This window comes from Streptococcus sanguinis (genome assembly GCF_019929225.1).
In the GTDB taxonomy this organism is placed as follows: Bacteria; Bacillota; Bacilli; order Lactobacillales; family Streptococcaceae; genus Streptococcus; species Streptococcus sanguinis_J.
Genome location: NZ_JAHZPA010000002.1, coordinates 173015 through 228592 on the forward strand (window position 1 = coordinate 173015; position 55578 = coordinate 228592).

63 protein-coding genes and 1 other annotated feature (2 of these 64 only partly in view) are annotated in these 55578 nt (G+C 44.0%); of the genes, 50 read left to right on the top strand and 13 right to left on the bottom strand.

Features of this window, described 5'->3' with window-relative positions; genetic code table 11:
* Positions 1-966 carry the 3' portion of a glycoside hydrolase family 70 protein gene (locus K1I80_RS05355; RefSeq protein WP_223313210.1) on the top strand. The gene continues 3774 nt to the left of window position 1, outside the view, so the window shows 966 of its 4740 coding nt (coding positions 3775-4740); its start codon lies beyond the left edge, outside the window; its stop codon occupies positions 964-966.
* A gap of 129 nt (positions 967-1095) precedes the next feature.
* Here K1I80_RS05355 and K1I80_RS05360 read toward each other — a convergent pair whose 3' ends face one another.
* Both K1I80_RS05360 and K1I80_RS05365 read right to left on the bottom strand, forming a co-directional pair.
* Positions 1096-2337: an MFS transporter gene (locus K1I80_RS05360; protein ID WP_223313211.1), complete on the bottom strand. Its 1242-nt coding sequence runs from the start codon at positions 2335-2337 to the stop codon at positions 1096-1098.
* Between the two features lie 349 nt (positions 2338-2686).
* Positions 2687-3556: an Rgg/GadR/MutR family transcriptional regulator gene (locus tag K1I80_RS05365; protein ID WP_223313212.1), complete on the bottom strand. Its 870-nt coding sequence runs from the start codon at positions 3554-3556 to the stop codon at positions 2687-2689.
* Between the two features lie 99 nt (positions 3557-3655).
* On the opposite strand from K1I80_RS05365, the gene K1I80_RS05370 reads away from it, so the two are divergent.
* Entirely contained in the window at positions 3656-4186 is a 531-nt protein-coding gene (locus K1I80_RS05370) for a YceD family protein (protein ID WP_223313213.1), read from the top strand.
* A 289-nt stretch (positions 4187-4475) separates the two neighbouring features.
* On the opposite strand, the gene K1I80_RS05375 is transcribed toward K1I80_RS05370, so the two are convergent.
* Genes K1I80_RS05375 through K1I80_RS05390 form a run of 4 tightly spaced genes read right to left on the bottom strand, consistent with a single transcriptional unit; the run spans position 4476 to position 7214 of the window.
* The gene (locus K1I80_RS05375) at positions 4476-4769 is read right to left on the bottom strand and encodes a DUF5960 family protein (protein WP_223313214.1); all 294 of its coding nucleotides are present in this window, start codon (positions 4767-4769) and stop codon (positions 4476-4478) included.
* On the bottom strand, positions 4747-5121 hold the full coding sequence (locus K1I80_RS05380) for a hypothetical protein (protein ID WP_023915864.1): 375 nt from the start codon (positions 5119-5121) through the stop codon (positions 4747-4749). The genes K1I80_RS05375 and K1I80_RS05380 overlap by 23 nt, the downstream gene beginning before the upstream one ends.
* Positions 5118-6533 (bottom strand): Y-family DNA polymerase, encoded by a 1416-nt coding sequence (locus K1I80_RS05385; RefSeq protein ID WP_223313215.1) that lies wholly within the window; start codon positions 6531-6533, stop codon positions 5118-5120. Before K1I80_RS05385 ends, K1I80_RS05380 begins: the two co-directional genes overlap by 4 nt.
* 3 nt (positions 6534-6536) lie before the next feature.
* On the bottom strand, positions 6537-7214 hold the full coding sequence (locus tag K1I80_RS05390) for a helix-turn-helix domain-containing protein (protein ID WP_223313216.1): 678 nt from the start codon (positions 7212-7214) through the stop codon (positions 6537-6539).
* A gap of 123 nt (positions 7215-7337) precedes the next feature.
* Between K1I80_RS05390 and K1I80_RS05395 the strand changes: the two genes are divergently transcribed.
* The 15 genes from K1I80_RS05395 (at position 7338) to trpA (ending at position 20537) form a co-directional block, all read left to right on the top strand.
* The gene (locus K1I80_RS05395) at positions 7338-7826 is read left to right on the top strand and encodes a YcxB family protein (protein ID WP_223313217.1); all 489 of its coding nucleotides are present in this window, start codon (positions 7338-7340) and stop codon (positions 7824-7826) included.
* Positions 7827-7895: 69 nt separating this feature from the next.
* Entirely contained in the window at positions 7896-8444 is a 549-nt protein-coding gene (rsmD, locus tag K1I80_RS05400; protein ID WP_223313218.1) for a 16S rRNA (guanine(966)-N(2))-methyltransferase RsmD, read from the top strand.
* Positions 8434-8928 (top strand): pantetheine-phosphate adenylyltransferase, encoded by a 495-nt coding sequence (coaD, locus tag K1I80_RS05405; RefSeq protein WP_002921993.1) that lies wholly within the window; start codon positions 8434-8436, stop codon positions 8926-8928. The genes rsmD and coaD overlap by 11 nt, the downstream gene beginning before the upstream one ends.
* Positions 8915-9958 (top strand): SepM family pheromone-processing serine protease, encoded by a 1044-nt coding sequence (locus tag K1I80_RS05410; RefSeq protein WP_011836629.1) that lies wholly within the window; start codon positions 8915-8917, stop codon positions 9956-9958. The genes coaD and K1I80_RS05410 overlap by 14 nt, the downstream gene beginning before the upstream one ends.
* A 180-nt stretch (positions 9959-10138) precedes the next feature.
* Positions 10139-10720 carry a YutD family protein gene (locus tag K1I80_RS05415; RefSeq protein ID WP_011836630.1) on the top strand — a complete coding sequence of 194 codons (582 nt, stop codon included), beginning with the start codon at positions 10139-10141 and terminating at the stop codon, positions 10718-10720.
* Entirely contained in the window at positions 10717-11805 is a 1089-nt protein-coding gene (rlmN, locus tag K1I80_RS05420; RefSeq protein ID WP_002911938.1) for a 23S rRNA (adenine(2503)-C(2))-methyltransferase RlmN, read from the top strand. Before K1I80_RS05415 ends, rlmN begins: the two co-directional genes overlap by 4 nt.
* Positions 11792-12331: a VanZ family protein gene (locus tag K1I80_RS05425; protein WP_223313219.1), complete on the top strand. Its 540-nt coding sequence runs from the start codon at positions 11792-11794 to the stop codon at positions 12329-12331. The genes rlmN and K1I80_RS05425 overlap by 14 nt, the downstream gene beginning before the upstream one ends.
* 75 nt (positions 12332-12406) lie before the next feature.
* Positions 12407-12636: a binding site (T-box leader), on the top strand.
* Between the two features lie 61 nt (positions 12637-12697).
* On the top strand, positions 12698-13879 hold the full coding sequence (trpB, locus tag K1I80_RS05430) for a tryptophan synthase subunit beta (RefSeq protein ID WP_223313220.1): 1182 nt from the start codon (positions 12698-12700) through the stop codon (positions 13877-13879).
* Positions 13880-14280: 401 nt separating this feature from the next.
* Positions 14281-15639, top strand: a complete 1359-nt coding sequence (gene trpE / locus K1I80_RS05435) for an anthranilate synthase component I (protein ID WP_223313221.1) — start codon at positions 14281-14283, stop codon at positions 15637-15639.
* Complete coding sequence (locus tag K1I80_RS05440) at positions 15636-16199, top strand: aminodeoxychorismate/anthranilate synthase component II (protein ID WP_223313222.1); 564 nt, start codon at positions 15636-15638, stop codon at positions 16197-16199. Before trpE ends, K1I80_RS05440 begins: the two co-directional genes overlap by 4 nt.
* A 10-nt stretch (positions 16200-16209) precedes the next feature.
* Positions 16210-17214, top strand: a complete 1005-nt coding sequence (gene trpD, locus K1I80_RS05445; RefSeq protein ID WP_223313223.1) for an anthranilate phosphoribosyltransferase — start codon at positions 16210-16212, stop codon at positions 17212-17214.
* On the top strand, positions 17211-17978 hold the full coding sequence (trpC, locus tag K1I80_RS05450; RefSeq protein WP_223313224.1) for an indole-3-glycerol phosphate synthase TrpC: 768 nt from the start codon (positions 17211-17213) through the stop codon (positions 17976-17978). The genes trpD and trpC overlap by 4 nt, the downstream gene beginning before the upstream one ends.
* Positions 17965-18552, top strand: coding sequence for a phosphoribosylanthranilate isomerase (locus tag K1I80_RS05455; RefSeq protein ID WP_223313225.1), 588 nt, complete (start codon positions 17965-17967; stop codon positions 18550-18552). The genes trpC and K1I80_RS05455 overlap by 14 nt, the downstream gene beginning before the upstream one ends.
* Positions 18542-19765 carry a tryptophan synthase subunit beta gene (gene trpB, locus K1I80_RS05460; RefSeq protein WP_111676181.1) on the top strand — a complete coding sequence of 408 codons (1224 nt, stop codon included), beginning with the start codon at positions 18542-18544 and terminating at the stop codon, positions 19763-19765. The genes K1I80_RS05455 and trpB (K1I80_RS05460) overlap by 11 nt, the downstream gene beginning before the upstream one ends.
* Positions 19758-20537 (top strand): tryptophan synthase subunit alpha, encoded by a 780-nt coding sequence (trpA, locus tag K1I80_RS05465; RefSeq protein WP_223313226.1) that lies wholly within the window; start codon positions 19758-19760, stop codon positions 20535-20537. Before trpB (K1I80_RS05460) ends, trpA begins: the two co-directional genes overlap by 8 nt.
* A 205-nt stretch (positions 20538-20742) precedes the next feature.
* On the opposite strand, the gene K1I80_RS05475 is transcribed toward trpA, so the two are convergent.
* Positions 20743-21642 (bottom strand): helix-turn-helix transcriptional regulator, encoded by a 900-nt coding sequence (locus tag K1I80_RS05475; RefSeq protein WP_223313227.1) that lies wholly within the window; start codon positions 21640-21642, stop codon positions 20743-20745.
* Positions 21643-21720: 78 nt separating this feature from the next.
* On the opposite strand from K1I80_RS05475, the gene K1I80_RS05480 reads away from it, so the two are divergent.
* Positions 21721-22170 (top strand): effector binding domain-containing protein, encoded by a 450-nt coding sequence (locus K1I80_RS05480; RefSeq protein WP_125380460.1) that lies wholly within the window; start codon positions 21721-21723, stop codon positions 22168-22170.
* On the opposite strand, the gene K1I80_RS05485 is transcribed toward K1I80_RS05480, so the two are convergent.
* Positions 22164-22826, bottom strand: coding sequence for a prepilin peptidase (locus tag K1I80_RS05485; protein ID WP_223313228.1), 663 nt, complete (start codon positions 22824-22826; stop codon positions 22164-22166). The genes K1I80_RS05480 and K1I80_RS05485 overlap by 7 nt on opposite strands.
* Positions 22827-22992: 166 nt before the next feature.
* On the opposite strand from K1I80_RS05485, the gene K1I80_RS05490 reads away from it, so the two are divergent.
* From K1I80_RS05490 to K1I80_RS05505, 4 genes are all read left to right on the top strand, one after another.
* Positions 22993-23508, top strand: a complete 516-nt coding sequence (locus K1I80_RS05490; RefSeq protein ID WP_002898046.1) for a Dps family protein — start codon at positions 22993-22995, stop codon at positions 23506-23508.
* A 92-nt stretch (positions 23509-23600) separates the two neighbouring features.
* Positions 23601-23819, top strand: a complete 219-nt coding sequence (locus K1I80_RS05495; RefSeq protein WP_002898045.1) for a YqgQ family protein — start codon at positions 23601-23603, stop codon at positions 23817-23819.
* A 1-nt stretch (position 23820) separates the two neighbouring features.
* Entirely contained in the window at positions 23821-24201 is a 381-nt protein-coding gene (locus K1I80_RS05500) for a rhodanese-like domain-containing protein (RefSeq protein ID WP_049543380.1), read from the top strand.
* Between the two features lie 89 nt (positions 24202-24290).
* Entirely contained in the window at positions 24291-24530 is a 240-nt protein-coding gene (locus K1I80_RS05505; RefSeq protein WP_002896181.1) for a DUF4190 domain-containing protein, read from the top strand.
* A gap of 33 nt (positions 24531-24563) precedes the next feature.
* Here K1I80_RS05505 and K1I80_RS05510 read toward each other — a convergent pair whose 3' ends face one another.
* Positions 24564-25289 (bottom strand): pseudouridine synthase, encoded by a 726-nt coding sequence (locus tag K1I80_RS05510; protein WP_223313229.1) that lies wholly within the window; start codon positions 25287-25289, stop codon positions 24564-24566.
* A gap of 180 nt (positions 25290-25469) precedes the next feature.
* On the opposite strand from K1I80_RS05510, the gene typA reads away from it, so the two are divergent.
* The 13 genes from typA to ileS all read left to right on the top strand — a co-directional run bounded on the left by typA (position 25470) and on the right by ileS (position 40467).
* Positions 25470-27317 (top strand): translational GTPase TypA, encoded by a 1848-nt coding sequence (gene typA, locus K1I80_RS05515; RefSeq protein WP_223313230.1) that lies wholly within the window; start codon positions 25470-25472, stop codon positions 27315-27317.
* 23 nt (positions 27318-27340) lie between these two features.
* The gene (locus tag K1I80_RS05520) at positions 27341-27610 is read left to right on the top strand and encodes a DUF3165 family protein (protein WP_002898040.1); all 270 of its coding nucleotides are present in this window, start codon (positions 27341-27343) and stop codon (positions 27608-27610) included.
* 230 nt (positions 27611-27840) lie between these two features.
* Entirely contained in the window at positions 27841-29193 is a 1353-nt protein-coding gene (gene murD / locus K1I80_RS05525; RefSeq protein ID WP_223313231.1) for a UDP-N-acetylmuramoyl-L-alanine--D-glutamate ligase, read from the top strand.
* Between the two features lies 1 nt (position 29194).
* Positions 29195-30265, top strand: a complete 1071-nt coding sequence (locus tag K1I80_RS05530) for a UDP-N-acetylglucosamine--N-acetylmuramyl-(pentapeptide) pyrophosphoryl-undecaprenol N-acetylglucosamine transferase (protein WP_223313232.1) — start codon at positions 29195-29197, stop codon at positions 30263-30265.
* Positions 30262-31473 (top strand): cell division protein FtsQ/DivIB, encoded by a 1212-nt coding sequence (locus K1I80_RS05535; RefSeq protein WP_223313233.1) that lies wholly within the window; start codon positions 30262-30264, stop codon positions 31471-31473. Before K1I80_RS05530 ends, K1I80_RS05535 begins: the two co-directional genes overlap by 4 nt.
* A 121-nt stretch (positions 31474-31594) precedes the next feature.
* The gene (gene ftsA / locus K1I80_RS05540; protein WP_002896169.1) at positions 31595-32953 is read left to right on the top strand and encodes a cell division protein FtsA; all 1359 of its coding nucleotides are present in this window, start codon (positions 31595-31597) and stop codon (positions 32951-32953) included.
* Positions 32954-32969: 16 nt separating this feature from the next.
* Positions 32970-34247 carry a cell division protein FtsZ gene (ftsZ, locus tag K1I80_RS05545; RefSeq protein WP_223313234.1) on the top strand — a complete coding sequence of 426 codons (1278 nt, stop codon included), beginning with the start codon at positions 32970-32972 and terminating at the stop codon, positions 34245-34247.
* 8 nt (positions 34248-34255) lie between these two features.
* Positions 34256-34927 (top strand): YggS family pyridoxal phosphate-dependent enzyme, encoded by a 672-nt coding sequence (locus tag K1I80_RS05550; protein WP_223313235.1) that lies wholly within the window; start codon positions 34256-34258, stop codon positions 34925-34927.
* Between the two features lie 9 nt (positions 34928-34936).
* A complete protein-coding gene (locus tag K1I80_RS05555; RefSeq protein ID WP_223313236.1) occupies positions 34937-35524 on the top strand; it encodes a cell division protein SepF in 588 nt (195 codons plus the stop codon).
* Between the two features lie 5 nt (positions 35525-35529).
* A complete protein-coding gene (locus tag K1I80_RS05560; protein ID WP_002896162.1) occupies positions 35530-35805 on the top strand; it encodes a YggT family protein in 276 nt (91 codons plus the stop codon).
* A complete protein-coding gene (locus K1I80_RS05565; protein ID WP_223313237.1) occupies positions 35802-36587 on the top strand; it encodes a YlmH family RNA-binding protein in 786 nt (261 codons plus the stop codon). The genes K1I80_RS05560 and K1I80_RS05565 overlap by 4 nt, the downstream gene beginning before the upstream one ends.
* Before the next feature lie 9 nt (positions 36588-36596).
* Positions 36597-37391, top strand: coding sequence for a DivIVA domain-containing protein (locus tag K1I80_RS05570; protein ID WP_002907042.1), 795 nt, complete (start codon positions 36597-36599; stop codon positions 37389-37391).
* A gap of 283 nt (positions 37392-37674) precedes the next feature.
* Entirely contained in the window at positions 37675-40467 is a 2793-nt protein-coding gene (gene ileS / locus K1I80_RS05575) for an isoleucine--tRNA ligase (RefSeq protein WP_125434156.1), read from the top strand.
* Between the two features lie 132 nt (positions 40468-40599).
* On the opposite strand, the gene K1I80_RS05580 is transcribed toward ileS, so the two are convergent.
* Positions 40600-41055, bottom strand: a complete 456-nt coding sequence (locus K1I80_RS05580) for a MarR family winged helix-turn-helix transcriptional regulator (RefSeq protein WP_223312271.1) — start codon at positions 41053-41055, stop codon at positions 40600-40602.
* Between the two features lie 22 nt (positions 41056-41077).
* Here K1I80_RS05580 and K1I80_RS05585 point away from each other — a divergent pair, with 22 nt between their 5' ends.
* Entirely contained in the window at positions 41078-41512 is a 435-nt protein-coding gene (locus tag K1I80_RS05585; protein ID WP_223312272.1) for a GNAT family N-acetyltransferase, read from the top strand.
* 25 nt (positions 41513-41537) lie between these two features.
* Here K1I80_RS05585 and K1I80_RS05590 read toward each other — a convergent pair whose 3' ends face one another.
* A complete protein-coding gene (locus K1I80_RS05590; protein WP_002898025.1) occupies positions 41538-41840 on the bottom strand; it encodes a DUF1827 family protein in 303 nt (100 codons plus the stop codon).
* Positions 41841-41907: 67 nt separating this feature from the next.
* Complete coding sequence (locus tag K1I80_RS05595) at positions 41908-42357, bottom strand: NUDIX hydrolase (RefSeq protein WP_223312273.1); 450 nt, start codon at positions 42355-42357, stop codon at positions 41908-41910.
* 224 nt (positions 42358-42581) lie between these two features.
* Here K1I80_RS05595 and K1I80_RS05600 point away from each other — a divergent pair, with 224 nt between their 5' ends.
* Positions 42582-43481, top strand: coding sequence for a helix-turn-helix transcriptional regulator (locus K1I80_RS05600; RefSeq protein WP_223312274.1), 900 nt, complete (start codon positions 42582-42584; stop codon positions 43479-43481).
* A gap of 59 nt (positions 43482-43540) precedes the next feature.
* Complete coding sequence (locus K1I80_RS05605) at positions 43541-44155, top strand: GyrI-like domain-containing protein (RefSeq protein WP_223312275.1); 615 nt, start codon at positions 43541-43543, stop codon at positions 44153-44155.
* Between the two features lie 48 nt (positions 44156-44203).
* Here K1I80_RS05605 and K1I80_RS05610 read toward each other — a convergent pair whose 3' ends face one another.
* Entirely contained in the window at positions 44204-46474 is a 2271-nt protein-coding gene (locus K1I80_RS05610) for an ATP-dependent Clp protease ATP-binding subunit (protein WP_223313238.1), read from the bottom strand.
* A gap of 249 nt (positions 46475-46723) precedes the next feature.
* Between K1I80_RS05610 and K1I80_RS05615 the strand changes: the two genes are divergently transcribed.
* The 12 genes from K1I80_RS05615 to K1I80_RS05665 form a co-directional block, all read left to right on the top strand.
* On the top strand, positions 46724-46954 hold the full coding sequence (locus K1I80_RS05615) for a DUF1797 family protein (RefSeq protein ID WP_002896146.1): 231 nt from the start codon (positions 46724-46726) through the stop codon (positions 46952-46954).
* Positions 46955-47143: 189 nt separating this feature from the next.
* The gene (locus tag K1I80_RS05620) at positions 47144-47998 is read left to right on the top strand and encodes a bifunctional methylenetetrahydrofolate dehydrogenase/methenyltetrahydrofolate cyclohydrolase (protein WP_002929708.1); all 855 of its coding nucleotides are present in this window, start codon (positions 47144-47146) and stop codon (positions 47996-47998) included.
* On the top strand, positions 47995-48768 hold the full coding sequence (locus K1I80_RS05625; protein WP_049541831.1) for an HAD hydrolase family protein: 774 nt from the start codon (positions 47995-47997) through the stop codon (positions 48766-48768). The genes K1I80_RS05620 and K1I80_RS05625 overlap by 4 nt, the downstream gene beginning before the upstream one ends.
* Before the next feature lie 107 nt (positions 48769-48875).
* Positions 48876-49718: an NAD(P)H-hydrate dehydratase gene (locus K1I80_RS05630; protein WP_223312277.1), complete on the top strand. Its 843-nt coding sequence runs from the start codon at positions 48876-48878 to the stop codon at positions 49716-49718.
* Complete coding sequence (locus K1I80_RS12080; RefSeq protein ID WP_125434147.1) at positions 49694-49930, top strand: initiator RepB protein; 237 nt, start codon at positions 49694-49696, stop codon at positions 49928-49930. Before K1I80_RS05630 ends, K1I80_RS12080 begins: the two co-directional genes overlap by 25 nt.
* Positions 49875-51215, top strand: a complete 1341-nt coding sequence (gene xseA, locus K1I80_RS05635) for an exodeoxyribonuclease VII large subunit (protein WP_125434146.1) — start codon at positions 49875-49877, stop codon at positions 51213-51215. The genes K1I80_RS12080 and xseA overlap by 56 nt, the downstream gene beginning before the upstream one ends.
* Positions 51193-51405: an exodeoxyribonuclease VII small subunit gene (locus K1I80_RS05640; protein WP_002896137.1), complete on the top strand. Its 213-nt coding sequence runs from the start codon at positions 51193-51195 to the stop codon at positions 51403-51405. The genes xseA and K1I80_RS05640 overlap by 23 nt, the downstream gene beginning before the upstream one ends.
* Positions 51402-52277, top strand: a complete 876-nt coding sequence (locus tag K1I80_RS05645; protein WP_049540952.1) for a polyprenyl synthetase family protein — start codon at positions 51402-51404, stop codon at positions 52275-52277. The genes K1I80_RS05640 and K1I80_RS05645 overlap by 4 nt, the downstream gene beginning before the upstream one ends.
* Positions 52270-53085, top strand: coding sequence for a TlyA family RNA methyltransferase (locus tag K1I80_RS05650; protein WP_049540955.1), 816 nt, complete (start codon positions 52270-52272; stop codon positions 53083-53085). The genes K1I80_RS05645 and K1I80_RS05650 overlap by 8 nt, the downstream gene beginning before the upstream one ends.
* On the top strand, positions 53078-53509 hold the full coding sequence (locus K1I80_RS05655) for an arginine repressor (RefSeq protein ID WP_049540957.1): 432 nt from the start codon (positions 53078-53080) through the stop codon (positions 53507-53509). The genes K1I80_RS05650 and K1I80_RS05655 overlap by 8 nt, the downstream gene beginning before the upstream one ends.
* An 8-nt stretch (positions 53510-53517) precedes the next feature.
* Positions 53518-55176, top strand: coding sequence for a DNA repair protein RecN (gene recN / locus K1I80_RS05660; RefSeq protein ID WP_223312278.1), 1659 nt, complete (start codon positions 53518-53520; stop codon positions 55174-55176).
* 52 nt (positions 55177-55228) lie between these two features.
* Positions 55229-55578 carry the start of a metallophosphoesterase gene (locus K1I80_RS05665; protein WP_125434142.1) on the top strand. The gene runs 379 nt beyond the window's last position, so only the first 350 of its 729 coding nucleotides appear in the window; its start codon is at positions 55229-55231; its stop codon lies off the right edge, out of view.

Genomic DNA, 55578 nt, shown 5'->3' on the forward strand with positions numbered 1-55578 from the left:
CAGCAATTCTTCGACCAAAACGGCTACCAAGTCAAAGGCAAGATTGCGCGTGCCAAAGATGGTAAACTTCGTTACTTTGATAAGGATTCAGGTAATGCTGCTGCTAACCGCTTTGCCCAAGGTGATAATCCAAGTGACTGGTACTATTTCGGAGCAGATGGTGTTGCAGTAACAGGTCTTCAAAAACTTGGCCAGCAAACACTTTACTTTGACCAAGATGGCAAGCAAGTCAAGGGTAAAATCGTGACACTTGCAGACAAGAGTATCCGTTACTTCGATGCCAACTCAGGAGAAATGGCAGTCGGCAAGTTTGCGGAAGGTGCCAAGAACGAATGGTATTACTTTGATCAGGCTGGTAAAGCAGTGACAGGTCTTCAGAAGATTGGCCAACAAACACTTTACTTTGACCAAGATGGCAAGCAAGTCAAAGGTAAAGTAGTAACTCTGGCTGATAAATCTATCCGTTACTTCGATGCTAATTCAGGAGAAATGGCAGTCGGCAAGTTTGCAGAAGGTGCCAAGAACGAATGGTATTACTTTGATCAGGCTGGTAAAGCAGTGACAGGTCTTCAGAAGATTGGTCAACAAACCCTTTACTTCGACCAAAATGGTAAGCAAGTCAAAGGACAGCTAGTAACTCTGGCTGATAAATCAATCCGTTACTTCGATGCCAACTCAGGAGAAATGGCAGCCAACAAGTTTGTTGAAGGTGCCAAGAACGAATGGTACTACTTCGATCAGGCTGGTAAAGCAGTGACAGGTTTGCAGCAGATTGGCCAACAAACCCTTTACTTCGATCAAAATGGCAAGCAAGTCAAAGGTAAGATTGTCTATGTCAATGGTGCTAACCGTTACTTTGATGCCAATTCAGGAGAAATGGCGCGCAATAAATGGATTCAGCTGGAAGATGGAAGTTGGATGTACTTTGACCGCAATGGTAGAGGCAGACGCTTCGGCTGGAACTAATAGCAATAGAATAGGCTAAATGAAACTTAATCTTTAGCTTTCTAATACACAAAAACGATAACTTCTTGTTTGGAAGTTATCGTTTTTGCTGTCTTTTAGGAGAACAAATATAAAAACAAAATTGATCTATCATCTTTCTTTAACATCTTTCTTTTTTTCGATAGATAGGAGCAGAGCAATCACACCGATAATGCTGAAGATGAGCCAGCTAGCGTTCATATTCCAGAGGGCTAGGCTGCTAAAGACCATGGTACCAAAGGGAACAGAGAAAGAAAAGAGCAGACTCAGAAAGCTGGAAGTCTGAGCGAGAACATTAGAAGGTAATTTGCTCAGTAAGAGGGTGTTGATTTTGGGATTGATCTTGCCAGAGATATAAGCTAGTAAAAAACCAAAAGCAATGCCGACGAAAACAGGCAGATGTAAGAAATTGCTGATAGCAAGCAGAATCATTGTGAGAGCAGCCCAGAGGGTTAGTTGATTTAGAGAGAGGCGGCTAAAGTAATCGTTGGGCGTCAGGCTGGCTGCGACCATGGCTAGGACAAGAGCTGTTTGAAGAACCAAGAGAGACTGACTAAAGGACAGCTGGAAGATGGGATTGTCCAGCAAGTAGAGGTTGTAAAGAGCTATAAGAGAACCTGCCATAGCGTTGACGATCAGGATTTGAGCCAGCAGTTTGAGAAAATTGTTAGAGCCTTCCTGCTCAAAAATGAGCTTGGACGATGTGTACATTTTCTTCAATTCTTCTTTCAGAGGAGCTTTTTTCTCAGAAATTGCCACTGGGTCATGGGTCAATCTGCGGCGGACCAGGTAGAGTATGGTGGAGGATAGGAGAAAGGTTAAAGCATTGACCAAAGCCACTAGGAAAAAGTCTTGCTGGCTGACGGTTAAGAGCCAAACTCCCAAAACTTGTCCGGCCAGGCTGCAGAGAAAGCTGATAAGCTGGGTAAAAGAGAAGGCTTCCATAAGGTCTTTCTCTGGAACATTCTTTTTTAAAATCGGCATTTGGAGACCGCTCCGATAGTCGCTGATAATATCTGAAAGAATATTCATCAAGCAGACGGCTGAAAAGGCTAGATAAGAGCTGGAGCGAGTCATGAAGGCAACAAGGATAAAGAGCAGGGCTTGAAGATAACCAAAATGAATCAGCCAACGAGCTTTATGGACGGTCTTGTCAGCTTTGATACCAGCAAAGATAGTAAAGAATGTCGGAACTAGAACGATAAAATTAGCCACGGCAATAGCAAATTTGGGATTGGGCATGCTGGAAGCAAATACCACAAAAACAATATTGAAAATAGAAGCTCCCAAGGTGTTGAAGATTCGGGAAAGGCTGAGTGAGGCATAGACCCCATTTTTAAAGAATAATTTCATCGTAGACTCCTTTTCTAAACTGCAAGATTGTCTAAAAGCTGATTGGGTGCATCTGTAATCTGGCTTTTGTTTTTCTCTTTCTGATGACCATTATAGACCGTTTAAAGCCAAAAACAAGGGCTTTTCGGCAACTGGTTAGGTCTCATAAGTAAGTGGTAAAATTCTGAAAGTGACTTGCGAGAGCTCTTTCTGCTTTTAGTATAAAATAGAAAACCTAAGCAGCAGGAAATATTGCATATATTCAACGATTCTTGGGTGCAATTGTTAAGATGAGTAAGTTGGAGTATATTTTGCATAAAAAAACCACTTTTCAACTCGACATCGCTGAGCTTAAAAGTGGAGATTTGCATTATTTGCTATATTTTTGAAAAGCAGTATCAAGGGCTTCTTGATAGTAGTCAGCGCTATGCTGACAGTTCAAGATTCGGAAAATATCGACAGCTTTCTTCATTTGCGAAAGCCCCTCTTCTGTTTGCCCTTTCAAACAAGCTAACTCTCCCTGAGCAAAGAGATAGACAATTCGGAAGTAAGTCTCATTTTCTTCATAAAAGTGTCGCTCAATGACTTGTTGGAAATAGTCTGCCTGGGTGATATTTTCCTGACTGATGGCCAGCAAATATCCATTAAGAAAAGTAGTGTGCAGGGTGTTGCGGTTGTTGGCAAACAAGGCGGCAAAATCCTTTCTTGAGAGGATTTCTTTGGTGTATTGGGAAAACAAGTCTAGGGATAAAACTGGAGTGCAGACAGAGAAGAGATTGAGCTCGTAGCGCCCCCAAATATCAACTGAAAAGAGGTAATCATGCAGGAAATCCAGCTCGCCTGGGCTAGCCTTCTCAGACTCTTTGAGGGCACAGAGATAGGCCTTTACAATCAGGCGCTCAACCCAATCGCTAGCGCGCTTGCTTTTTTGAGTGATTTTTTCTTTTTCCAGATAAAGTTCTTCTAAGAGGTCGAGCTGATTGGCTTGCAACAGGTCTTGGATTTGGCTTAAGAGTTCCTTGTGAGAATGATGATCCTGGATGCCGGCTGCAACGGTAAATTCTTCCGTTTCCGTGTGAATGGCGCTGAGAGCGCTAAAAAGTTTCTGTGCCGAAAGTTCGCTCTGCCCATTTTCAAAGCGAGAGAGCATAGATTTTGAAAATTCTCCGCCAGTCGCCTCAGATAAAGAGATGTGCCTAGCCTCGCGAAAAAATCTAAAAACCTGTCCTAGATGTTCCATTGTTTTCCCTCCTTGCATTTTATTATAACAAAATAATTTTCAATAACATCGTAGCGCTCAAACATGATATAATATAAAGAAAAAAGCAAAGAGGAACTTATGTTGCATATTCAAGAAATTCGGAAGAATCCAGATGGTCTAGCTTTTGAGAAAAAGCTGGACTTGGCAGAGGAGTTAAAAGAGCGCAATCCTGAGATTTTAGACGTTCAGGATATTGTAGCCAAAGGAAAGGTTCAATATGAAGATGGTCTCTATTTTCTGGATTATGACTTGTCTTATACCATTACCTTGACGTCCAGTCGCAGTATGGAGCCCGTGGAGCTCAAGGATTCTTATCTAGTCAACGAAATTTTCATGGAAGAAGGACAGGCTGCATCGCAGGATATGATTGATCAGGACTTGGTGCTTCCGATTGAAAATGGCGAGATTAATATAGCTGAGAGTGTAGCTGACAATATCTTAATGAATATCCCGCTGAAAATCCTAACAGCTGAGGAAGAAGCCGGCCAAGGCTTTCTGTCAGGTCAGGACTGGCAAGTTATGACGGAAGAGGAATTTGCCGCTGCCCAGGAAGCTCAAAAAGAGAAGAACAATCCTTTCGCCGGTTTGCAAGGACTGTTTGATGAATAATTCTTGTAAAAATTTTGACACCGATAAAAAATAAAAGAAAAGATAATTCGCTTTGACTTTCACCCCAAAAGTTAGACAGAAAATCTAACGATTGGGGTGTTTTTAGTATGAAATTAGTTTATACAAATGAACTGAATAGATAACCTAAAAAGAATGGCGCTTCTTGGCTTTAAATATAGCTGGCTCAAATCTTTAAAGTTATTTACCTGACTTAAAGCAATAAATAATTGAGAAGATTCTAGTAGATGGACAGTTCCCTACAATAAGCTCCCAGACTTAGTTTGGGAGCTTATTGCTTTATATCTTCTGTTTGGCCTTGATAGTGGTAAATGCAGAGTCGGTTTGCTTGGTCTGGTCGACTGACGGTAAAGTGGAAGTAATGATCCTTTTTATCCAAGCTTTTGATCTTGGAGAGTTTGAAATAAGTGGCTTGGCGGCTGGCCATGTGGAGTAGTATGTCATCTTCCATGACCATCAGAGGCTGGGGAAGATTGGAAAATTGATAAAAATCCTCTTGAAATTGATAGTAATTCTGGGAAAAATAGTCGAATTGAAGTTCCTCATGTACATTCTGAGTGGTCATCTACGCCTCCTGAAGCATGTATCGAAAGAATCTGATGGATAGCAAGGCCTTTGTAATGGTCACCTTTCTGCAGGAGGACTTGCTTGCAGTCCAGATGAAAGATTGTAGCAGTAATGTCGGTCAGCCTTTCCTTATTAAGAAAGGTGATTCGGATGGGAACTTGCTGGCTGTAGGCTTGACTGAGCAAGTGGAATTTTTCCTGTCTATCAAGTTGGGGCAATTGGCTCATATCTAGTTCTTTTTTGGCCAAAGCAGTGCTGTGTTCAGAGAGGAAAAAGCCAGCCCACTTAGCCATGCCCCGATCCTGAAAGTCACGAGCTGACTGATAGGGGAGGTAGGAGCGGTCGGTCATGATAAGCCCTCCAGCCCTCCAGCCGAATGACCACCTGTCAGCTTGCTTCGAGCGATGGCACGGGAGGAGCCCAGCAAGGCATTTCCCTTAAGCAGAGAGGCAAAGCCGAAGCGATCTCTGATGCGGTCAATTGTCTGTTGGAGCTCCTCTTCTTTTTGAATTTGCAGAGGATCGTCAAAGAGAGAAATCAGACCATAACCTTGATTGACAAAGTCACTGTAAAAAACGCCAATCTGGCGGATAGCCCCGCCCTGATATTTGGAACGAAAAAGCTGAACGACGATTTGAGCCAATCGATCGCTGTTGTTAGTGGGCTCAATTTTTTTCTGTGTATGAATGGAAGGCAGGAGCTCCTGCTTGGAATAACGGGCATAGATGGAGACACGCTGGCATTTCTTACCAGAGCGTCTGAGACGAATGGCGACCTGCTCAGCCATTTCTCGGAAAACGAGCTCAATCTCTGCCTGCTGTCTATAATCTCGGGGGAGAATTTGTGAATTGCCCAGACCATGTGACTTGACCTGATAAGGCTTGTGCACATTGCTTTCATCAATGCCGTGAGCGTGAAACCAAAGCTGCAGGCCCATGACTCCCATTTCTTTTTTGAGAATATCGGGGTTAAAGTGAGCTAAATCATAAATGGAGTGGATACCTAACTTCTTAAGGCGGGTGGCCGTTCGGTGGCCAATGCCCCAAAAATCAGTCATGGTCGGAATGGTCCAAACCTTTCTGGGAACATCTTCATAGGACCAGTTGACCCGCATCTTTTTTGTGTGTTTGGCTTCAATGTCTAAGGCTAGCTTGGCGAGAAGTGGATTGGCGTTGCTCAGGCCGATAGAGGCATAAATCCCGGTTTTCTTCCAGATAGCCTGTTGAATGCGGGCAGCCAGCAGGTCCAGTTTGGTCCTGCGGTCCAGCGTCTGATCGGGAATGAAGTAGTTGATAGAGCTTGTCAAATCTAGAAAGCCCTCATCAATTGAGTAGGGAAAAATATCATCGGGAGCTGCAAAGTCCTGGAAAATTTTTTGGATTTCCATATTTTTCTGGATGTAGTAATTCATCCGAGGTGGGACCAATAAGGTCTTTTGAGCCGCATCTTCAATAAAGCGCACATAATCTGCTGTAATCGGCAGTCCCTGCTTGCGGGCAGCAGCATAGTTGAACTTGCGGGTGTGGACATCAAAAGGAAGATTATAGCTTCGGCTGACATTTTGGCTGCCGAAATTCTTTTTAAAGAGAGGGGTTGCAGCTAGTATCAGTCCGGCAGAATTTTCAATTCGGCTCATAACACAGAGCGAGGTTTTTAAAGGGTCAAGGCCGAGAGCAATGCATTCGCAAGAGGCATAAAAACTTTTCATATCCACAAAAGCGATGTCTGAACGAGGCTCGCGTGAATAATCAAATAGGACCATAACTTACACCTCAATCGGCAGAAAATGTCCGACGACGATACCAACAATGCTAGGTTGGTCTTCATAGGGAGCAAAGAGATCCTCGTAGTCAGGATTGATAGACTCTAGGCGTAGACCTTCAGCTTCACGGTAGACTTTTTTGATATAGGTCTTACCATTCCACATAAGAGCATAGACTGCCCCATCGTAGTCAAACCCTGTCTGTTTCATAAGGGCAACAGAGCCATTGGGATACTTGGGCTCCATAGAATCCCCAGAGACCCAGGATGCAAAGTCATGCTGGATATCTTGATCAAAGTAGACCGTTTCGTAGTCTGTTTCATTGTCGTAGTAACTGTGCCCGCGACCTGCAGCCAGCTCAACGGATAGAACCTTATAGGCTGTAAGAGAGCTAACCTTGCGCTGTCTTTCTAGGAGCCGACTAGCGAGCTTGTCTACTTCCTTTTTATGGGGTGGGGTTAGTAAAGGGTAGGTGTAGAGTGCGCTGGTTTCATCCACAAAGTAGTTCTCTTGGACCTTGAGACAGGTGGCCAACCTCCTGAGATTTTTTGCGTGGGGTTCTGCTAGACCATTTTCCCAAGCAGAGTAAGTTTTTCTGGAAATTCCAAGCTCTTGGTAAATGGAAGATTGTGTCAAATTAAGCTCCAAACGGCGTTTTTTTAATTTTTCATGCGAAAACATATCACACCTCCTATGTAACGTTTTAAAGGTTACATATAGTATAACAAATGGAATCAAGAAAAGCAAGTTCTTTCTTGAGTATTGTTATTTCTAGCAATAGTGAAGGAAGTAAATCGTAGATAGATGTTTCTTATGCCAGCAAAGAAGACCATGACAGAAGAAGCTTATCGCCGTTTCGCTTGGACCAATTTTTGGTATAAAAAGAATGGCATCTTCTCACTGATTCTCCCTGAGATAGTGGTGCTGATATGCGGTGCAATCTGTTTTTTAATCGGGGAACCTTTGCCAGGCCTAGCTTTTCTTGTTACTGTGGCTGTCCTTCCTTTTCTTTACTATCTGTCCATGAATCGACATATTAAAAAGTTTTATAGAGGCAACCCTCTCTGGCATGATATAGAGCAGGAGTTTAGCTTCTATGAGACAGACTTTCGTGTTGTTAATCGGAATAATAATGCCAGATTTGACTACCAAGATATTGTGGCGATCATAGACAAGCCAGAAACTTTTTATATCATGGTTGGTCGGTCAATGGGACTGATCTTGGATAAGGCAGACTGTCAGCCTGAATTAATTGATTTTTTACTAAAACTAAAAGAAAGCAGAAGTCTCTAATTTGGGGGACTTCTGTTTTTTATCTGTCAAGTTTTCAAAAAATTGGCCTCTTGTGCGATGTGTGTTATAATGTTTTTTATGAGAGTTGTTGCAGGTAAATACGGGGGTAGGTCCCTCAAAACTTTGGACGGCAAGACGACTAGACCTACGACCGATAAGGTCAAGGGGGCAATTTTTAATATGATTGGTCCCTATTTTGACGGCGGTCGGGTGCTAGATCTTTATGCTGGGAGCGGAAGTTTGGCTATTGAGGCTATTTCGCGAGGTATGAAGACGGCTGTCTTAGTGGAGAAAGATCGCAGAGCTCAGGCTATTATTTCAGAGAATATTCAGATGACCAAGGAGCCGGAACGTTTTGACTTGCTCAAGATGGAGTCTGGCCGAGCCTTGGAAATGTTGACAGGGTCTTTTGACTTGGTTCTCTTGGACCCGCCTTATGCCAAGGAGCAGATTGTGGAGGACCTTGAGAAGCTAGAGGAGCGCCAGCTCTTGGGTCAAGATGTCCTGGTAGTCTGTGAGACAGACAAGGAAGTGGAATTGCCGGAAGAAATTGCAGGGCTAGGCATTTGGAAGCAGAAGATATATGGAATTTCAAAGGTGACGGTGTATGTCAGATAAGATAGGATTATTCACAGGGTCTTTTGACCCGATGACCAAGGGCCATGTGGACCTGATTGAGCGGGCCAGCAGGCTTTTTGACAAGCTCTATGTAGGGATTTTCTATAATCGGGAAAAGTCTGGCTTTTTCACAATTGAAGCCAGAGAACGGATAGTCAAAGAAGCTCTGCAACATTTGCGAAATGTCGAGGTCATCACTTCTCAGAATGAGCTAGCAGTGACAGTGGCCAGAAGACTAGGAACCCAAGCCTTTGTGCGCGGTCTCCGTAACAGTCAAGATCTAGACTATGAAGCCAATATGAACTTTTTCAATCAGGAATTGGCAGGAGAAATGGAGACGATTTTCTTGCTCAGCAAACCAGTCTATCAGCATATCAGTTCATCACGTATTCGTGAGCTGATTGCTTTTCAGCAGGATATCGCGGCCTATGTGCCCCAAAGTGTAATCAAAGAATTAGAAAGAATCAACGATGAAAAGAATTAAGAAGTATCTATGGCCGACGGTCATTGGCGTCACTATTGCCTTTTTTATAGCAGCTTTTTGGGTTCGTCTGCCTTATTATATAGAAGTTCCTGGTGGTGCCGAGGATGTTCGGCAGGTCTTGCTGGTTGATAATAAGGCCGACAAGGAAGCGGGTTCCTACAACTTTGTGACGGTCGGAGTAGAGCAGGCAACCTTTGCTCATCTGGTCTATGCTTGGCTGACCCCTTTTACAGATATTTATTCCGCCAAGGATATGACAGGGGGATCCACGGATGAGGAGTTCAATCGGATCAACCAGTTTTACATGGAAACATCACAAAATATGGCTAAATATCAAGGGTTGACGACAGCTGGTAAAGAGATCAAAATGGACTATCTGGGAGTTTATGTCCTACAGGTGGCTGATAACTCAACCTTCAAGGGAGTTCTCAATATTGCTGATACGGTAACTGGTGTCAATGATAAGACATTTGAAAGCTCTGAGGAACTGGTCAAGTATGTCAACTCGCAGAAGCTTGGGGATAAAATCAAGGTGACTTTCCAAGAAGATGGTCAGGAGAAATCGGCAACCGGTAAGGTCATCAAGTTGGAGAACGGTAAGAACGGGATTGGGATTAGTCTGATAGACCGGACGGAAGTCAGCAGCAGTATTCCGATTACATTTTCAACTGAGGGTATCGGCGGTCCCAGTGCTGGTCTCATGTTCAGCCTCGCCATTTATACCCAGTTGGCTGATCCGACTCTTCGTGATGGCCGCGATATTGCAGGGACCGGCAGCATCAGCCGTGAAGGCGAAGTTGGCGAAATCGGCGGAATCGATAAGAAAGTCGTTTCAGCGGCCCAAAGCGGAGCAGACATCTTCTTTGCACCGAACAATGAACTGACAGAGGAAGAGAAAAAGCTTTCTCCTAATGGGAAAAACAACTACCAAACGGCTCTGGAGACAGCCAAGAAGATTAAAACGGATATGAAAATTGTTCCAGTTAAAACGCTGCAGGACGCCATTGACTATCTGAAAAAGAACAAGTAAGATCTTAGCTTTTGCTAAGATTTTTCTTGTGAGACAGACAAAATCAGCTGGCCTTTTCTACTTTAAATCGTCTGACTTTTTCAGAAAGGTATTTTTGATGAAAAGTCCGCGAAATACTGGCTGATTTATGATAAAATAAGGTGTTGTAGATAAACTATCCAAGATTGTTAAAGGAAGAGTATGCGTAAAGATATTTCACCTGAATTGTATAATTATAATAAATTCCCAGGACCGGAGTTTAAACAGATTGACAGCAAGATTGTTGCAGAAAAATTCGAGTTTGAATTGATTGAGAACTATAAGGAAGGCTTTGACTTGACGGCCTTTCATCAGCGTTTTTCAGAAATTCTCACCAAGTTTGACTATATTGTTGGTGACTGGGGCAATGAGCAGCTGCGCCTGCGCGGTTTTTACAAGGACGAGCGGGCTAATGAAAGCGATGAGAAGATTAGCCGCTTAGAAGACTATTTGCTGGAGTACTGCAGCTATGGCTGTGCTTATTTTGTCTTGGAAAATCCAAATCCCCAGCGTGCTTCCTTTGATAAAAAATCGCATGGCAAGAAAGAGACAGAAGGTCGGTCAAAACGTTCTCGCAATAGCCGTTCTGGGAGCAACCGCAATCGCAGAAGTGAGCGAGACCGAGACAGCCGCTCTAAAAGAGACAATAAACGCTCTCGCAACAATTCCCAGCAAGATAGGCAGAAAAAGCCAAAAGACAGCAATCGCCATTTTGTGATTCGCCAGAATAAAGGAGAAAAATGAAACCATCTATTTATAGCTTAACGCGCCAGGAAATGATTGAATGGGCGGAAGCTCAGGGAGAAAAGAAATTCCGTGCTGCCCAGATTTGGGAGTGGCTCTACCGCAAGCGGGTCCAGTCTTTTGAAGAGATGACCAATCTGTCCAAGGACTTGATTGCCAAGCTAAATGATCAGTTTGTCGTCAATCCGCTTAAACAGCGCATTGTTCAGGAGTCAGCTGATGGTACGGTCAAGTACCTCTTTGAGCTGCCGGACGGTATGCTGATTGAGACGGTACTCATGCGCCAGCACTATGGACTTTCTGTCTGTGTGACTACCCAAGTTGGCTGCAATATCGGCTGCACCTTCTGTGCCTCTGGCTTAATAAAAAAGCAACGCGACCTCAATAACGGTGAGATTGTAGCTCAGATTATGCTGGTTCAGAAGTATTTTGACGAGCGTGGTCAGGATGAGCGGGTCAGCCATATCGTGGTTATGGGAATCGGCGAGCCATTTGATAACTATGACAATGTGCTCAAGTTTGTCCGGACGGTCAATGATGATAAAGGTTTGGCTATTGGTGCCCGCCATATCACAGTTTCGACCTCAGGCCTGGCTCATAAGATCCGTGACTTTGCCAATGAAGGTGTGCAGGTCAATCTAGCTGTATCCCTCCATGCCCCGAATAATGACCTGCGGACCAGCATCATGCGGATTAACCGGTCTTTCCCTATCGAAAAGCTTTTTGCAGCTATCGAATACTATATTGAGACGACCAACCGCCGAGTGACCTTTGAGTATATCATGCTCAATGAAGTCAATGACGGTGTAGAGCAGGCCAAGGAACTGGCTGAGCTGCTCAAGAACATTAAGAAGCTATCTTATGTCAATCTCATTCCTTACAACCCCGTTAGCGAGCACGACCAATACAGCCGCAGTCCCAAAGAGCGCGTGATGGCTTTCTATGATACCCTCAAGAAAAACGGAGTCAACTGCGTGGTTCGTCAGGAACATGGTACAGATATTGATGCAGCCTGCGGTCAGCTGCGTTCTAATACCATGAAGCGTGATCGCGAGAAAGCATTGGTAGAAAATGTTCAGCCTTAAGAACTATCTGACTTCAGACGGTGAGCTGACTGCTAAGGGACGGAAATTGCTGGTAGGGGGAAGCTGGCTCTATTTCTTGATGCTTTGCATTCTGTGCTTTATTCCTCAGGTTCCAGAGCCAGGAATGGAAACTCCTGGAATCCAGTATTTTGGCCGAATAGTAGTTTTGTTAATCCCTTTTAATTCCTTTGTCAATATTGGCGAGATTACTTCTTGGATCCAGCTGGCCAAGGTCTTTATCCAAAATCTAGCCAATATCTTTCTACTATCGCCCTTAATTTTTCAATTGCTTTGCCTCTTTCCGAAATTGAGGAAGACAAAGAAGGTCGTATGGCTGAGCTTTGGGATGAGTCTGTCTATCGAAGTGACTCAGATTCTGCTGGACCTTCTCATCAACGCCAATCGAGTCTTTGAGATTGATGATCTCTGGACCAATACTTTGGGTGGTTATCTGGCTTGGCGGGAATTTCAGCTTGGTCAGAAAATCTGGAAAAATCGTCAAGACGACGCTTTCAAAAGAGATTAGCCAGCGAAAGATTCGGATTTAGGAGAAAAAATTAAATTTTTTCTTGACAAGAAAAAGGGAAAGGCCTATAATAAAATAAATCATCAGAAAAGTAATAATTTTTTCTACTTTCAGGGAGCCTGTGGTTGGTGGAAGCAGGCAGTGGAAGATTATGAAGTGGGCTGATGCAAAAAATGAATTTGAAGCAATAAAAATTCGGTGAGCACACCTTACAGTGCAGCTTGTTGTTAGACAAGACAGAGATATGGAGGCAGTCTATACTTTGCTCCATAATTGAGGTGGCACCGCGATTATACGCCCTCACACAGATTTTTTCTGTGTGTGGGCTTTTGTTTTGCTTGAAAATAAAGAAATGAGGCAATCAAGATGACAGAAACTAAAGGATATTTTGGACAATTCGGCGGCTCCTTTGTACCGGAGCCTATCCAGGCCTTGCTGGATGAATTGGAAGCTACTTTTGAGAAGTATAAGGATGATCCAGAATTTTTAAATGAATACCGGCATTATTTGGCGGATTATTCAGGCCGGGAGACTCCGCTCTACTTTGCAGAAAGTCTGACTCAGCATCTGGGTGGAGCGAAGATTTATCTGAAGCGGGAAGATCTCAATCATCTGGGCTCCCATAAGCTCAATAATGTTTTGGGGCAGATTCTTCTAGCTAAGCGCATGGGCAAGACCCGAGTCATCGCTGAAACTGGAGCTGGTCAGCATGGTGTGGCAACTGCGGCAGCTGCAGCTAAGTTTGGTATGAAGTGCGATGTTTACATGGGTGCAGAGGATGTAGAGCGCCAGCGCCTCAATGTCTTCCGCATGGAAATGATGGGAGCGACTGTTCATGCAGTGGAAACAGGCACCAAAACCCTCAAGGATGCTGTAGATGCGGCCTTTGGAGCGTGGATGAGCGATTTGGAAGCCTTCTATGTTTTGGGTTCTGCTGTCGGTCCTCACCCTTATCCGACGATTGTCCATGAGTTTCAAAAGGTGATTAGTGAAGAATCTCGCCGGCAGATTTTGGACAAGGAAGGCCGCTTGCCAGACTATGTTATTGCTTGTGTAGGCGGTGGTTCCAATGCTATCGGCGCGTTCTCTCAGTATGTGGCGGATGAAGAAGTCAAGCTGGTTGGTGTTGAAGCGGCTGGACGGGGTCTTGATACAGACCAGCATGCGGCGACCATGACCAAGGGAAGTGTCGGAGTAGTGGACGGCATGAAGACCTACGCTGTCTTTGCTGAAGATGGTCAGATAGCGCCGGTTTACTCCATTTCAGCAGGCTTGGACTATCCTGGGGTTGGTCCCGAACATGCTTTCTTTAAAGATTCCGGTCGAGTAGAATACGTGGCAGCGACAGATGATGAAGCTGTGGATGCCTTGCTTCTCTTGACACAAAAGGAAGGAATTTTGCCAGCGATTGAAAGCTCTCACGCCATTGCTGAAGCTATCAAGCGGGCTCCGCAATTGTCATCTGACCAAATCATTGTTATCAACGTATCTGGTCGTGGAGATAAGGATGTGGCAGCCATTGCCGACTATCTAGAAAAACGAAAATAAAATACCCAGCAGAAGAGTAGTAACATCTCTCCTTTCAGAGAGTCTGTGGTGCTGTAAACAGGCAGGAGAAGTTATGAAATGGGCTGTTGGAGTCAACATTTAGTCCTTTAGTTGAACTTTTATTACTTTGTTAGCTTACTTTGCTATGAGCCAGTACGCTGCCTTCTACTAAAAGGAATCTAAATGACTGTAAATAAGTAAATGAGATGTGGAGCCTGAAAACTCCATAACTGAGGTGGCACCGCGATGATACGCCCTCACAGGATGAACTGTGCGGGCGTTTTTCTGTAGTTCTGGGGCAAGTTATGACCGTGGACAGGTGCTATCTGTTCTTGTGAATGCAGTCATAGCTAGCAAATTACTCCTCCTTAAACGCTTCTGATTAAATAGAAAGAAAAATTATGCAAAAGATTTTACCAGCTGATATTTTATCGCCGATTCTGGCTTATATGCGGATTCAGGGCGACCACAAGGTGATTTTGGAAAGTATTCCAAGAGATAGCGAGACAGCTCGCTTTTCTATCCTAGCTTATAACCCAGTCTTTGAAGTTCGCTATGAAAATGGCCAGCTAACAAAGAATGGGCAAGTAATCAAGGCAGATCCCTTGGACTATCTGCATGAGTTAGCCGTAAAAAAAGGCCATCATTCAGAACTGCCTTTTGGCGGAGGAGCTATCGGCTTTGTCGGCTATGATATGATTTCCCTCTATGAGGAGATTGGGCAGATTCCAGATGATGTGATTGGGACGCCGGATATGCACTTTTTCGTCTATGAGAGTTACATGGTTTTTGACCATAAAAAAGACAAGGTCTATATCCTTGAGGAGGCCCTCTACAGTGATAGAAGCGAAGCTGATTTGGCTGCTAGTCTGGAGCGTATCATGGCTGAGCTGGCGCAGCCTGCGGTAGATGAATTTTCACCACTGGAACTGTCCAGTTTGAACTTTCAGAGTCATATCGAGCAGACAGCTTTTGAAAAAATGGTGGAAGAAGCGCGTAGCTTGATTCGGCAGGGCGACATGTTCCAATGTGTGCTTAGTCAACGCTTTTCAGCAGAATATTCTGGTAGGCCGCTGGATTATTATCGCAATCTGCGCGTAACCAATCCTTCCAATTATCTCTACTTTTATGACTTCGGGGATTATCAGATTATCGGAGCCAGCCCAGAAAGTCTGGTCTCTGTCAAGCAAGGTCAGGTTACAACCAATCCTATCGCTGGGACCAGACCGCGCGGGAAGGATGAAAGAGAAGATAAAGCCTTGGCAGAGGAGTTGCTGGCTGACGAGAAGGAAGTGGCGGAACACCGCATGTTAGTTGATTTAGGGCGTAATGATATCGGTAAAATTGCCCAGAATAACAGCGTGGAAGTCACTAAGTACATGGAAGTGGAGTATTTCCGCTATGTCATGCATCTGACCAGTGTAGTCCGTGGTCAGCTTTTGCCCCAACTGACAGCTATGGATGCGCTCAAGTCAACCCTGCCGGCCGGCACCGTCTCGGGTGCACCTAAGATTCGAGCCATGAAGCGAATTTATGAGTTGGAGCAGGAAAAACGTGGTGTTTATGCGGGTGCTATTGGCTATCTGTCTGCGACAGGCGATATGGATTTTGCCATTGCTATCCGGACTATGATTTTGAAAAACGGCAGAGCTTATGTTCAAGCTGGAGCGGGTATTGTTTATGATTCGATCCCTACTAATGAATACCAAGAAACCATCAACAAGGCCAAATCAATGACCAAGATAGGAGGGGTGCAATGATTTTATTGATTGATAATTATGATTCTTTTACTTACAATCTAGCCCAGTATATCGGCAATTTCGCAGAAGTTAAGGTCTTGCGTAATGATGATGCAGGACTTTATCAAGCGGCAGAAGAAGCAGATGCTTTGGTTCTGTCTCCAGGTCCAGGCTGGCCAGCAGATGCAGGACGGATGGAAGAGCTTATCCGCGATTTTACTGGTAAAAAGCCGATATTGGGGATTTGCTTGGGGCACCAAGCCATTGCAGAAGTATTTGGCGGAAAGCTAGGATTGGCTCCCAAAGTCATGCATGGCAAGCAAAGCATTCTGCGTTTTGAGGGGAATTCTCCTATCTATCGAGGGATAGAGGATGGGCAGCCGGTCATGCGCTATCATTCGATTTTAATCGAAGAGATGCCGGAGGACTTTGAAGTGACGGCTCGGGCGGCTGATGATAACTCGATCATGGCTATCCAGCACAAGAGTCTGCCTATTTATGGTTTTCAGTATCATCCAGAAAGTATCGGCACGCCGGACGGCTTGTCGTCTATCAAGAATTTCATTGACTTAGTAAAATAGAGGAAACGATATGAAAGAAATTATTGCAAAACTAGCTGATTTTAAGGATTTAAGCAGCGCTGAGATGACAGATGTGATTGAGCGTATTGTCACCGGACGGGTGACAGAGTCTCAAATTGTAGCTTTCTTGCTGGGGCTTAAGATGAAGGGGGAGACAATTGAGGAACGAACTGCTTTGGCTCAGGTAATGCGAGGCCACGCTAAGCAGATTCCGACCACTATTCGCACTGCCATGGACAATTGCGGTACCGGTGGAGACAAGTCTTTCAGCTTCAATATTTCAACTACGGCAGCTTTTGTACTGGCAGGTGGCGGGATTAAGATGGCTAAGCATGGCAATCGATCTATTTCTTCTAAGTCAGGCTCAGCTGATGTCTTAGAAGCTCTGGGTATCAATCTAGACTTGGATGCTGCTAGCTTGGGCAAGGTTTTTGAGCAGACAGGTATCGTCTTTCTCTTTGCAAAGAATATGCACCCTGCCATGAAATACATCATGCCAGCTCGTCTTAGCCTCGGCATTCCCACTATCATGAACCTAACCGGTCCGCTCATCCATCCCATGAGTCTAGAAACTCAGCTTTTGGGGACCAGCCGACCAGATATGCTAGAGAGTACGGCAGAGGTCTTGAAAAATATGGGCCGCAAGCGTGCGGTAGTTGTGTCAGGTCCAGATGGTCTGGATGAGGCGGGTCTTCATGGCCGAACCCAGTACGCTCTGCTGGAAGATGGGAAAATCAGCCTGCACAGCTTTCTGCCATCAGATATTGGCATGGAAGAGATAGCTCTTGAAGCGATTCGTGGGGGCAATGCCAAGGAAAATGCAGAAATTCTGCTATCTGTCCTGCAAAATCAATCCAGTCCCTATCTAGAAACGACAGTGCTGAATGCGGGATTGGGCTTCTATGCTAATGGGAAATCAGACAGCATAGAAGAAGGAATAGCTTTGGCCCGCCAAGTAATTGCAAGCGGTGCAGCCTATGAAAAACTCAAGCAACTACAGGAGTATCAGAAATGAGTAAAGAATTTCTCCCAACCATTCTAAAGCAAAAAGAGCAGGAAGTGGCGGCTATGTCTTATGAAGAGCTGCAACCTCTGCGCTCGACCTATTCCCTCTATGAATATCTCAAAAGTCGTCCTCAAGAGCTGCAGCTGATTGCTGAGGTTAAAAAAGCCAGCCCCAGTCTGGGAGATATTAATCTCGGTGTGGATATTGTGGAGCAGGCTCGCACCTATGAACGATGCGGTGCAGCCATGATTTCGGTCCTGACAGATGAGATTTTCTTCAAAGGACATCTGGATTACCTGAGAGAGATTTCCAGTCAAGTGACCATTCCAACCCTCAATAAGGACTTTATCATTGATGAAAAGCAGATTGTTCGCGCCCGCAATGCAGGAGCGACAGTTATTCTTCTGATTGTGGCTGCCTTGTCTGAAAAGCGGCTGCAAGAACTCTATGATTTTGCGACAGGTTTAGGCTTGGAAGTTCTGGTCGAAACCCATAATCTGGCGGAGCTGGAAATTGCCCATAGAATAGGAGCACAGATAATAGGTGTCAATAACCGCAATCTAGTTACTTTTGAGACTGATATCAATACAAGTCTTCAGCTATCTGCCCATTTCAAAGATGACAGAGTTTACGTGTCTGAGTCCGCTATTTTCAGCAAGGAAGATGCTGAGCTAGTAGCTCCTTATTTCCATGCGGTTTTAGTCGGAACAGCCCTGATGCAGGCTGAGAATGTAGCAGAAAAAATCAAGGAGCTGAAAATTGACAAAGGTTAAGATTTGCGGCTTATCAACGGCCAGCGCTGTGGAAACGGCATGCCAGGCTGGTGCAGATTACATTGGCTTTGTCTTTGCTGAGAGCCGTCGGAGGGTCAGTTTGGATCAAGCTCAGGAGCTAGCTGCCTTGGTGCCGCCTGCTGTCCGAAAGGTAGGAGTTTTCGTCTCTCCGAGCTTGGCAGAGTTGCAGGAAGCTATTTCAGTGGCAAATCTGGATTTGGTGCAGATTCATGGTGATTTTGATGAAGAGCTTCTGACTGAGATCGGCCGTCCGGTTATTCGAGCTTATCAGGTCAAGGGAGCGTTAAAAGGAGTCAGCCAACAAGCGGACTACCTGCTCTTTGATGCACCTCTTGCTGGTAGTGGTCAGACCTTTGACTGGCAAGCTTTTGATAAGAGTCAAATCCACCAGCCTTTCTTTATTGCCGGTGGTTTGAATGCAGGAAATGTTCGAGACGCTATTCAGCACTTCGCCCCTTACGCAGTAGATGTCTCAAGCGGTATTGAGACTGATGGCCAGAAGGACTTAGAAAAGATAAAAGAATTTATAGAAAGAGTGAAAGATGGCATATAATCAACCCAATCAAGAAGGATTTTACGGTGAGTTTGGTGGGCGCTTTGTTCCCGAAACGCTGATGACAGCAGTTTTGGAATTGGATAAAGCCTACCGTGAGAGTAAAAAAGACCCAGCCTTTCAGGCTGAGCTGGATGAGTTGCTGAAGCAGTATGTAGGGCGAGAAAATCCTCTCTATTTTGCTAAAAATCTGACAGCCTATGCTGGCGGTGCTAAGATTTATCTGAAGCGGGAAGACCTCAACCATACCGGGGCCCATAAAATCAATAACGCTCTAGGCCAGGTCCTATTGGCCAAGCGAATGGGCAAGAAGAAAATTATTGCCGAGACTGGTGCGGGCCAGCACGGAGTAGCCACCGCCACAGCTGCAGCCCTTTTCAACATGGACTGCACTATCTACATGGGTGAAGAAGATGTCAAGCGCCAAGCCCTCAATGTCTTTCGGATGGAACTTCTGGGAGCCAAGGTAGAGTCTGTGACCGATGGCTCTCGAGTTCTCAAGGATGCAGTCAATGCTGCCTTGCGAGCTTGGGTGGCTCAGGTCGATGATACTCACTATATTATGGGGTCGGCCTTGGGACCTCATCCCTTCCCAGAGATTGTCCGTGACTATCAGAGTGTGATTGGGCGTGAGGCCAAGCGCCAGTTTGCTGAGCAAAATGCAGGGGCATTACCAGATGCTTTAGTCGCCTGTGTTGGCGGTGGTTCTAATGCTATTGGACTCTTTTATCCTTTTGTAGACGATAGCTCAGTGGCTATGTATGGAACAGAAGCAGCTGGGCGAGGCATCGATACAGATGAACATGCTGCGACCTTAACCAAGGGCCGGCCGGGTGTTTTACACGGTGCCTTGATGGATGTCTTGCAGGATGAGCAAGGGCAGATTCTGGAAGCTTTCTCTATCTCTGCTGGGCTGGACTATCCGGGCATCGGTCCCGAACATTCTCATTTTAATGCTATTCAGCGCGCGACTTATGTCCCAGTCACAGATGAAGAAGCCTTGGAAGCCTTCCAGCTCCTATCTCGTATCGAAGGGATTATTCCTGCTCTAGAGTCTAGTCACGCTATTGCTTACGCAGTTAAGTTGGCTAAGGAGTTGGGACCAGATAAATCAATGATCGTCTGCCTATCCGGTCGTGGTGACAAGGATGTCGTTCAGGTAAAGGAACGCTTGGAAAGTGAAGCGGCTCAAAAAGGAGGTGCCCATGACTAAAACACTCACTCAGCATTTAGAAGCTATCAAAAAAGCAGGTAAGGGAATTTTCCTTCCTTATATCATGGCTGGCGATCACGAGAAAGGTTTAGCCGGATTACCAGAAACTATCTCATTTTTGGAAAACTTGGGTGTGTCAGCCATTGAAATCGGTCTGCCATTTTCAGATCCTGTTGCAGATGGGCCAGTTATTGAAGAAGCCGGTTTGAGAAGTCTGGGTCACCATACTTCGGCCAAGTCTTTAGTTGCAAGCTTGCAGAAGTTGGACACTCAGCTACCTCTCATCATCATGACCTACTTCAATCCTATTTTCCAGTACGGGCTCAAAGATTTTGTCAAGGATTTGGCTACGACACCGGTTAAAGGATTGATTATTCCGGATCTTCCCTACGAGCACAGGAATTTTATTCTGCCCCTGCTGGAAGATTCAGATATAGCTCTAGTTCCTTTAGTGAGCCTGACGACTGGTCTAGAACGTCAGCAGGAGCTGATCAAGGAAGCTGAAGGTTTTATCTACGCTGTAGCCATCAATGGTGTGACGGGTAAGAGCGGAAGCTACCGCGATGATTTGGACCAGCATTTGAGTAAACTCCATGATATTGCAGAGATTCCAGTACTGACGGGCTTTGGCGTTTCGACTTTAGAGGATGTTGACCGCTTCAATCAAGTCTCAGATGGAGTCATTGTCGGATCTAAGATTGTCAAAGCTCTTCATGAAAAGGACGCCAGTATAGCGGCCTTTATCCAAGAAGCAGCAGCTTATAAGAAATAATCACCACCACACCAAACAAAAGACAAGGTACAAATGCTAGCCTGTCTTTTTTCTTTTTAAAGCAGAAGCAGGCGAGGCCAGAGAAGCTAGCGATTTGGATAAGAACTAGAGCCTGACCCATGTTCTTGAATTTTATCACCATAAAAAAGTAAGTTTCGTATAATTCATTTTTAAGAAATGTTTGATTTTTGATGTTGATTGAATATTAGTTTGGATATTGCTTATGAATGGTATCTATATAGCTGGTGAAATGTTTCAAGAAATGCTTAGGAGATATAACAGTGATGTATTTTCCAAAAGCAAGCAAGGTATTGTATCCCCAATCATTGTCGTTTAAAGGATAAGTAATCTCGTAAATATTGCTATTAATAGGTTTTATGGCATTATAGCCTAAGAGTTCCACAAATCGATCAAGGACAATTTTCTGGACATGTAGGATGACAGGTACTTTGTTTTCATTCATCCATGTACCACCATCATAGGGAAGTGGTGTAAAATGTCTTTTTGAAAAAGTATCGGAGAGAGTAAGTCCACTAATTCTAGCAACTTTAAAAACAGAAAAACGCGCTTTTTCAGTATCGTAGGCATCCATATACCAACTCCGGTCCTTATAGACGATACGGTAAGGCTCACAATTTTTTTGACTTACCAGTCCTTGTGAATTAATATAGGAAAATTTTATTTTTACTCTACCTCTAATAGCTTCCAATAACTTAAAAATCAAAGTGCGTATTTCCAAGTTCCCTTGAGATAGAGACAAATCAATTTCGAAATCAGAGTATGTATTGGTAGCATTTAATTTCAATATAGCATTGAAAGTAGAGGCATCTTCCAATACTTGATAGCGACTTTTTAAACCGGATTCGATTGAAAGTCGTTCGGATTGAGTCAGGGGAGGTTTATCAGTTTGAAAGTCTTCCATAAGAAAAATTCCTCCGTTTTTTCCTTTCATTACATAGAGAGGAATGCCTGCAAGAGATAAATCATCAATATCTCTCATAATAGTTCGGGTGCTGACTTTAAAAAGTTCTGATAGTTCTTTAGCTGTTGTTTTTCGTTGATTTACTAAATGAGAAATGATTCCCATTTGACGGTCAATTTTCATGATTTTCTCCTTAAATATGACAGATAGTTGTCATATTATTTTTGTTATGATTATACCATAAAGAAAGGAGTTCATATAATGAAACATCAAACCAAACCATCGTTTACCCTGATTGGCAGGAGTATTTTGATAGAAGGAACTACGGTTCATGAACAGCACTATTCTAAAGAGAAGACCGCGTTCTATGCTCAGTTGTTTAAAGAAGGAATGCTGGGGAAATTGATGCCCCATTCTCTAGATAAAAAAGGCTATGCTTTGATTGTTCCTCATAAAGATGGTATTCAATACTACGCAGGAGTTGCGGCAAAGAATGCTGTGGCAGGCTACGAAAGCATTCTCGTCCCAGAGAAAGATTATTTAGTAAGTTCAGCCAGTGGTGATAAATCAAGACTCCTGTTTGACCAATTGGAGGATAACTTTTTTGAGGAAGAAAGCAGTTCCCTTTACCAAGATGGAATTATCTTAGAAATACTTTTAAACGGGAATCCTATGGATGCAGAAGTTGAGCTTTGGGTTCCAGTTCAGTAAAAGAGTAGGGATTTATAGAAAATAATCACCACCACACCAAACAAAAGACAAGGTACAAATGCTAGCCTGTCTTTTTTCTTTTTAAAGCAGAAGCAGGCGAGGCCAGAGAAGCTAGCGATTTGGATAAGAATGAGAATCTCTGTCAGGCTGAAAATAGCTGAGCAGGACGCCAGAAAGAGAAAGTCGCCAGCTCCAATACGAAAATTATAAAAGAAGGCTAGAAGTCCTAGGGTTAAAAAGAAGAGCATGAGAAGATTGACGCCTGCTGTCATCATCATCAAGAACTGAAAAACCAGCCAGACCATCAGGGGATATTGCTGCTCTCTTTGATCGTAGATGGCTAGGGTCAAGCCCATAGTGAATAGTAGGAGTTGACTGATGGAAATCGTGCCAAGCGAAGTTGCCAGAAAAAGACCGCCCAAGATACATTCAAAAAATAAATAGCGTAAGGGAATCTTGTCTCCACAGAAGCGGCAACGAAGACGGTTCATGATTTGTGAAAAAATAGGAATCAAATCACGCGGTGCCAATCTTTTCCCGCAGGTATTGCAATGACTAGCGGGAGCAATGATAGAATGCTCTGGGAAGCGGTCGATGACCAAGCCTAGGAATGAGGCAAAGACAGTACCAACGATAAAAAAGTATAGGTGAATCATACTTATTTATTCGTAAATTTAAACAGAAAAATTCTGAAATTTTGCAACTTTTCTAATAAAGTCCTTTTTTGAAACTTTTGTCTTGACTTTCTTATTTAGAAACATTATAATTAAACCATAATCTAAAAAGATTAGAATCATTATAAATAAAAACGAGGTAGATACAATGACACAAGTAAAAAATGGTGCAGCAACTGACGTAGCAACTTTTAGCAATCAAAAGGCTTTGCCAAAGACTAAGGCTATTCTTAATCAAGTTGTGGCAGATCTTTATACAGCTCATATCGCTCTTCACCAAGTTCACTGGTATATGCGTGGCGCAGGCTTCATGGTTTGGCATCCAAAAATGGATGAATACATGGAAACTTTGGATACAACTTTGGATGAAGTCAGCGAGCGCTTGATTACACTGGGAGGCAAGCCTTATTCTACCTTGACCGAGTTTATCCAACACAGCAAGATTGAAGAAAAAGCTGGTGAGTTCAGCAAGAATGTAGAAGAAAGTCTGGCGCGTGTGATTGAGATTTTCCGTTATCTGACAGGTCTTTACCAAGAAGCTTTGGATGTAACAGACGAAGAAGGGGACGATGTAACCAATGATATCTTTGTCGGTGCCAAGGCTGACCTTGAAAAGACTATCTGGATGCTGACAGCTGAAATTGGTCAAGCACCAGGTTTATAAAAAAAATATCCATGCGAAACAGAAAGGAAACAGGCTTTCCTTTCTGTTTTTTCATCTTGAAAAGCGCTGGAAAATCTGATAAAATATAGCTCATGAAAACCCTGTATGATGTTCAGCAATTTCTTAAAAGTTTCGGAATCATTATCTATATGGGCAAGCGCCTTTACGATATTGAGATGATGAAAATCGAGCTGAAGAGAATTTATGATGCTGGTCTAATGGATAAGCTAGCTTATTTTGAGGCAGAGGCAGTCTTGCGCCGAGAACATCGCTTAGAGTTAGAATATTTAGAAAAGAAAAAGGAGACTTGAGATGACAATTTGGATTTTGTGGGCGGTACTTTTGGGAATAATTGGCTGGATGGGCTTTAATTATTTGCGCCTTCGTCAGGCAGCAAAAATCGTGGATAATGGGGAATTTGAAGACCTGATTCGCCAAGGTCAGTTGGTTGATCTGCGGGATCCAGCTGATTTCCATCGGAAGCATATCTTAGGCGCTCGCAATATTCCATCTCAGCAGCTCAAGGACAGTGTCGGTGCACTTCGCAAGGACAAGGCTGTTCTCCTCTATGAAAATAGTCGTGGTCAACGCGTGACCAATGCGGCTCTGTATCTGAAAAAACAAGGATTTAAAGAAATCTATATTCTTTCTTATGGGTTGGATTCTTGGAATGGCAAGGTGAAGGCTAGTTAACATAAATCAAAAATTTGTCGCATTATATATACAAAGCTAGTTTCTTATGTTATAATAAATTAATATTAATTTTAAGGAGTTTTTAGAACATGCAAGAAAAGAAAAAATCCTCTCTTGTTTTAGGCATCCTATCTATCATCTTTGGTTTTTTCATTCCATTGGTAGGTCTTATTTTGGGTATTATAGGTTTGGTGTTGGCTAATTCACATCAAAAAGAGTCTAAATTAGACTATAAAACAGAAAAAATTCTGGGTATCGTAGGGATTGTAATTTCCGTAATTGTTTGGATTCTAAATGTCATGGTACTTATGAACGGAGCAGGCTACTAACAAAAAAGCTTTATTTTTTAAAGCTTTTTTGTTTCACCGACTTTTCTCCAAATATTTTTTAATGATCTCTAATTCGTCTTGGTTCAAAGCACGGTAATCGCCTTTTGCTAGGTCTGGGTCTAATGTAAAATCTCCGAATTGAATTCGCTTGAGATAGGTGACCTTGACACCAATTGCCAGAAACATCTTTTTAATCTGGTGGAATTTCCCCTCGGAAATCTTGACGGTAGCACGGCTCAGACTGGAGCTGGTAGAGAGGATAGAAAGCTGGGCAGGCTGACAGATGGTACCGTCTAAAAAGCGAATGCCTTCTTGAAAGGCAATTTTGTCCTGAGGGGTCAAAGGTCCATTGACTTCTACATAGTAAGTTTTTTCGACATGATATTGAGGGTGCAGCAGCTGAAATCCCAAAGGACCATTGTCGGTAATCAGAAGAAGGCCTTCGGTATCTCTATCCAGCCGTCCGATAGAGTAAAGATTTTCTTTCTCTATCTCCTTGTCCAGCAAATCTAGAACAGTCAATTTTTCAGCGTCGCGATTGGCAGTGACTGCATCTGCGGGTTTATTCAGCATGTAGTAACGGTGGGCAGGGCCGCCGACCTGTTTTCCTTGAAAAGTAATCTGCTGCAGGCCGGTATCAACGTTTTGGCTGAGTTTGCAGGCGGGTTTACCATCCACTAAAATCTGTTTTTGTAAAAGGCTTTGTTTCATCTTTTTTCGGCTGATACAATTAGCAGCCAGCAGTTGGTCGAGGCGCATCTGTTTTCCTTATTTTTTTCTAAATCATAACATAAATTTTCAGGATGGGAAATGCAAATCCTCATGGAGCTCCCATATTTTTTAATGAAAACATTTACACTCATCAAAGCCGTGTTTTTTGCCTGCGTCTGTGGTATAATTGTTCAGTTAGAAATAAAATTTAAAAATTCAGAGGAAATCATGACAAAATTAAGAGAAGATATCCGTAACATTGCGATTATCGCCCACGTTGACCACGGGAAAACAACCCTCGTTGACGAATTATTGAAGCAATCTGAAACTCTTGATGCTCGTACAGAGTTGGCAGAGCGTGCTATGGATTCAAACGATATTGAAAAAGAGCGCGGTATTACCATCCTTGCTAAAAATACAGCCGTTGCTTATAACGGAACTCGTATCAACATTATGGATACACCAGGACACGCGGACTTCGGTGGAGAAGTTGAGCGTATCATGAAAATGGTTGATGGTGTTGTTTTGGTTGTAGATGCCTACGAAGGAACCATGCCACAAACTCGTTTCGTATTGAAAAAAGCCCTTGAACAGGATCTTGTCCCAATCGTTGTTGTCAACAAAATTGACAAACCATCAGCTCGTCCAGCAGAAGTAGTGGACGAAGTATTGGAACTCTTCATCGAGCTTGGTGCAGATGATGACCAGCTTGATTTCCCAGTTGTTTATGCTTCAGCTATCAACGGAACATCTTCATTGTCAGACGATCCAGCTGATCAAGAAAAAACAATGGCACCAATCTTTGATACCATCATCGACCATATCCCAGCGCCAGTGGACAATTCAGATGAGCCTTTGCAGTTCCAAGTCTCACTTTTGGACTATAATGACTTCGTTGGCCGTATCGGTATCGGACGTGTCTTTCGTGGTACTGTTAAGGTTGGGGACCAAGTTACCCTTTCTAAACTAGACGGAACAACAAAAAACTTCCGTGTTACAAAACTCTTCGGTTTCTTTGGCTTGGAACGTCGTGAAATCCAAGAAGCCAAAGCGGGTGACTTGATTGCCGTTTCCGGTATGGAAGATATCTTTGTCGGTGAAACCATCACTCCGACAGACGCAGTTGAAGCTCTTCCAATCCTACACATCGATGAGCCAACTCTTCAAATGACTTTCTTGGTCAACAACTCACCATTTGCTGGTAAAGAAGGTAAATGGGTAACTTCTCGTAAGGTGGAAGAACGCTTGCAAGCAGAATTGCAAACAGACGTTTCCCTTCGTGTTGACCCAACTGATTCACCAGACAAGTGGATCGTTTCAGGTCGTGGTGAACTACACTTGTCAATCCTGATTGAAACAATGCGTCGTGAAGGTTATGAGCTGCAAGTATCTCGTCCAGAAGTTATCGTGAAAGAAATCGATGGCGTTAAGTGCGAGCCATTTGAGCGTGTCCAAATTGATACTCCAGAAGAATACCAAGGATCTGTTATCCAAAGCCTTTCTGAACGTAAGGGTGAAATGTTGGATATGATCTCAACTGGTAATGGTCAAACTCGTTTGGTCTTCCTTGTTCCAGCGCGTGGTTTGATCGGATATTCAACTGAGTTCTTGTCAATGACCCGTGGTTACGGTATCATGAACCATACCTTTGACCAATACTTGCCATTGATTCCAGGTGAAATTGGTGGACGTCACCGTGGTGCGCTTGTTTCCATCGATGCTGGTAAGGCAACGACCTACTCTATCATGTCTATCGAAGAGCGCGGAACTATTTTTGTTAACCCAGGTACTGAGGTTTATGAAGGAATGATCATCGGTGAAAACTCTCGTGAAAATGACTTAACTGTTAATATCACTAAAGCCAAGCAGATGACCAACGTTCGTTCTGCAACCAAGGATCAGACAGCAGTTATCAAGACACCACGTATCTTGACCTTGGAAGAATCGCTGGAGTTCTTGAACGATGATGAGTACATGGAAGTAACGCCAGAATCTATTCGTCTGCGTAAGCAAATTTTGAACAAACAAGAACGCGAAAAAGCCAATAAAAAGAAAAAATCAGCTGCAGCTGAATAAGCAAAAAGGAAAGGAGCAGCAAAATGGTTTATCTTATCATTGGGATTTTAATCCTCTTTTTCTACATTTTTGCTGTTCCATCCAGTATTAAAGGGACTGTTAATGCAGTGACCATGGTGCTACTGATTGTAGCCTTAATTATCTTATTTGGCTTAGGCATTTTTAAAATTTTCCAGTTGCCGGCTGAATATTTTGTAGGCTTCGGCCTATCCGTAGTGACCGTCTTGGCTTTACGGGATATCAATCGCCTCAAGCCGCCTAAGAAATCAAAAAAGAATTTTGATGAAGAATAATAAATGAGCAAGAACTTAGAAAGCTAGATAGACTTTTTGAGATCTTGCTTTTTTGTTGATCTATATTTTTACAAAAATAATAGGTTTATGTTACAAAATATTTCAAATAGATGAAAACATATCATTTTTTTCAAAACTTGCTTACAGTCGAAAATAAAAGACTCCTATGACTTTTTTATTTCCACAAAAAAAGGTAAAATAGAGTGAAGTATGAATGGAAGAGGTTGCTTATGAAAAATATAGCAAATTTTGCCAATAAAAAGGTTTTGGTTCTGGGATTGGCCAAGTCGGGTGAGTCAGCTGCTCGCCTTTTAGATAAATTAGGAGCTATCGTGACAGTTAACGACGGTAAACCTTTCGAGGAAAATCCTGCTGCTCAATCCTTGCTAGAAGAAGGTATAAAAGTGGTGACAGGAGGCCATCCTTTGGAGTTATTGGACGAAGACTTTGAATTGATGGTGAAAAATCCGGGTATTCCTTATGACAATGCCATGGTCGTTCGAGCTCTTGAAAAGAAGATTCCTGTTATCACTGAAGTAGAGTTGGCTTATCTAATTTCAGAAGCACCGATTATTGGTATTACGGGTTCAAATGGTAAGACGACGACCACAACCATGATTGCGCAAGTCTTGACGGCTGGCGGTCAAAACGGTTTATTGTCTGGTAATATCGGTTTTCCTGCTAGTCAAGTAGCCCAAACAGCCAGCAGCAAGGATACACTGGTCATGGAACTGTCTTCCTTCCAGTTGATGGGGATTGAGGCTTTTCATCCGCAAATCGCTGTTATTACCAACCTCATGCCGACTCATTTGGATTATCACGGCTCTGTTGAGGAATATGCAGCTGCCAAGTGGAATGTCCAGAAAAACATGACAGCTGATGATTATCTGGTTTTGAATTTCAATCAAGATTGGGCAAAGGAAATGGCTAGCCAGACTCAGGCTACTGTTGTGCCTTTTTCAACGACTGAAAAGGTGGATGGTGCCTATTTAGAGGGTGATGTCTTGACCTTCCGTGGAGAAGCGATTATGCAGGCGGCTGAAATCGGCGTTCCTGGCAGTCACAATGTTGAAAACGCTCTGGCTACGATTGCAGTAGCCAAGCTTCGTGGTATTGACAATCAGACGATTAAAGAAGTCTTGTCAGCTTTTGGGGGTGTTAAGCACCGTCTTCAGTATGTGGGGCAGGTAAATGAGGTTGCCTTTTACAATGACAGTAAGTCTACCAATATCTTGGCAACCCAGAAAGCCCTGTCTGGTTTTGACAATAGCAAGGTGATTCTGATTGCAGGCGGCTTGGACCGTGGCAATGAATTTGACGAGTTGGTGCCTGACCTCAAAGGTCTTAAGAAAATGGTTATCTTAGGACAATCAGCTGCGCGTGTAAAGAGGGCGGCTGATCAGGCTGGTGTTTCTTATCTGGATGCGACTGATGTCCGGGATGCGGCTCATAAGGCCTTTGCTCAAGCGGAGCCAGGAGACATTGTCTTGCTTAGTCCTGCCAATGCCAGCTGGGATATGTATAGTAATTTTGAAGTCCGTGGCGATGAATTTCTCGCTGCATTTGAAGAATTAAAAGGTTAAGATGAAAAAGATTGTATTTACAGGTGGAGGAACGGTCGGGCATGTAACCCTCAACCTTCTCCTGATTCCGAAATTTATCAAAGAAGGCTGGCAGGTCCACTATATTGGCGATAAGCATGGTATTGAGTACCAGGAAATCCAAAAGTCTGGACTAGACGTGACCTTCCATTCGGTAGCTACGGGCAAGCTTCGTCGCTACTTTTCTTGGCAGAATCTGCTGGATGGCTTTAAGGTCGTCTGGGGTATTTTCCAGTCGCTGGGCATTATGCTCAAGGTACGGCCGCAGGCGCTCTTTTCTAAGGGAGGCTTTGTGTCCGTTCCGCCCGTGATTGCAGCCCGACTGTCAGGAGTGCCTGTCTATGTTCATGAGTCGGATCTATCCATTGGCTTGGCCAATAAAATTGCCTATAAGTGTGCGACCAAGATGTATGCGACCTTTGAGCAACCTTCCAGTCTGACCAAGATTGAGCATGTCGGAGCTGTGACCAAGGTCGGTAACCAAGAGTCAGTCCCACCGCAGGAACTAGAAGAAATTCGTCAATATTTTGATAGAGAACTGCCCACACTGCTTTTTGTCGGCGGTTCTGCTGGTGCTAAGGTCTTTAATAACTTTGTCAGCCAGAATCAAGCTGCACTGACCGAGCATTATAACATCATCAATCTGACAGGCGATGCAAGTTTGGATGTTTTGTCTGACCGTCTCTTTCGAAAAGCCTATGTGACCGAGCTCTATCAGCCTTTGATGGACTTGGCAGATGTAGTGGTGACCCGTGGCGGTTCCAATACAATCTTTGAGCTCTTGGCCATGGCTAAGCTGCACATTATTGTTCCTCTGGGACGCGAAGCCAGCCGCGGCGATCAGATTGAAAATGCCGATTATTTTGTGGAAAAGGGATATGCCAAGCAATTGGCAGAGGAACAGCTGGATATGAGCAATTTACAGACAGCTCTTGATGACCTTTTGGCGAACCAGGCTTCTTATCATCAAGCTATGAAAAATTCTCAGGAAATCAAGTCTGTAGATGAATTTTATGCTTTATTGAAAGCGGATATTGACAAGGGAAAGAAATGAGCAAGAAAAACCACGATGAGCCAAAGGAAGAGGTAAGTGAGCACCTCTCTGAATGGCAGAAACGAAACAAAGAATATCTTGAAAAGAAGGCTCAGGAAGAGGCCAGCAAACAAAAGGAGCTGGAAAAAGAGGAAGCAAAAGAAGCTGAAGCTGAGGACTCAATTGAAAGCGAAGAAATAGCTGAAGAGACGGAAGAAGATGACTCATCTTATGAAGAGGAAGAAACAGAGTATTTAGAAGATGAATCATCTGAATCTGAGCTAGAGACTGAATTGAGCGAGAAAGAGCGCAAAAAACTGGAGAAACTTCAGAAAAAGGCAGAAAAAGAAGCTGCTAAGGTGCATATCTCGAGGATTCATATTTATCGAGCACTGCCGGTTTTGCTGGGCAGTGGCTTGATTTTTCTCCTGTCAGTTTATTTTTTGACGCCACTGGCGACCATGAAGACAATCGAATTTTCAGGGAATCAAATGGTCAGTCAGGAAGATCTGCTCAAAAGCAGTAAGATTGATGAGAAGGACTATACTTTAACAACCTTTATCAATGGCGGCAATCATATCCGCAATATGAAAGCTTCTAGTCCTTGGATTAACAACCTGGAGATGGCTTATCAGTTTCCGATTACTTTTCAGGTAAAGGTCAAGGAGTACGGAGTTCTGGCCTATCTGCATGAGGGCGGGCAGTACTATCCTATTCTGACAAATGGGGAGATTATTTCGGACCCGACTGCTGCAGATTCTTTGCCAGAAACCCATATTTCGATAGAGTTTTCAGATAAAAAATTGATTAAGGAATTTGCCCTTCAAATTGAAAAGGTACCGGCTTCGGTCAAGAAAAATATTAAGACAGTTCAGCTGACTCCAAGCAAGGTGACACCGGACTTGGTTACGCTGACCATGCATGATGGCAACAAAGTCTTGGTACCAATTTCGCATATTGCCAAAAAACTGCCATATTACAAGGGAATCCAATCACAGTTGGAAGAGGATGTACCTAGTGTTGTAGATATGGAAGCAGGGATTTTTAGTTATGTTGAAGGAGCTCAAAACGAGTCGTCTTCTTCTGACGAAGAAAAGCAGAAAGCAGAAGAGGAAGCGACGGGACAGCCAACAGAACAAGCGGCTGAGCAGGTGACAGAAAGTCAAGAACAAGAATCTGCAGAGCCACAAAATTCAACAGAAAACCCGGGAAATACCGAAAATCGCTAAATTATATGTAGAAAAACTGCGCATTTTCATTTTCTTTATGTTATAATAAAGCTTGGGTAACTCTAATTTTTAGCGTTATTAGTATAGACCGGAAACATGGAAGATAGAGAGGACTGGTGTAATGGCTAGAGACGGCTTTTTTACTGGATTAGATATAGGAACTAGCTCAATTAAAGTGTTGGTGGCAGAGCACATCAACGATGAAATGAATGTTATTGGGGTCAGCAATGCAAAAAGCGCTGGCGTTAAAGATGGAATTATTGTTGATATTGAGGCTGCTGCTGCTGCTATTAAGACAGCTATTTCTCAAGCAGAAGAAAAGGCAGGCATTTCAATTGGTTTAGTTAATGTCGGACTTCCGGCTAATCTCTTACAGATTGAGCCAACTCAGGGTATGATTCCTGTGACTAGTGATTCTAAGGAAATCACAGATACAGATGTAGAGAATGTTGTTAGATCTGCTCTGACTAAGAGTATGACTCCTGACCGCGAAGTGATTACTTTCATCCCAGAAGAGTTTGTAGTGGATGGTTTCCAAGGGATTCGTGACCCACGCGGTATGATGGGGATTCGCTTAGAAATGCGTGGACTTCTCTACACTGGACCACGGACTATTCTCCACAACCTCCGCAAGACAGTGGAGCGCGCGGGAGTTCAGCTTGAGAACGTAATTATCTCCCCATTGGCAATGACTAAGTCAATCTTGAACGAAGGGGAACGTGAGTTTGGTGCAACTGTTATTGATATGGGTGGCGGTCAAACTACAGTGGCTTCTGTTAAAGGTCAAGAGCTTCAATATACGAATATATACCAAGAAGGCGGCGACTACGTAACCAAGGATATCTCCAAGGTTTTGAAGACTTCACAAAAGTTGGCTGAAAGTCTCAAGTTTAACTATGGATCTGCTTATGTTCCTGAAGCTGGTACAGAGTCCTTCCAAGTAGAAGTGATTGGAGAGATTGAGCCGGTTGAAGTAACTGAAAAGTATCTGGCTGAGATTATTTCTGCTCGTATCCAACACATCTTTGAGCAAATCAAACGCGATTTAGATAGAAGGCATCTCCTCGAGTTGCCAGGCGGCATTGTGATTATTGGTGGAGCAGCTATTCTTCCAGGAGTGGTTGAGCTGGCTCAGGAAGTGTTTGGCGTGAATGTCAAGCTTTATGTGCCAAATCAAATCGGCATTCGCAATCCAGCCTTTGCACATGTTATCAGCCTGTCAGAGTATGCTGGAAACTTAACAGATGTGGATATGCTGGCTCAGGTTGCTGTTCATGGTGATGAGCAACTGCGCCATCGACCTGTATCCTTTGAGCGTCCTGCTCAGTCAGTACCACGCTTTGAACCTCAACCAGCTGATGAGATTCCTGAGGAACCGGTTCAAGAAGTTCCAGTTGCCAGTGCTGATGTGCCAAACCAAGAACCAAAAACTGGTATTACAGATCGGATGCGCAACCTAATTGGCAAAATGTTTGATTAAGGAGAATACATAGAATATGACATTTTCATTTGACGCTGCTGCTGCACAAGGCGCAGTAATTAAAGTTATTGGTGTCGGTGGAGGTGGCGGTAACGCCATCAACCGAATGATTGATGAAGGTGTTGCTGGTGTTGAATTCATCGCAGCAAATACAGATGTTCAAGCTCTTAGCAGTGCCAAAGCTGAAACAGTTATTCAGCTCGGTCCTAAGCTGACTCGCGGACTTGGTGCCGGAGGGCAGCCTGAAGTAGGACGTAAGGCAGCTGAAGAAAGCGAAGAAGTCCTGACCGAAGCTCTGCAAGGAGCAGATATGGTCTTCATCACTGCTGGTATGGGTGGTGGATCTGGGACAGGTGCTGCTCCAGTGATTGCTCGTATCGCAAAAAATGTTGGTGCTCTGACTGTTGCGGTAGTTACACGTCCTTTCGGTTTTGAAGGAAGTAAGCGTGGAACCTTTGCAGTAGAAGGAATCAACGAACTTCGCGAACATGTAGATACACTCTTGATTATCTCAAATAACAACTTGCTTGAAATTGTAGACAAGAAGACTCCGCTCCTTGAAGCACTCAGTGAAGCAGATAATGTTCTTCGCCAAGGTGTCCAAGGGATTACTGACTTGATTACCAGCCCAGGACTGATTAACCTTGACTTTGCCGACGTGAAAACAGTTATGGCAGACAAGGGTAATGCTTTGATGGGAATTGGTGTTGGTAGCGGTGAAGAACGCGTCATCGAAGCTGCTCGCAAAGCTATTTACTCACCTCTTTTGGAAACAACCATTGATGGTGCAGAGGACGTAATTGTCAACGTTACTGGTGGCCTAGATATGACCTTGATTGAAGCAGAAGAAGCTTCAGAAATTGTCAACCAAGCAGCAGGTCATGGTGTGAACATCTGGCTCGGTACTGCGATTGATGAGTCCATGAAGGATGAAATCCGCGTGACTGTTGTAGCTACTGGTGTCCGTCAGGACAAGGTTGAAAAGGTCAGCGGCATTCGTCAGACACCACAACCTACTAGTCCAAACCGTCCGCAGCAAGTTGAGCCAAATCGCGAAGTTCGCTCAGGACAGTTTGAACGAAACTTTGATATGACCGAAACGGTTGATATTCCTGCTCCAACGCGTCAAAGAACGGACGCGCCTAAAGGTTCAGCCTTTGGTGATTGGGATCTTCGTCGCGAAGCGATTGTTCGTCAGGCTGAACCAAGTTCGTCAGCACGTGTGGAACGCTATGCAGAAACTAATGAAGATGATGATGAATTGGAAACACCTCCATTCTTCAGAAATCGTTAATCTAAATCATGAATTTGCAGAATAATAAAGAGTTGGTCTTTCAATCCGTCGCTCAAGCGGCGGAGCAAGCCCAGCGTTTGAAAGATTCAGTAAATATCATTGCAGTTACCAAATATGTTGACTGCAAAACAACTCAGGAGCTTGTTCGTACAGGTATTCAGCATATCGGAGAAAATCGGGTAGATAAATTTCTAGATAAATACCATGCTCTGAAAGATGAGAATCTGACCTGGCACCTGATCGGTAGTTTGCAGAGGAGAAAAGTCAAGGATGTGATTAACTATGTTGATTACTTTCACGCTTTAGATTCTGTAAAATTGGCCAAGGAGATTGACAAACGGGCTGAACATGTGATTAAATGTTTCCTGCAGGTGAATATTTCTAAAGAAGAGAGCAAGCATGGCTTTTTAGTTGAAGAACTTGAAGTTGTCCTGCCTGAACTTGAAAAATTAGAAAATGTTCAAATTGTGGGATTGATGACTATGGCTCCGTTTGAAGCTAGTCATGAGGAGCTGAACCAAATTTTTGAAAAGGCTCATCAACTACAAAAAGAATTAAAAAAGAAACAGTTAAATAATATGCCCTTTTCTGAATTAAGCATGGGAATGAGCCGTGATTATCCAGAAGCAATTGCCCATGGCTCGACCTATGTCAGAATTGGTACAGCATTTTTTAAATAGGAAAGAAATATGTCATTAAAAGATAGATTTGATAAATTTATAGATTATTTTACAGAAGATGGAGATGAGACTGAGGTTCAGGAGCAGACTGTCAGCAGACCTGCAGCGCCTGTTAAGCAGAAGCCTGAATTGGTTCAGTCTAAGCCAGTCAGAGAGAGCAAGCCAGCTCCTCGTCCGGTTGCTGCGGCCAAGCCACAGCCTAAACCACAGCCACAACAGAAATCTTCGACAGAGAATATTACCAGACTGCATGCACGTCAGCAGGAATTGGCTCAGCACCGTGCAAATGCGGATGAGAAGATTACGATTGATGTTCGTTATCCGAGGAGATATGAGGAAGCGACTGAAATTGTTGACCTGCTTTTGGCCAATGAAAGCATCCTGATTGACTTCCAGTATATGACTGAGGTACAGGCTCGTCGCTGTTTAGACTACCTAGACGGTGCGCGTTATGTCTTGGCTGGAAATTTGAAAAAAGTTGCAAGCACTATGTATTTGCTGACTCCGATTAATGTAGTGGTAAATGTGGAAGACATCCGCCTGCCAAACGATGTTGAAATCAGCGAATTCGACTTTGATATGAAGCGCAGTAGATAAGAGATATGTTATATTTTGTAATTCGTGCCATCTCTAATCTTTTCGATCTTTATAGCATTGCCTTGATTGTCTATGCACTTCTGTCTTGGTTTCCAGGAGCCTATCAAACCAAATTCGGAGAGTTTTTAACACGAATTGTAGAACCGTATTTAAAACTTTTCCGCCGTCTTCCCTTGCAGTTTGCAGGGCTGGACTTTACCGTTTGGGTTGCAATTCTGGCTTTAAACCTTTTAAATCGTGTGGTCTTTTATTTAATAAGCGTCTTACTAATGTTATTATGATGAAAGATTTATATCAACATTTTTCGCATGAGGATCGAGAGTTTATTGATAGGAGTCTGGAGCTGCTTCAGCGGGTTCAAGATACCTATGCGTTTGAAACAACGTCTTTTCTGAATCCCCATCAGGTCTCAATCCTGAAGAATATTGGCAAGCAATATGATGTGCAAGTCTTTGCTAGTACGGATTTTTTTCCAAGTGAACTGGCAAGAGTTCTTGTGGCGCCTTCTTATTACCAACTGAATATGGATGATTTTGAATTGAGCTTGCTGGAAATTTCCTATGCAAGCAAATTTTATAAAATCAGTCATTCGCAGATTATGGGAACCTTGCTTAATCAATTAGGGATTGAAAGACGGACCTTTGGCGATATTCTTGTGGTTGGAGACCGCGCTCAGCTCTTTGTAGATAAGAGACTGTCCCAGTATTTTATAGATCATGTCTCTAAAATTGCAAAGATGCCTGTCAAACTAAGGGAAGTTTCCTTTGCAGAGCAGCTGAAAGAGCAGAAGCAGGCTGTCACCAGAGAAATTTTAGCGTCTAGTCTTCGCTTGGACAAGTTGGTAGCCAGCACCTTTAAGTTATCAAGAAGCCAGGCTGCTCAGCTGATTTCTGGCAAGCATGTGAAAATGAACTATGCTGTTAATGACAATCCCAGCCAGCAGGTCGGGCTTGAAGACTTGATTAGCGTTAGACGATTTGGAAGATTTAAGGTTTTAAGAGAAAATGGCCTTTCCAAGAATGGAAAACATAAGTTAACCGTTGAATTATTAGCTAGTAAATGAGGAGGAACTATGACACTTACAGCATTAGAAATTAAAGATAAATCCTTTGGAACCAAGTTTAGAGGCTATGATGTTGAAGAGGTAGATGAATTCCTTGACATCGTTGTCCGTGATTACGAGGACTTGGTTCGCGAAAACCATGAAAAAGAAGCAAAAATTCGCAATCTGGAAGAACGTCTGACATATTTTGATGAGATGAAAGACTCTCTCAGCCAGTCTGTTTTGATTGCTCAAGATACTGCTGAGCGCGTTAAAGTTGCTGCCAACGAGCGGTCTACGAATATTGTCCGTCAGGCAGAGCAGGATGCGCAGCATTTGTTAGATGGAGCTAAGTATAAGGCTGATGAAATTTTGCGTCAGGCAGCTGACAATGCTAAGAAAGTAGCCATTGAAACTGAAGAACTGAAAAATAAAACGCGTGTCTTCCATCAACGTTTGAAGTCAACCATTGAGAGCCAACTCAGCATTGTGGATTCGTCTGAATGGGAAGAAATCCTTCGTCCGACAGCTACTTATCTGCAAACCAGCGATGAAGCCTTCAAGGAAGTTGTATCTGAGGTTCTGGGAGAAGAAGCAGTTGTCCGCGAGGAAGAAGTAGATGTTACACGTCAATTTTCTCCAGAAGAAATGGCTGAGTTGCAAGAGCGCATTGAAGCTGCAAACCGAGAATTGGCTGCGACCCAAGCTTTTTCTCCGCTCAGCGATGAAGATATAGAAGCTCATGCAGCTGAGGAAAACTCAGAAGCTGACCATCACGATGATGATACAAATGGGGAACAAAAAGTTCCAGTAAATATTTTATAATTTTTAAAGAAACTAAGATTGTAAAAACACAGACCAAGCAAAATACTTTCAGCGAGCAGATGATGGTGAGAGATCTGCAGTCCATCTTGCTTGGGCTATCATTTTACAGAACTTTCGTCTGAAATCAGTAGGATGAGACGGCAGTCCACGTTACGGACAAAGAGGGGCAAGAGGAGCATTATGCTATTGTCTTGCCTAAACAAAGGTGGTACCGCGAATTTTCGTCCTTTTTGGAGAAGTTTGCGGTTTTTAATTTGTAATTTTAAAAATAAAGAGGAATAGAATGAAACTGAAAGAAACACTTAACCTTGGAAAAACTGCTTTTCCTATGCGGGCCGGTCTTCCAAATAAGGAGCCAATCTGGCAGAAGGAATGGGATGAAGCTAAGCTTTATCAACGCCGTCAGGAATTGAATGAAGGCAAGCCACATTTTGTCCTACATGATGGCCCGCCATACGCTAACGGGAATATTCACGTTGGCCATGCTATGAATAAGATTTCCAAAGATATCATTGTTCGCTCAAAGTCTATGGCTGGCTACTATGCGCCTTACATTCCAGGATGGGATACGCATGGTCTTCCGATTGAGCAGGTATTGGCAAAACAAGGCGTTAAGCGCAAAGAGTTGGACTTGGTAGAATACCTCAACATGTGTCGGGACTATGCGCTTAGCCAAGTCGAAAAGCAAAAAGAGGACTTCAAGCGTTTGGGTGTTTCTGGTGACTGGGATAATCCTTATGTTACTTTGACTTCTGATTATGAAGCGGCTCAGATTCGTGTCTTTGGCGAAATGGCTAAGAAAGGCTACATCTACCGTGGCGCTAAGCCAGTTTACTGGTCTTGGTCTTCTGAGTCAGCTCTTGCTGAAGCAGAAATTGAATACCATGATTTGGTTTCCACCTCTCTCTACTATGCTAACCGCGTCAAAGATGGTAAAGGAGTATTGGACACAGATACTTACATCGTCGTATGGACAACAACTCCGTTTACTATTACAGCTTCTCGTGGTTTGACTGTTGGAGCAGATATTGATTACGTAGTCGTTCAACCAGCTGGTGAATCTCGTAAGTTTATTGTAGCGTCTGAATTATTGAACAGCTTGTCTGAGAAATTTGGCTGGGCCGATGTTCAAGTTTTAGCTACCTACCGTGGTCAAGAATTGAACCAGATCGTGACGACCCACCCATGGGATACTGCTGTAGATGAGTTGGTCATTTTGGGTGACCATGTTACGACAGACTCTGGTACTGGTATTGTCCATACTGCGCCTGGTTTTGGTGAGGATGACTACCATGTCGGTGTAGCCAATGGACTGGAAGTTGCTGTGACAGTCAATGAGCGCGGTATCATGATGGAAAATGCTGGTCCTGACTTTGAAGGCCAGTTCTATGATAAGGTTGTGCCGACGGTTATTGAAAAGCTTGGTGACTTGCTCCTTGCTCAAGAAGAAATTTCTCACTCATACCCATTTGACTGGCGTACTAAGAAGCCAATCATCTGGCGGGCAGTACCACAGTGGTTTGCATCTGTTTCTAAATTCCGTCAAGAAATTTTAGATGAAATTGACAAGGTTAAATTCCATTCTGAATGGGGGAAAGTACGCCTCTACAATATGATTCGTGACCGTGGCGACTGGGTTATCTCTCGTCAGCGGGCTTGGGGAGTTCCACTTCCAATCTTCTATGCCGAAGACGGAACACCAATCATGACAGCAGAAACCATCGAACACGTGGCTCAGCTCTTTGAGGAGCACGGCTCTATCGTCTGGTGGAAGCGTGAAGCAAAAGACCTCTTACCAGAAGGATTTACTCATCCAGGTTCTCCAAATGGTGAATTTACCAAGGAAACGGACATCATGGACGTTTGGTTTGACTCAGGTTCATCATGGAATGGTGTAGTGGTCAACCGTCCTGAGTTAACTTACCCGGCTGATCTTTATCTAGAAGGTTCAGACCAATACCGTGGTTGGTTCAATTCATCCCTTATCACATCAGTTGCTAACCATGGCGTGGCTCCTTACAAACAAATCTTGTCACAAGGATTTGCTCTAGATGGCAAGGGTGAAAAGATGTCTAAATCCCTTGGAAATACCATTGCTCCAAGTGACGTGGAAAAACAATTTGGTGCGGAAATCTTGCGTCTCTGGGTAACCAGTGTCGACTCCAGCAATGACGTACGCATTTCTATGGATATCTTGGGTCAAGTTTCTGAAACCTACCGTAAGATTCGGAATACCTTGCGTTTCTTGATTGCCAATACCTCTGACTTTAATCCAGCTGAGGATGCCGTAGCTTACGAAGAACTTCGCTCCGTTGATAAATACATGACTATCCGCTTCAATCAATTAGTAGAGACTATTCGTAAGGCTTATGCGGACTTTGAGTTTCTAACTATTTATAAAGCGATTGTCAACTTTTTGACCGTTGACTTGTCCGCTTTCTATCTGGACTTTGCCAAAGATGTCGTCTATATCGAAGCAGCTAAATCATTGGAACGTCGTCAGATGCAGACTGTTTTCTATGACATTTTAGTCAAGATTACCAAGCTGTTGACACCGATTCTGCCACACACAGCAGAAGAAATTTGGTCTTACCTGGAGCATGAAAGTGAAGAATTTGTTCAGCTATCTGAATTGCCTGAAGCTCAGACTTTCCCAAGTCAAGAAGAAATTTTGGACACTTGGTCTGCCTTTATGGATTTCCGCAGTCAGGCTCAGAAAGCCTTGGAAGAAGCCCGCAATGAGAAGGTTATCGGGAAATCATTGGAAGCACACCTGACTGTCTATCCGAATGAAGTCATCAAGACCTTGCTGAAGGCAGTCAATAGCGATGTGGCTCAGCTTCTTATCGTTTCACAATTAACGATTGCTGAAGGATCTGCTCCAGAAGGCGCTCTAGTTTTTGAAGATGTAGCTTTTGTCGTAGAGCATGCGCAGGGGCAAGTCTGTGATCGCTGCCGCCGCATTGACACAACAGTTAAAGAGCGCAGTTATCAAGCTCTTGTCTGTGACCACTGTGCAGAAATTTTAGAAGAAAATTTTGCTCAAGCTGTCTCAGAAGGCTTTGAGAGCAAGTAAGTTTCCAAAATAAAAAATGGCTTTGCCCTTTAGTGGTAAGCCATTTTTTAGATAGATTGATTTGAAAATTTGTTAAATTAAAACTAAGAAAACACAAACAGTTGCGTTTGCAACTAATTTCTGTTATACTACTTATAACTTAGGAGTGCTTATTTTAGCCAAAATGTTTTGGAGCTGAAAGAGCTCAGAGGAAGTCAGTTGTTGCAGAGCCTGACTGGCGTAGGTATTTTCAAAGCCAATCAGTTGGTCGTAGAGTTTGAGAGCTTGACTGCTAGGATAGAGCTCTTTGAACTTCTTATTTTGGGCTTTGGTCTTTTTAATAATCAAGCCTCTATCTTCTAGCTTTCCTAGAGATCGGCTGAGGGTAGTCTTGTCAATCTGCACCATCTCTGCTAGTTGTGATTGGCTGAGACCTTCATTTTCGACGATGCGAATGAGCAGTAGAAACAAATTATTGTCTAGGCCGTAGTTACTGGCTTTCTGATTCATTTTCATCATGGCTTGTCTGGAAATAAAGCCCATTTGACGGAAAAGTTGACGGTAATCCATAGGAACTCCTTGATAGTTGCATTTGCACTTATTATACATTAAAAAGATAGAGGAAACAAGTATGTGGTCTAGGAAAAAATTAACAGAGCTGACCCCGATAGAATTTTATCAAATCTTAAAATTGCGCATTGACACCTTTGTGGTGGAGCAGGAGCGTATTTATCATGAACTGGATGAGAAGGACCTAGAAGCCGAGCATGTTTACCATGCTAATAAACGAGGGGAAATTGATGCTTATGCCCGTGTCTTTGAAGAGGGAGAGCATTTAGTCTTTGGTCGAGTAGTCACAGCTCAGTCAGCACGAGGACAGGGCTTAGGAGGACAGCTTATCAGAGAAATCTTGCAATTATGTGCTGAGAAATGGCCAGGAAAGGAAATTGAAATAGAGGCTCAGGTTCAGGTGGCTACTCTCTATGAAAAGTATGGCTTCAAATCAGTTGGCCAACCCTTTATTTTTGAATCGACACCTCACATTACCATGATCTATAAACAATAAAAAAACTAAGGCGATGCCTTAGTTTTTACTGTTTCACAGGAATGGAAATTTCGATTAGATTATTAGCGTAAATCGTGCGGATAGCAGCTCTATCAATAGTATTTGCATCAATTTTTCTCTTCAAGAAAAATTCTCTGATTTTTTCGATTTCCTGTTCGCGTACAGCACGGTGCATGTTTGAAATCAAAATTTCATAGTGAAGAGGAGCTTGTGTAAAAACAACATCGCTGTTTCCAGCAGAATAAACTTCGACTAATATCGCATCGGTGCTTTCCAATTGGCTTTTGACAAGGTCAGCATGACTGTTTGTTGTATTAATAAGCTTCATACGATTTCCTCCTGCTCTATACCTGCTATTATTATAACATGTTTGCAATGAATTGTGAATGATTTCTTTAAGCTTTAAGCGTATTTTTCCAAGCTTGGATACCCCATTTATGGCTGCCGCGTTTGAGTGTTTCGATAGCTTTATCGACTGGGAACCAGGCCAACTGATTGAAATCTTCCAACGGTTTTTGGACTTCTTGGAAAGAGGTGACCTCATACAGGTAGGCTGGGTTGTAGAAGTGGGTGTCGCGGTGGCGAGAGTAAAAATATTCATCAGCTTGTCCAAGATAGCGTCCAAGCTGGGCCGTGAACCCAAGTTCTTCCATCAGCTCGCGTTCAAGGGCAGTCTGATGGTTTTCCCCCTCTTCAATCTCTCCACCGGGCAGAAACCAAGCCCCGTTAGGCGCCTGAACCAAAATAATCTTTTCTTTCTTTTCGTCTGGGATAACGGCATAGACTCCGTAGCGGGTCACATATTCTACATTTGCTTCCTTTTCACCAAAGGTTGGATTTGTCATTCTAATATCCTCAATCTCTAGTCAGTTTACTATCTATCATAATGGACTAAGGACCAGCTGTCAAGAATTTACTCGGTTTATTGGACAGAAAAAGAATGATAGTCCTTGAAAGAAATCCCCTTCAAATAATAAATTCCTTCCTCTGACCGTTTAGAAAACTCTTCTTTATAGGAATGGTAAAACATTTTTAGAAGAAATTGTTATAATAGGAGCGAGGTAGTTTTATGACAGAAAGCAGACTTTTTAAAATCTTATATCTTCTTTTAGAGCAGGGCCGCACAACAGCTCCCGAATTGGCCTCACTATTTGAAGTATCTATTCGGACTATCTATCGAGATGTGGATAAGCTGAGTTTGGCAGGAATTCCCATCTATTGCAGCCCAGGCAAAGGCGGGGGTATTTTTCTGATGAAGGATTTTGTCTTAGACAAGGCCTTGTTTTCAGAGTCTGAGAGGGATGAGCTATTAGCAGCTCTTCAAGGCTTCCAGATTTTAACAGATGGCGAGCAAGTAGAGACCCTGTCTAAGCTGCAGTCCTTGTTTCAAGTTCAGGCAACTTCCTGGCTGGAGGTGGATTTCACTGACTGGCGCAAAAAAGCAGATCAGAAAGAACTGTTTGATACCATTAAGCAAGCAATCTTGCAAAGAAGAGTCTTGTCTTTTTCTTATTTGAATGGGCGTGGAGAAAGAGAGCAGCGCAAGCTAGAGGCGCTGAAGTTAGTATTTAAAAGCCAAAACTGGTATGTTGCTGGCTTTTGTCGTTTAAGACAAGCTCCGCGCTTTTTTAAACTCAGCAGAATGAGAGACTGTCAGATGTTAGAGGAAAGATTTAAGCAGAGAGTCTTGGATGAGACATTTAGTCCTGAGGGGCGGCTAGGAAATACTGTAAAAGTTGTCTTGAAATTTGATCGGAAGCATGCCTTTCGAGTGTACGAGGAGTTTTCGGAAGCAGAGATAGAGGAGACTGATGGGAGCCTTTATGTCGAAACCCTTTTGCCGAGTCACGATAGTCTTTATACCTACTTGCTATCCTTTTTGGATGGAGTTGAAATCATGGAGCCGCCTCGGTTACGGGAAGAATTCAAAGAAAAGTTAAAAGCCATTGCCGATATTTATAAAAGCTGACAGAGGTTGTCAGCTTTTCTTTGCTATACTGTTTGTAGTAAAGAAAGGAGGGCTCTCTCATGAAATATGAATGGAGAAAAGCCAATCGAGAAATAAATCAAATCAAGTCTAAACCCTGTCTTATAGATGTTCCTGCCCAGTCTTTTATCATGATTGACGGCAAGGGCAATCCTAATGCTGCTGACTTTTCGGAACGAGTTGGTGCTCTGTACAGTTTAGCCTATGCTATCAAAATGAACTACAAAAAGACAGCGGCCGAGCAAGAATTTACTGATTTTACAGTTTATCCCTTGGAAGGGATTTGGCAACAAGAGCAAGTAGGAGAACTGATTAAAGAAGAATTGATTTATACCATTATGATTGGCCAGCCGGACTTTATCACTGGAGAGATGGTGAAAAAGGCTCTGGAACAAGTCCGTGTCAAAAAGCCTAATCCTCTCTATGATGAGATTCGCTTTGAAGAAATGACGGAAGGAGAGTGTGTCGCCATGCTGCATCTGGGTCCTTTTGACGAAGAACCTCACTCCTTCGCTAAAATGGATGCCTTTTGCCAGAATCACCAGCTGACACGGATTTCACACACTCATAGAGAAATCTATCTCAATAATCTGAATCGGACAGACCCTAGCAAGCTGGAAACAATTCTGCGCTATAGGGTTCAGAAAAATCAATAAAGAAATAGAGCAGAAAACTAACTGTTTTCTGCTCCATTTTGTCGACATTTATTTTTCTTCTTGTGATGAATTAACGGACTCTGTGCTTTCAGTCTTCTTGGCTGACTTGATGAGAATCTTGCCATTGCTGGTCATAATAGCTTTGAGATCTTTTTCGCTTGGATTTTCCAGATAGAAGTCAGTAATAGCATCTTCGATATGGTCCTGAATGGTACGGCGCAGTGGGCGAGCGCCCATTTTTGGATTGTAGCCCAGGTCAACCAATTTTTCCTTGACCTTCTCCGTAACATCCAGATGAATGTCATTGGTTGCCAAACGTTGATTAACATCGTCCAGCATAAGGTTGACGATTTGCAGCAGATTGTCCTTGCTGAGCGCCTGGAATTCGATAATGCCGTCAAAACGGTTCATAAACTCAGGACTGAAGAAGTTACCCAATTCACCCAAAACGGAGTTGGTGCGGCCTTCACGCGCTGCTCCAAAGCCAACGCTGGCTTCAGCTTTGCCAGTTCCGGCATTGGATGTCATGATGATAATGGTGTCCTTGAAGCTGACAGTCCGGCCTTGGCCATCGGTCAGGCGGCCATCATCTAGAACCTGCAGGAACATGTGCATAACATCGGGATGGGCCTTTTCCACCTCATCCAGCAGAATGAGTGAGTAGGGATTGCGGCGGACGCGCTCAGTCAATTGACCAGCTTCATCATAGCCGACATAGCCCGGAGGGGCACCGACCAGCTTGGCCACGCTGTGTTTCTCCATATATTCACTCATATCAAAGCGAATCATGCTGTCAGCCGAACCAAAGAGCTCAATGGCTAGTTGCTTAGACAGCTCAGTCTTACCGACACCAGTTGGTCCGACAAAGAGGAAGCTGCCGATTGGGCGATTAGGACTTCCTAGTCCGACTCGGTTGCGGCGGATGGCCTTGGCAATCTTATCCACAGCATCGTCTTGGCCGATGACATGAGCCTTTAGGTCGCTGGCGAGACTGACTAGTTGAGACTGTTCCTTTTCTTTGAGATCGCCAACTGGGATATTGGTCTTTTGCTCTACAATGTGTTCAATCGTTTTCTCGCTGATAATCGGAGTATCCTTGTCTAGCACACTTGTCTGCTGGAGTTCCTTGTACTTGGCAATCTGATCACGGAAGTAAGCTGCTTTCTCGAAATCTTCGTCACGAGTTGCCTGAGCCTTGAGGTTTTCTGCTTCGATCAGACGTTGGTCAATGACCTTGGGATCAACAAAGTTGAGGGTCAGATTCATCTTGGATCCAGCCTCATCCAAGAGGTCAATAGCCTTGTCTGGCAGGAAGCGATCTTGGATGTAGCGGTTGGAGAGAAGCGCAGCAGCTTCAATGGCCGCATCTGTGTACTTGACATGATGGTAGTCTTCGTATTTTTTCTGAATCCCTTTGAGGATGGTAATCGTTTCCTCTACCGTCGGCTCGTCTACCTTAACGGGCTGCATACGGCGCTCCAATGCAGCATCTTTCTCGATGATACGATATTCATTAAGGGTGGTCGCTCCGACCATCTGGAGTTCTCCGCGAGCCAGAGCTGGTTTGAGGATGTTTCCAGCGTCCATATTGCCATCGCCAGCAGAGCCTGCTCCGACAATTTCATGGATTTCATCAATAAAGAGAATGACATCCTGACGAGAACGAATCTCATCAATGAGCTTCTGCATCCGTTCCTCAAATTGGCCACGGATACCAGTTCCCTGCACTAAACTGACAACGTCTAGGCGGATAACTTCCTTGCCTTGGAGTTTATGAGGCACATCACCATCAACAATTTTCTGGGCCAGACCTTCCACCACGGCTGTTTTTCCGACTCCTGGCTCTCCTATGAGAACAGGATTGTTTTTGGTGCGGCGGTTGAGGATTTCAATGACACGGACGATTTCTTCATCACGGCCAATAACAGGATCAATCTCGCCTCGGCGAGCCAACTCAGTCACGTTGATACCAAACTCTTCCAGCAGGCCTTTTGGCTTTTGCGGACTTGGCTGAGGCTGACCACCCTTGCTAGGATTGGAACCGTAGCCGCCACCGCCTCCATAGGCTCCGCCAGATTGGGTAGGAGGAGTAGTTGGTTCCTGAGGCTGTTGGAAATTGCTGAGGCTGTTGAAAAAGTCATCGATAGGATCTGTTCCGTGATTGTTGGCATTAGCAATTCCGCCGAACAAGGAATGTTCAGGGTCTGTTTTCATGATTTGGTAGCAGTTTTGGCACAAATCCACCTGCTTTTTATGGCCATTTACGTTGGTATAAAGGTGAATCGTAGATTCGTTGATTTTACAATTTTGGCAAAGCATGCAGATACCTCTTTTCTTTTAGTGTGCAAGCTATTTATAGAAATGATTAAAGGTCAAAAATAGTCAAAGTTTTATAGTTTCATTATATCAGTATTCTCGAACTTTGCAAGAATTTACTACAAAATCCTCCCTTAGACCGAGCTGAATGAAAACAAATTCTTGAAAAATTACAAAAAATTGGCTTTTAGTGGTATTTCAGTCGCTATTTATGGTAAAATAAGAGGGAACTAAGTAAATAGGAGAAACAAAATGGAATCACATTTAGTTAGAATTATCAACCGCTTAGAAGCTATGGCTAAGGATGGCGGAAATTTGAAACGTAATTTTGAGCGTGAAGGAGTGGTTGTAGCAGAAGTAGCTTATAGTTACGACGAAGAAAATGGCTCTGTCTTCACCTTACGTGATGTTGCAGCGCGTGAGACCTATACTTTCGACAGCATCGATTTGATTGCAATGGAAATTTATGAATTACTCTACTAAAAAGCACTTAGCTGCTTTTTATTTTTACCCTTTTTATCTTATTTTGAAAAAGATTTAGTAGGTCTGAAAATTTTACCACTAGCTGCCAATGAATCCTCGTCTTATAACCTTGTATAAGAAAAAGTTATAGGTTGGGCACAGATTTTTTTGGTATAATGAAAAAGATAATGAAAAAGAAATGAGAATGACATGGCGCAGATTATTGATGGTAGAGGTTTGGCAGAGAAGCTTCAGAAAAAATTAGCTGAAAAAACGGCTCGCCTCAAAGAAAAGACAGGTCAGGTTCCGGGCTTGGTAGTGATTGTGGTGGGAAATAATCCAGCCAGTCAAATCTACGTCCGTAACAAAGAGCGCTCAGCCTTGGCTGCAGGATTTCGGAGTAAGGTAGAACGTCTGCCAGAAGAGACCAGCCAGGAAGAGCTCTTGAGCTTGATTGAAACTTATAATCAAAATCCTGACTGGCATGGGATTTTGGTCCAGCTACCCTTGCCTGAGCATATCGATGATGAAGCTGTACTGCTGGCTATTGATCCAGACAAGGATGTTGATGGCTTTCATCCGCTTAATATGGGCAAGCTATGGAGCGGCCATCCGGTTATGATTCCGGCTACTCCTGCAGGCATTATGGCAATGTTCCATGAATATGGCGTTGAATTGGAAGGCAAGCGAGCGGTCGTCATCGGGCGGAGTAATATTGTCGGTAAGCCCATGGCTCAGCTCCTTTTAGCTAAGAATGCGACAGTGACCCTAACACATTCACGGACCCACAATCTAGCCAAGACTGCTAAGCGGGCAGATATTTTGGTGGTGGCTATCGGACGTGGACATTTTGTGACCAAGGACTTTGTCAAGGAAGGGGCTGTTGTCATTGATGTCGGTATGAACCGAGATGAAAATGGCAAGCTGATTGGCGACGTTAAGTTTGATGAAGTGTCTGAAATTGCTAGCCTGATTACCCCTGTACCTGGAGGTGTTGGGCCTATGACCATTACCATGCTGATGGAGCAGACCTACCAAGCCTTTAAACGGAGTCTTGAATCATGAAATTTGTTTTTGATTTGGATGGGACCTTGTCCTTTGATTATATGACGATTGATGAGGAGATTAAGCAGGTTCTGCTGACGGCTCCTCAGTTTGGGCATGAAGTTCTGTTTGCTTCGGCGCGTTCCTATCGAGATTGTCTGGGACTATTGGGTCCGGAATTGAGCCAGCAGATAGTGATTGGCCTGAATGGCGGAGTAGCTTATCAGAAGGGACAGCTGATGTTTGAGCGTCAGCTGCATCAGTCAAGTTATCAAGCCATTTTAGATACTTGTTTGACCTATAATTTGCCTTTTTTCGTCGATAATACTTTTGACTACAGCGGCCAGATTTTAGAAAAAATCCCTTTTATTGCCAGTGTAGATCCTCTCAAGCGGGCAAGACAGCTGGAACTAACTGAACTCCAGCATCCTATTAAGCTTGTTATTTACATGGGGAATCATGAGCAGCTCTTAGACGATTTACAGGCTCGTTTTGCAAACTTGCCTAATCTAAGTCTAGACTATCATGAACATGAGAAATGTTTTTATATCAATCCAGCTGAAACCAATAAAGCTTCAACTGTAAAGAAACTATGCGGTTCGGATTATGTGGCTTTTGGTAATGATCAAAATGATATCCAGCTCTTTAAGAATTCTCTCTACGCTGTACAGGTTGGGGATTTCCTAGGATTGAGCGATTATGCGGATGAGCAGGTCGCCTTTCAAGAAAATTTACCCAAGGCAGTCGCAGCAAGAATCTTACAAAAATTTGCAGATTTCCGAGAAAAATAACTTTCCTGCGATACGAGGCACCTGTTTAGGTGCCTTTTGGTGTATAATGAAGATAGGTTTGGTCATCTTGAGACAAGTGCAGGATGAAGTTGGTCTAGGAGAATATCATGGTAAAAAATGCTGAAAATATTTTAAAAAGAGTCATTCGGGAACGTCCCTTGGATAGTCACAAGGGCGATTACGGTCATCTTTTACTGATTGGAGGGACCTATCCTTATGGGGGCGCCATTATCATGGCAGCTTTGGCTGCGGTCAATAGCGGAGCAGGTCTGGTGACTGTTGCTACAGATAGAGAAAATATCGCCCCTCTGCACAGTCATTTACCGGAGGCCATGGCCTTTGACTTAGAGGAGCAAGGCCGATTGACAGAGCAACTGGCCAAATCAGATCTAGTCTTGATTGGTCCTGGCTTGGCGGAGAATCAACTAGGTCTAGATATCCTACAAAAGGTAGTCCAGACTGTGGCAGAGCAGCAGATACTTATCATGGATGGCGGCGCCATTTCACTCTTTAGCAAGGCAGCTTTGCCATTTCCAAAAGCCCAAACAGTTTTTACCCCTCACCAGAAGGAGTGGGAAGGCTTATCGGGTTTGAGTTTGTCAGATCAGACAGCGGCAGCCAATCAGGCAGCGGTCAACCAGCTGCCTCTGGGTAGTATAGTCGTGCAGAAAAAGCATGGAACGACCATCTATCAAAGTGGGCAAGAGCAGGTCTTTGAGCTGACAGTAGGCGGACCTTATCAGGCAACTGGCGGCATGGGGGATACGCTGGCCGGTATGATTACTGCTTTTGCGGGTCAGTTTAAATCAAGCAACCTCTTTGAGCGAGTGGTGGCTGCAACCCTTCTTCATTCATTTATCGCTGACGAACTAAGTCAGGAAGCTTATGTCGTCCTGCCAACGGCAATCAGCAGAGCCATTCCAAGGTGGATGAAGGAGATGAGTCAGTAGACATTTTCTTGGGTTTTAAGTCAGCTGGGTTTCTTTTGTGGAAGCCCAGTTTTTTTCTTGTTTTTCAGGGAATTTTTAGACTTTGTAATCGGTTTTTTATGCAGTTTTTTGTTATAATAAAAGTTACGGAAAAACTAGAAAAGAAAGGAAAAGGGCATGCCAGAGTATTTGTCGGTTTCGACCTTGACCAAGTATTTGAAGATGAAGTTTGAGCGGGATCCTTATTTGGAGCGGGTCTATTTGACTGGCCAAGTGTCCAATTTTCGCCGACGTCCTAATCATCAATATTTTTCATTAAAGGATGAGAAGGCCGTCATTCAGGTTACGATTTGGTCTGGTGTCTATCAGAAGTTGGGCTTTGAGCTGGAAGAAGGCATGAAAATCAATGTCATTGGCCGGGTGCAGCTCTATGAGCCGAGCGGTTCCTATTCTATCATCATTGAAAAGGCAGAGCCGGATGGTATCGGTGCCTTGGCTATCCAGTTTGAACAGCTCAAGAAAAAACTGGGAGAAGAAGGGCTTTTTCAAGAGAAATTCAAGCAAGCCTTGCCCCAATTTCCTAAGAAAATCGGCGTTGTAACCAGTCTTAGCGGAGCGGTCATCCGAGACATTATCACGACGGTCAGCCGTCGCTTTCCGGGAGTGGAGATTGTCCTTTATCCGACCAAGGTACAGGGAGATGGGGCTGCAGCTCAGGTTGCTGACCACATCAGACTGGCCAATGAGCGGTCGGATTTGGATGTACTGATTATTGGTCGAGGTGGCGGTTCTATCGAAGATCTCTGGGCTTTCAACGAAGAGGAAACAGTTCGGGCTATTTTTGAGTCTAGGATTCCTGTTATTTCTAGTGTCGGCCATGAGACAGATACGACTTTGGCGGATTTTGTGGCAGATCGCAGGGCTGCGACTCCGACGGCTGCGGCTGAGCTAGCAACACCGGTCACCAAGCTGGATCTGCTGGGGCATTTGCAGCAGCAGGAAAACCGCATGTCACGAGCGATTTACAATCGCCTGAGCTATTATCGAGAGCGACTGAATAAACTGACTCAGTCGGTTATCTTCCGACAGCCAGAGCGGCTTTACGATGGTCATCTGCAGAAATTAGACCAGCTCAACCTGCGACTCAAGCAAAAAATTCGCGAATATTATAGTGAAGAGCAACAGCGGGTCAAAATCTTGCAACATCGTTTGGAAGCATTGAATCCGCTCAGTCGCGTTCAGCGTTTTCAAGAGCAGACTGCCCAGCTGGAGCGTTTGCTGCGCAGCAACATGGCGGTCATTTATGATAACAAGGTGGCTCAAGTCAGGAGATTGTCCGAGGCCTTGCTTATGCTGGATACCAGTCGAATCGTGGCGCGTGGCTATGCTATTGTCCAAAAGAATAAAAAGGTTGTCGAGTCAAGTGCTGGCATTGAAGAAAAAGATGTGCTGACCCTGCTCATGCGGGATGGGCAGCTGGAAGTAGAGGTAAAACATGTCCAAAGAAAAGAAATTTGAAGAAAACTTAGCAGACTTGGAAGTCATTGTCCAAAAGCTAGAAAACGGTGATGTAGCGCTGGAAGAGGCAATTGCGGAATTTCAAAAGGGGATGAAGCTTTCAAAGGAACTACAGGCTAGTCTGGACAAGGCAGAAAAGACCTTAGTTAAGGTCATGCAGGCAGACGGCACAGAAACGGAAATGGAATGACAAGAAACGAGAAACTGGAAAAGATTGGTCTGACGATTGAGGATTTTTATAAATCTCAGCAAGTTTCGTCAGATTTATCAGAAGTTATTTTGTACTCGGTGCAGGCTGGAGGCAAGCGAATTCGTCCCTTACTGCTATTGGAGTTGATTCAAGCCTTTGGCCTAGAGCTGGCTGAGGCCCACTATCAGGTCGCGGCGGCTCTTGAGATGATTCACACTGGCAGCCTTATCCATGATGATTTACCGGCTATGGATGATGATGACTATCGTCGAGGCCGCTTGACTAGCCATAAGAAGTTTGGAGAGGATATGGCTATTTTGGCGGGTGATTCTCTCTTTTTAGACCCCTATGGACTATTGGCAAGATCCGAGCTGCCTAGTCAGGTCAAGTTGGACTTGATTTCTGAATTGTCTCTGGCGGCAGGGAGCTTTGGTATGGTCGCGGGACAAGTTCTGGACATGCAAGGCGAAGGTCAAGCAATTAGTTTAGAAGATTTAAAAACCATCCATGCCAATAAGACTGGAAAACTTCTGGCGTATCCCTTTGTCGCAGCTGGTTTGATTGCTGAGGTCAAGCAGTCTGTTCAAGAGAAGCTTCGTAGGATTGGAGAGCTCTTGGGCTTGGCCTTTCAAGTGCGGGATGATATTTTGGATGTTACAGCCAGCTTTGAAGAGCTGGGTAAAACCCCGCAGAAAGATTTAGCTGCAGCCAAGTCGACTTATCCAGCTTTTCTAGGACTGGATGGAGCTAAGAACTTTTTCAATCAGACCCTTGATGAAGCTGTGGACATTCTGAAAGACTTGGAAGAAAAGACAGAGTTTTCAGGCGAAGAAATTCAAAAGATAATAGAAAGTTTGAGATTGAATGGCTAAGGAAAGAGTAGATGTGCTGGCCTACAGACAAGGGCTCTTTGAGACCAGAGAGCAGGCTAAGCGTGGTGTAATGGCTGGGCTGGTTATTGCTGCAGCTAATGGCCAGCGCTTTGACAAGCCTGGTGAAAAGATTGACACAGGAACAGAGCTACGCTTAAAAGGTGAGAAACTCAGATATGTCAGCCGAGGAGGCCTCAAGCTAGAAAAGGCTTTGCAAGTCTTTGATATTTCAGTCGCTGACCGAGTGACCTTGGATATCGGAGCTTCGACCGGCGGTTTTACAGATGTCATGCTGCAGAACGGAGCTAAGCTGGTCTATGCAGTAGATGTCGGTACTAATCAACTGGCTTGGAAGCTCAGACAGGATGAGCGGGTTGTCAGCATGGAGCAGTTTAATTTTCGCTATGCCCAAAGGACTGACTTTGAGCAGGAGCCTAGTTTTGCTAGTATTGATGTTAGCTTTATATCGCTGAGCTTGATTTTGCCAGCTCTGCATGAGATTTTGGCTCGGGATGGCCAAGTGGTCGCCTTGATCAAGCCTCAGTTTGAAGCAGGCCGCGAGCAGATTGGGAAAAAAGGGATTGTCAAGGATAAAAAGGTCCATTTGGCAGTTCTGGAAAAGGTCACAGCATTTATGATGGAGGCTGGCTTTTCTGTCAGCGGACTGGATTTTTCGCCTATTCAGGGAGGTCAGGGCAATGTAGAATTTCTGGCCTATTTAGAAAAGAGCATAGAGCCACAGCCACTTGATTCAGCAATGATGACAGCTGTCGTAGAGGCAGCACATAAGGAATTTAAAGATGAATAAGAAGGATAGATTAGAAAAGATTAGACGCTTTGTCAGTGACTATGACATTGGCACACAGGAGGAAATTGTAGAACATCTCAGGGAGTCTGGGATTACAGCGACCCAGGCTACGGTCTCTAGGGATATCAAGGAGCTGGGGATTGTCAAGATACCGCTCAAGGACAACACCTATATCTACGAGCTGCCTAAGACCATGACTAGCAGTCTGGGCTTGGCTGAAAATAATATCCTGTCCTGTCAGGTTTTGGGAAATATGATCAATCTCAGTCTGGTACCGGGGAGCACAGCACTGGTCAAGCGTCATCTTAGAAATGAATTTGCTGAGGATATTTTCAGTATCTTGGCAGACAACGACAGTATTTTGATGGTTATGATGACAGAGGAAGCAGCTGCAAGGATTGCAAGCATCATTCACCATTGGTAGGAAAGCCTATGTTATTAGAAATTTCGATTAAAAATTTTGCCATTATTGAGGAGATTTCCCTTAATTTTGAGCAAGGTATGACGGTTTTGACCGGAGAAACCGGAGCCGGTAAGTCTATTATTATTGACGCCATGAACATGATGCTGGGCAGCCGTGCTACGACGGATGTTATTCGTCATGGGGCACCCAAAGCTGAGATAGAGGGACTTTTTTCGCTGGAAAATAGCAGAGCTTTGCGAGAGATTTTTGAGGAGCAGGGCTGGGAGCTGACCGATGAGCTGATTATCCGTCGGGAAATTCTGCAAAACGGCCGCAGTGTCAGCCGTATCAATGGTCAGATGGTTAATTTGTCTGTTCTAAAGGCTGTTGGCCAGCACTTGGTAGATATCCATGGTCAGCATGATCAGGAAGAACTGATGAGACCCCAGCTTCATATCGCCATGCTAGATGAGTTTGGAACAGCAGACTTTTTGCATCTCAAAGGCCGCTATCAGGAAACCTTTGACCGCTATCGAAGTCTGCGCAAGCAAGTCCTGACTTTGCAGAAAAATCAGCAGGAGCATAAAGCCAGAATTGAGATGCTGGAGTTTCAGATGGCGGAGATTGAGAGCGCAGCTCTCAAAAGTGGTGAAGATACTGCTCTGCATCAGGAGCGGGACCGCTTGCTCAACCACAAACTCATTGCCGATACGCTGACGAACGCCTATACCATGCTGGATAATGAAGAATTTTCCAGTCTGGCCAATGTCCGCTCAGCTATGAATGACTTTGAATCTATCGAGGATTACGATCCAGCCTACAAGGAGCTTTCAGGCAGCTTGTCAGAGACTTATTATGTCTTGGAAGATGTCAGCAAGCGCCTAGAGGACATTTTAGATGGACTGGATTTTGACGGAGATCGGCTGCTGCAGGTGGAGAGTCGCTTAGACTTGATTAATAGCATCACGCGTAAATACGGCGGCCAAGTAGATGATGTGCTGGATTACTTTGCTCAGATTTCCAAAGAATACAGCCTTTTAACTGGAAGCAACTTGTCCTCAGAGGATATGGATCGAGAGCTGAAATCCTTGGAGAGAGAGCTGGTAGAGCTGGCCCAGGAGCTGAGTCATGCCCGCCACGGCATAGCAGCCCAGCTGGAAGCGGAAATCAAGCAAGAGCTGCAGGACCTCTACATGGAAAAGGCGCGCTTTAAAGTGCAGTTCAGTAAGGGCAAGTTCAACCGTGAAGGCAATGAACAAGTAGAGTTTTACATCTCAGCCAATCCGGGCGAGGATTTCAAACCTTTGGTCAAGGTTGCGTCTGGCGGGGAACTCTCCCGTCTCATGTTGGCTATCAAGTCTGCCTTTTCTCGTAAGGAAGGCAAGACCAGCATTGTCTTTGACGAAGTGGATACGGGCGTTTCTGGCCGAGTGGCCCAGGCTATTGCCCAGAAGATCCACAAGATTGGCTCCAATGGCCAAGTCTTGGCCATTTCCCATCTGCCGCAGGTCATTGCGATTGCCGATTATCAGTTCTTTATTGAGAAGATTTCGGATGAGAATTCAACCGTCTCAACAGTACGGTTGTTGACCGCTGACGAGCGCGTTCAGGAAGTTGCTAAGATGCTGGCTGGCGAAGATGTGACGGAGGCTGCTTTGACTCAAGCCAGAGAATTATTAAAAAAATAAACAAGCGAGGCTGAGACACTAGTGTTTCGGTCTCCTTTAGGAGGTGGCGCGTATGACAGAATATTTTGCAATCGGTGATGTCCATGGCAAGGCTGGTATGCTAGATGAACTGCTCCAGCACTGGGATGATCGCAGCCAACTAGTCTTTCTAGGGGACTTGATAGATCGTGGCGAGGACAGCCGAGCAGTTTTGGAGAGGGTCAAGGACCTAGTGGACCAAGAAGGAGCTGTTTGTCTGTCTGGTAATCATGAGTATATGTTTCTAACCTGGCTAGACAATCCTGAAAAGTCTTATGACCACTACCGACGTAATGGCGGAGATACGACGATTAATTCGCTTTTAGGCCAACCTCTCAATGCTCCTGTAGATGGAGTGGCAGACGCGGAACGTGTAAAGACGGA

Coding starts and splice junctions, on each gene's coding strand:
- K1I80_RS05360 (WP_223313211.1), bottom strand. CDS start 2,337: ATGAAATTATTCTTTAAAAATGGGGTCTATGCCTCACTCAGCCTTTCC.
- K1I80_RS05365 (WP_223313212.1), bottom strand. CDS start 3,556: ATGGAACATCTAGGACAGGTTTTTAGATTTTTTCGCGAGGCTAGGCAC.
- K1I80_RS05370 (WP_223313213.1), top strand. CDS start 3,656: ATGTTGCATATTCAAGAAATTCGGAAGAATCCAGATGGTCTAGCTTTT.
- K1I80_RS05375 (WP_223313214.1), bottom strand. CDS start 4,769: ATGACCACTCAGAATGTACATGAGGAACTTCAATTCGACTATTTTTCC.
- K1I80_RS05380 (WP_023915864.1), bottom strand. CDS start 5,121: ATGACCGACCGCTCCTACCTCCCCTATCAGTCAGCTCGTGACTTTCAG.
- K1I80_RS05385 (WP_223313215.1), bottom strand. CDS start 6,533: ATGGTCCTATTTGATTATTCACGCGAGCCTCGTTCAGACATCGCTTTT.
- K1I80_RS05390 (WP_223313216.1), bottom strand. CDS start 7,214: ATGTTTTCGCATGAAAAATTAAAAAAACGCCGTTTGGAGCTTAATTTG.
- K1I80_RS05395 (WP_223313217.1), top strand. CDS start 7,338: ATGTTTCTTATGCCAGCAAAGAAGACCATGACAGAAGAAGCTTATCGC.
- rsmD (WP_223313218.1), top strand. CDS start 7,896: ATGTTTTTTATGAGAGTTGTTGCAGGTAAATACGGGGGTAGGTCCCTC.
- coaD (WP_002921993.1), top strand. CDS start 8,434: ATGTCAGATAAGATAGGATTATTCACAGGGTCTTTTGACCCGATGACC.
- K1I80_RS05410 (WP_011836629.1), top strand. CDS start 8,915: ATGAAAAGAATTAAGAAGTATCTATGGCCGACGGTCATTGGCGTCACT.
- K1I80_RS05415 (WP_011836630.1), top strand. CDS start 10,139: ATGCGTAAAGATATTTCACCTGAATTGTATAATTATAATAAATTCCCA.
- rlmN (WP_002911938.1), top strand. CDS start 10,717: ATGAAACCATCTATTTATAGCTTAACGCGCCAGGAAATGATTGAATGG.
- K1I80_RS05425 (WP_223313219.1), top strand. CDS start 11,792: ATGTTCAGCCTTAAGAACTATCTGACTTCAGACGGTGAGCTGACTGCT.
- trpB (WP_223313220.1), top strand. CDS start 12,698: ATGACAGAAACTAAAGGATATTTTGGACAATTCGGCGGCTCCTTTGTA.
- trpE (WP_223313221.1), top strand. CDS start 14,281: ATGCAAAAGATTTTACCAGCTGATATTTTATCGCCGATTCTGGCTTAT.
- K1I80_RS05440 (WP_223313222.1), top strand. CDS start 15,636: ATGATTTTATTGATTGATAATTATGATTCTTTTACTTACAATCTAGCC.
- trpD (WP_223313223.1), top strand. CDS start 16,210: ATGAAAGAAATTATTGCAAAACTAGCTGATTTTAAGGATTTAAGCAGC.
- trpC (WP_223313224.1), top strand. CDS start 17,211: ATGAGTAAAGAATTTCTCCCAACCATTCTAAAGCAAAAAGAGCAGGAA.
- trpB (WP_111676181.1), top strand. CDS start 18,542: ATGGCATATAATCAACCCAATCAAGAAGGATTTTACGGTGAGTTTGGT.
- trpA (WP_223313226.1), top strand. CDS start 19,758: ATGACTAAAACACTCACTCAGCATTTAGAAGCTATCAAAAAAGCAGGT.
- K1I80_RS05475 (WP_223313227.1), bottom strand. CDS start 21,642: ATGAAAATTGACCGTCAAATGGGAATCATTTCTCATTTAGTAAATCAA.
- K1I80_RS05480 (WP_125380460.1), top strand. CDS start 21,721: ATGAAACATCAAACCAAACCATCGTTTACCCTGATTGGCAGGAGTATT.
- K1I80_RS05485 (WP_223313228.1), bottom strand. CDS start 22,826: ATGATTCACCTATACTTTTTTATCGTTGGTACTGTCTTTGCCTCATTC.
- K1I80_RS05490 (WP_002898046.1), top strand. CDS start 22,993: ATGACACAAGTAAAAAATGGTGCAGCAACTGACGTAGCAACTTTTAGC.
- K1I80_RS05495 (WP_002898045.1), top strand. CDS start 23,601: ATGAAAACCCTGTATGATGTTCAGCAATTTCTTAAAAGTTTCGGAATC.
- K1I80_RS05500 (WP_049543380.1), top strand. CDS start 23,821: ATGACAATTTGGATTTTGTGGGCGGTACTTTTGGGAATAATTGGCTGG.
- K1I80_RS05505 (WP_002896181.1), top strand. CDS start 24,291: ATGCAAGAAAAGAAAAAATCCTCTCTTGTTTTAGGCATCCTATCTATC.
- K1I80_RS05510 (WP_223313229.1), bottom strand. CDS start 25,289: ATGCGCCTCGACCAACTGCTGGCTGCTAATTGTATCAGCCGAAAAAAG.
- typA (WP_223313230.1), top strand. CDS start 25,470: ATGACAAAATTAAGAGAAGATATCCGTAACATTGCGATTATCGCCCAC.
- K1I80_RS05520 (WP_002898040.1), top strand. CDS start 27,341: ATGGTTTATCTTATCATTGGGATTTTAATCCTCTTTTTCTACATTTTT.
- murD (WP_223313231.1), top strand. CDS start 27,841: ATGAAAAATATAGCAAATTTTGCCAATAAAAAGGTTTTGGTTCTGGGA.
- K1I80_RS05530 (WP_223313232.1), top strand. CDS start 29,195: ATGAAAAAGATTGTATTTACAGGTGGAGGAACGGTCGGGCATGTAACC.
- K1I80_RS05535 (WP_223313233.1), top strand. CDS start 30,262: ATGAGCAAGAAAAACCACGATGAGCCAAAGGAAGAGGTAAGTGAGCAC.
- ftsA (WP_002896169.1), top strand. CDS start 31,595: ATGGCTAGAGACGGCTTTTTTACTGGATTAGATATAGGAACTAGCTCA.
- ftsZ (WP_223313234.1), top strand. CDS start 32,970: ATGACATTTTCATTTGACGCTGCTGCTGCACAAGGCGCAGTAATTAAA.
- K1I80_RS05550 (WP_223313235.1), top strand. CDS start 34,256: ATGAATTTGCAGAATAATAAAGAGTTGGTCTTTCAATCCGTCGCTCAA.
- K1I80_RS05555 (WP_223313236.1), top strand. CDS start 34,937: ATGTCATTAAAAGATAGATTTGATAAATTTATAGATTATTTTACAGAA.
- K1I80_RS05560 (WP_002896162.1), top strand. CDS start 35,530: ATGTTATATTTTGTAATTCGTGCCATCTCTAATCTTTTCGATCTTTAT.
- K1I80_RS05565 (WP_223313237.1), top strand. CDS start 35,802: ATGATGAAAGATTTATATCAACATTTTTCGCATGAGGATCGAGAGTTT.
- K1I80_RS05570 (WP_002907042.1), top strand. CDS start 36,597: ATGACACTTACAGCATTAGAAATTAAAGATAAATCCTTTGGAACCAAG.
- ileS (WP_125434156.1), top strand. CDS start 37,675: ATGAAACTGAAAGAAACACTTAACCTTGGAAAAACTGCTTTTCCTATG.
- K1I80_RS05580 (WP_223312271.1), bottom strand. CDS start 41,055: ATGTATAATAAGTGCAAATGCAACTATCAAGGAGTTCCTATGGATTAC.
- K1I80_RS05585 (WP_223312272.1), top strand. CDS start 41,078: ATGTGGTCTAGGAAAAAATTAACAGAGCTGACCCCGATAGAATTTTAT.
- K1I80_RS05590 (WP_002898025.1), bottom strand. CDS start 41,840: ATGAAGCTTATTAATACAACAAACAGTCATGCTGACCTTGTCAAAAGC.
- K1I80_RS05595 (WP_223312273.1), bottom strand. CDS start 42,357: ATGACAAATCCAACCTTTGGTGAAAAGGAAGCAAATGTAGAATATGTG.
- K1I80_RS05600 (WP_223312274.1), top strand. CDS start 42,582: ATGACAGAAAGCAGACTTTTTAAAATCTTATATCTTCTTTTAGAGCAG.
- K1I80_RS05605 (WP_223312275.1), top strand. CDS start 43,541: ATGAAATATGAATGGAGAAAAGCCAATCGAGAAATAAATCAAATCAAG.
- K1I80_RS05610 (WP_223313238.1), bottom strand. CDS start 46,474: ATGCTTTGCCAAAATTGTAAAATCAACGAATCTACGATTCACCTTTAT.
- K1I80_RS05615 (WP_002896146.1), top strand. CDS start 46,724: ATGGAATCACATTTAGTTAGAATTATCAACCGCTTAGAAGCTATGGCT.
- K1I80_RS05620 (WP_002929708.1), top strand. CDS start 47,144: ATGGCGCAGATTATTGATGGTAGAGGTTTGGCAGAGAAGCTTCAGAAA.
- K1I80_RS05625 (WP_049541831.1), top strand. CDS start 47,995: ATGAAATTTGTTTTTGATTTGGATGGGACCTTGTCCTTTGATTATATG.
- K1I80_RS05630 (WP_223312277.1), top strand. CDS start 48,876: ATGGTAAAAAATGCTGAAAATATTTTAAAAAGAGTCATTCGGGAACGT.
- xseA (WP_125434146.1), top strand. CDS start 49,875: ATGCCAGAGTATTTGTCGGTTTCGACCTTGACCAAGTATTTGAAGATG.
- K1I80_RS05640 (WP_002896137.1), top strand. CDS start 51,193: ATGTCCAAAGAAAAGAAATTTGAAGAAAACTTAGCAGACTTGGAAGTC.
- K1I80_RS05645 (WP_049540952.1), top strand. CDS start 51,402: ATGACAAGAAACGAGAAACTGGAAAAGATTGGTCTGACGATTGAGGAT.
- K1I80_RS05650 (WP_049540955.1), top strand. CDS start 52,270: ATGGCTAAGGAAAGAGTAGATGTGCTGGCCTACAGACAAGGGCTCTTT.
- K1I80_RS05655 (WP_049540957.1), top strand. CDS start 53,078: ATGAATAAGAAGGATAGATTAGAAAAGATTAGACGCTTTGTCAGTGAC.
- recN (WP_223312278.1), top strand. CDS start 53,518: ATGTTATTAGAAATTTCGATTAAAAATTTTGCCATTATTGAGGAGATT.